48 protein-coding genes (2 of these 48 only partly in view) are annotated in these 56,447 nt (G+C 67.1%); 21 read left to right on the top strand and 27 right to left on the bottom strand.

Features of this window, described 5'->3' with window-relative positions:
- Together AC1DC5_RS04990 and AC1DC5_RS04985 are read left to right on the top strand one after the other, a co-directional pair.
- Window positions 1-975, top strand: partial view of a 5-oxoprolinase subunit B/C family protein gene (locus AC1DC5_RS04990; RefSeq protein ID WP_476864418.1) — the 3' portion only. Its footprint begins 696 nt before the window's first position; the window shows 975 of its 1,671 coding nt (coding positions 697-1,671); its start codon lies beyond the left edge, outside the window; its stop codon occupies window positions 973-975.
- A complete protein-coding gene (locus AC1DC5_RS04985; RefSeq protein WP_476864417.1) occupies window positions 975-2,735 on the top strand; it encodes an acetyl/propionyl/methylcrotonyl-CoA carboxylase subunit alpha in 1,761 nt (586 codons plus the stop codon). Before AC1DC5_RS04990 ends, AC1DC5_RS04985 begins: the two co-directional genes overlap by 1 nt.
- A 107-nt stretch (window positions 2,736-2,842) precedes the next feature.
- Here the strand turns inward: AC1DC5_RS04985 and AC1DC5_RS04980 are convergent, their stop codons facing one another.
- A complete protein-coding gene (locus tag AC1DC5_RS04980) occupies window positions 2,843-3,562 on the bottom strand; it encodes an SDR family NAD(P)-dependent oxidoreductase (RefSeq protein ID WP_476864416.1) in 720 nt (239 codons plus the stop codon).
- A gap of 381 nt (window positions 3,563-3,943) precedes the next feature.
- Here AC1DC5_RS04980 and AC1DC5_RS04975 point away from each other — a divergent pair, with 381 nt between their 5' ends.
- Window positions 3,944-5,080 carry an acyl-CoA dehydrogenase family protein gene (locus AC1DC5_RS04975; RefSeq protein WP_476864415.1) on the top strand — a complete coding sequence of 379 codons (1,137 nt, stop codon included), beginning with the start codon at window positions 3,944-3,946 and terminating at the stop codon, window positions 5,078-5,080.
- Here AC1DC5_RS04975 and AC1DC5_RS04970 read toward each other — a convergent pair.
- Window positions 5,077-5,946 carry a helix-turn-helix transcriptional regulator gene (locus tag AC1DC5_RS04970; RefSeq protein WP_476864414.1) on the bottom strand — a complete coding sequence of 290 codons (870 nt, stop codon included), beginning with the start codon at window positions 5,944-5,946 and terminating at the stop codon, window positions 5,077-5,079. The two genes, AC1DC5_RS04975 and AC1DC5_RS04970, sit on opposite strands and share 4 nt — an antisense overlap.
- Window positions 5,947-6,136: 190 nt before the next feature.
- On the opposite strand from AC1DC5_RS04970, the gene AC1DC5_RS04965 reads away from it, so the two are divergent.
- The 3 genes from AC1DC5_RS04965 to AC1DC5_RS04955 all read left to right on the top strand — a co-directional run bounded on the left by AC1DC5_RS04965 (window position 6,137) and on the right by AC1DC5_RS04955 (window position 10,160).
- Window positions 6,137-7,177 (top strand): NAD(P)-dependent alcohol dehydrogenase, encoded by a 1,041-nt coding sequence (locus tag AC1DC5_RS04965; RefSeq protein WP_476864413.1) that lies wholly within the window; start codon window positions 6,137-6,139, stop codon window positions 7,175-7,177.
- Between the two features lie 126 nt (window positions 7,178-7,303).
- The gene (locus tag AC1DC5_RS04960; protein WP_441404816.1) at window positions 7,304-7,693 is read left to right on the top strand and encodes a DUF7793 family protein; all 390 of its coding nucleotides are present in this window, start codon (window positions 7,304-7,306) and stop codon (window positions 7,691-7,693) included.
- Between the two features lie 61 nt (window positions 7,694-7,754).
- The gene (locus tag AC1DC5_RS04955) at window positions 7,755-10,160 is read left to right on the top strand and encodes an ATP-binding cassette domain-containing protein (protein WP_476864412.1); all 2,406 of its coding nucleotides are present in this window, start codon (window positions 7,755-7,757) and stop codon (window positions 10,158-10,160) included.
- On the opposite strand, the gene AC1DC5_RS04950 is transcribed toward AC1DC5_RS04955, so the two are convergent.
- Window positions 10,145-11,191: a hypothetical protein gene (locus AC1DC5_RS04950; RefSeq protein ID WP_476864411.1), complete on the bottom strand. Its 1,047-nt coding sequence runs from the start codon at window positions 11,189-11,191 to the stop codon at window positions 10,145-10,147. The genes AC1DC5_RS04955 and AC1DC5_RS04950 overlap by 16 nt on opposite strands.
- Before the next feature lie 235 nt (window positions 11,192-11,426).
- Here AC1DC5_RS04950 and AC1DC5_RS04945 point away from each other — a divergent pair, with 235 nt between their 5' ends.
- The 3 genes from AC1DC5_RS04945 to AC1DC5_RS04935 all read left to right on the top strand — a co-directional run bounded on the left by AC1DC5_RS04945 (window position 11,427) and on the right by AC1DC5_RS04935 (window position 14,391).
- Window positions 11,427-12,386: a helix-turn-helix domain-containing protein gene (locus AC1DC5_RS04945; protein WP_476864477.1), complete on the top strand. Its 960-nt coding sequence runs from the start codon at window positions 11,427-11,429 to the stop codon at window positions 12,384-12,386.
- Window positions 12,379-13,242 (top strand): SDR family oxidoreductase, encoded by an 864-nt coding sequence (locus tag AC1DC5_RS04940; RefSeq protein ID WP_476864410.1) that lies wholly within the window; start codon window positions 12,379-12,381, stop codon window positions 13,240-13,242. Before AC1DC5_RS04945 ends, AC1DC5_RS04940 begins: the two co-directional genes overlap by 8 nt.
- Before the next feature lie 168 nt (window positions 13,243-13,410).
- On the top strand, window positions 13,411-14,391 hold the full coding sequence (locus AC1DC5_RS04935; RefSeq protein ID WP_476864409.1) for an aldo/keto reductase: 981 nt from the start codon (window positions 13,411-13,413) through the stop codon (window positions 14,389-14,391).
- Window positions 14,392-14,632: 241 nt separating this feature from the next.
- Here the strand turns inward: AC1DC5_RS04935 and AC1DC5_RS04930 are convergent, their stop codons facing one another.
- A complete protein-coding gene (locus AC1DC5_RS04930) occupies window positions 14,633-15,049 on the bottom strand; it encodes an SRPBCC family protein (protein WP_476864408.1) in 417 nt (138 codons plus the stop codon).
- 73 nt (window positions 15,050-15,122) lie between these two features.
- On the opposite strand from AC1DC5_RS04930, the gene AC1DC5_RS04925 reads away from it, so the two are divergent.
- Entirely contained in the window at window positions 15,123-16,280 is a 1,158-nt protein-coding gene (locus tag AC1DC5_RS04925; protein WP_476864407.1) for a DUF6226 family protein, read from the top strand.
- A 50-nt stretch (window positions 16,281-16,330) separates the two neighbouring features.
- Here the strand turns inward: AC1DC5_RS04925 and AC1DC5_RS04920 are convergent, their stop codons facing one another.
- Window positions 16,331-16,774: a hypothetical protein gene (locus tag AC1DC5_RS04920; RefSeq protein WP_441404824.1), complete on the bottom strand. Its 444-nt coding sequence runs from the start codon at window positions 16,772-16,774 to the stop codon at window positions 16,331-16,333.
- 41 nt (window positions 16,775-16,815) lie between these two features.
- Window positions 16,816-17,499: a TetR/AcrR family transcriptional regulator gene (locus tag AC1DC5_RS04915; protein WP_476864406.1), complete on the bottom strand. Its 684-nt coding sequence runs from the start codon at window positions 17,497-17,499 to the stop codon at window positions 16,816-16,818.
- Window positions 17,500-17,595: 96 nt separating this feature from the next.
- On the opposite strand from AC1DC5_RS04915, the gene AC1DC5_RS04910 reads away from it, so the two are divergent.
- Window positions 17,596-18,642 carry an NAD(P)-dependent alcohol dehydrogenase gene (locus tag AC1DC5_RS04910; protein WP_476864405.1) on the top strand — a complete coding sequence of 349 codons (1,047 nt, stop codon included), beginning with the start codon at window positions 17,596-17,598 and terminating at the stop codon, window positions 18,640-18,642.
- A gap of 20 nt (window positions 18,643-18,662) precedes the next feature.
- Here the strand turns inward: AC1DC5_RS04910 and AC1DC5_RS04905 are convergent, their stop codons facing one another.
- The 4 genes from AC1DC5_RS04905 to AC1DC5_RS04890 are packed head-to-tail and all read right to left on the bottom strand — an operon-like array spanning window position 18,663 to window position 22,178.
- Window positions 18,663-19,082, bottom strand: a complete 420-nt coding sequence (locus tag AC1DC5_RS04905; RefSeq protein ID WP_476864404.1) for a DUF1129 domain-containing protein — start codon at window positions 19,080-19,082, stop codon at window positions 18,663-18,665.
- A 26-nt stretch (window positions 19,083-19,108) separates the two neighbouring features.
- Window positions 19,109-20,305, bottom strand: a complete 1,197-nt coding sequence (locus AC1DC5_RS04900) for an ABC transporter permease (protein WP_476864403.1) — start codon at window positions 20,303-20,305, stop codon at window positions 19,109-19,111.
- Entirely contained in the window at window positions 20,302-21,009 is a 708-nt protein-coding gene (locus AC1DC5_RS04895) for an ABC transporter ATP-binding protein (protein ID WP_476864402.1), read from the bottom strand. Before AC1DC5_RS04895 ends, AC1DC5_RS04900 begins: the two co-directional genes overlap by 4 nt.
- Before the next feature lie 2 nt (window positions 21,010-21,011).
- The gene (locus AC1DC5_RS04890) at window positions 21,012-22,178 is read right to left on the bottom strand and encodes an efflux RND transporter periplasmic adaptor subunit (RefSeq protein WP_476864401.1); all 1,167 of its coding nucleotides are present in this window, start codon (window positions 22,176-22,178) and stop codon (window positions 21,012-21,014) included.
- A 144-nt stretch (window positions 22,179-22,322) separates the two neighbouring features.
- Between AC1DC5_RS04890 and AC1DC5_RS04885 the strand changes: the two genes are divergently transcribed.
- Window positions 22,323-23,108: a GNAT family N-acetyltransferase gene (locus AC1DC5_RS04885; RefSeq protein WP_476864400.1), complete on the top strand. Its 786-nt coding sequence runs from the start codon at window positions 22,323-22,325 to the stop codon at window positions 23,106-23,108.
- A 40-nt stretch (window positions 23,109-23,148) separates the two neighbouring features.
- On the opposite strand, the gene AC1DC5_RS04880 is transcribed toward AC1DC5_RS04885, so the two are convergent.
- Entirely contained in the window at window positions 23,149-25,815 is a 2,667-nt protein-coding gene (locus AC1DC5_RS04880) for a PEP/pyruvate-binding domain-containing protein (RefSeq protein ID WP_476864399.1), read from the bottom strand.
- A gap of 184 nt (window positions 25,816-25,999) precedes the next feature.
- On the opposite strand from AC1DC5_RS04880, the gene AC1DC5_RS04875 reads away from it, so the two are divergent.
- Window positions 26,000-26,236, top strand: coding sequence for a hypothetical protein (locus AC1DC5_RS04875; protein WP_476864398.1), 237 nt, complete (start codon window positions 26,000-26,002; stop codon window positions 26,234-26,236).
- A 117-nt stretch (window positions 26,237-26,353) separates the two neighbouring features.
- Here AC1DC5_RS04875 and AC1DC5_RS04870 read toward each other — a convergent pair whose 3' ends face one another.
- Together AC1DC5_RS04870 and AC1DC5_RS04865 are read right to left on the bottom strand one after the other, a co-directional pair.
- On the bottom strand, window positions 26,354-27,640 hold the full coding sequence (locus AC1DC5_RS04870) for an MFS transporter (RefSeq protein WP_441404834.1): 1,287 nt from the start codon (window positions 27,638-27,640) through the stop codon (window positions 26,354-26,356).
- A 22-nt stretch (window positions 27,641-27,662) separates the two neighbouring features.
- Window positions 27,663-28,898, bottom strand: coding sequence for a M20 metallopeptidase family protein (locus AC1DC5_RS04865; RefSeq protein ID WP_476864397.1), 1,236 nt, complete (start codon window positions 28,896-28,898; stop codon window positions 27,663-27,665).
- Between the two features lie 138 nt (window positions 28,899-29,036).
- Here AC1DC5_RS04865 and AC1DC5_RS04860 point away from each other — a divergent pair, with 138 nt between their 5' ends.
- The gene (locus AC1DC5_RS04860) at window positions 29,037-30,071 is read left to right on the top strand and encodes an Lrp/AsnC family transcriptional regulator (RefSeq protein ID WP_476864396.1); all 1,035 of its coding nucleotides are present in this window, start codon (window positions 29,037-29,039) and stop codon (window positions 30,069-30,071) included.
- A gap of 150 nt (window positions 30,072-30,221) precedes the next feature.
- On the opposite strand, the gene purU is transcribed toward AC1DC5_RS04860, so the two are convergent.
- Genes purU through glyA form a run of 7 tightly spaced genes read right to left on the bottom strand, consistent with a single transcriptional unit; the run spans window position 30,222 to window position 39,005 of the window.
- Window positions 30,222-31,106, bottom strand: a complete 885-nt coding sequence (purU, locus tag AC1DC5_RS04855) for a formyltetrahydrofolate deformylase (protein ID WP_476864395.1) — start codon at window positions 31,104-31,106, stop codon at window positions 30,222-30,224.
- Window positions 31,107-31,109: 3 nt separating this feature from the next.
- Window positions 31,110-32,519, bottom strand: coding sequence for an L-serine ammonia-lyase (locus tag AC1DC5_RS04850; RefSeq protein WP_476864394.1), 1,410 nt, complete (start codon window positions 32,517-32,519; stop codon window positions 31,110-31,112).
- Window positions 32,519-33,154: a sarcosine oxidase subunit gamma gene (locus tag AC1DC5_RS04845; RefSeq protein ID WP_476864393.1), complete on the bottom strand. Its 636-nt coding sequence runs from the start codon at window positions 33,152-33,154 to the stop codon at window positions 32,519-32,521. Before AC1DC5_RS04845 ends, AC1DC5_RS04850 begins: the two co-directional genes overlap by 1 nt.
- Window positions 33,147-36,107: a 2Fe-2S iron-sulfur cluster-binding protein gene (locus AC1DC5_RS04840; protein ID WP_476864392.1), complete on the bottom strand. Its 2,961-nt coding sequence runs from the start codon at window positions 36,105-36,107 to the stop codon at window positions 33,147-33,149. The genes AC1DC5_RS04845 and AC1DC5_RS04840 overlap by 8 nt, the downstream gene beginning before the upstream one ends.
- Window positions 36,104-36,433: a sarcosine oxidase subunit delta gene (locus AC1DC5_RS04835; RefSeq protein WP_476864391.1), complete on the bottom strand. Its 330-nt coding sequence runs from the start codon at window positions 36,431-36,433 to the stop codon at window positions 36,104-36,106. Before AC1DC5_RS04835 ends, AC1DC5_RS04840 begins: the two co-directional genes overlap by 4 nt.
- Window positions 36,434-36,447: 14 nt before the next feature.
- Window positions 36,448-37,668 (bottom strand): sarcosine oxidase subunit beta family protein, encoded by a 1,221-nt coding sequence (locus AC1DC5_RS04830; protein WP_476864390.1) that lies wholly within the window; start codon window positions 37,666-37,668, stop codon window positions 36,448-36,450.
- Entirely contained in the window at window positions 37,665-39,005 is a 1,341-nt protein-coding gene (glyA, locus tag AC1DC5_RS04825; protein WP_476864389.1) for a serine hydroxymethyltransferase, read from the bottom strand. Before glyA ends, AC1DC5_RS04830 begins: the two co-directional genes overlap by 4 nt.
- Before the next feature lie 241 nt (window positions 39,006-39,246).
- Between glyA and AC1DC5_RS04820 the strand changes: the two genes are divergently transcribed.
- Entirely contained in the window at window positions 39,247-40,503 is a 1,257-nt protein-coding gene (locus tag AC1DC5_RS04820) for an aminopeptidase P family protein (protein WP_476864388.1), read from the top strand.
- 82 nt (window positions 40,504-40,585) lie between these two features.
- Window positions 40,586-41,413, top strand: coding sequence for an IclR family transcriptional regulator (locus AC1DC5_RS04815; protein WP_476864387.1), 828 nt, complete (start codon window positions 40,586-40,588; stop codon window positions 41,411-41,413).
- Between the two features lie 20 nt (window positions 41,414-41,433).
- On the opposite strand, the gene AC1DC5_RS04810 is transcribed toward AC1DC5_RS04815, so the two are convergent.
- On the bottom strand, window positions 41,434-42,984 hold the full coding sequence (locus AC1DC5_RS04810; protein ID WP_476864386.1) for a PucR family transcriptional regulator: 1,551 nt from the start codon (window positions 42,982-42,984) through the stop codon (window positions 41,434-41,436).
- Window positions 42,985-43,092: 108 nt separating this feature from the next.
- Here AC1DC5_RS04810 and AC1DC5_RS04805 point away from each other — a divergent pair, with 108 nt between their 5' ends.
- From AC1DC5_RS04805 to AC1DC5_RS04795, 3 genes are all read left to right on the top strand, one after another.
- Window positions 43,093-44,634, top strand: a complete 1,542-nt coding sequence (locus tag AC1DC5_RS04805) for a purine-cytosine permease family protein (protein ID WP_476864385.1) — start codon at window positions 43,093-43,095, stop codon at window positions 44,632-44,634.
- Window positions 44,635-44,770: 136 nt separating this feature from the next.
- Window positions 44,771-45,574 (top strand): creatininase, encoded by an 804-nt coding sequence (locus tag AC1DC5_RS04800; RefSeq protein ID WP_476864384.1) that lies wholly within the window; start codon window positions 44,771-44,773, stop codon window positions 45,572-45,574.
- A gap of 827 nt (window positions 45,575-46,401) precedes the next feature.
- The gene (locus AC1DC5_RS04795; RefSeq protein WP_476864383.1) at window positions 46,402-46,989 is read left to right on the top strand and encodes a TetR/AcrR family transcriptional regulator; all 588 of its coding nucleotides are present in this window, start codon (window positions 46,402-46,404) and stop codon (window positions 46,987-46,989) included.
- Between the two features lie 73 nt (window positions 46,990-47,062).
- Here the strand turns inward: AC1DC5_RS04795 and AC1DC5_RS04790 are convergent, their stop codons facing one another.
- From AC1DC5_RS04790 to AC1DC5_RS04765, 6 genes are all read right to left on the bottom strand, one after another.
- Window positions 47,063-48,802, bottom strand: coding sequence for a CocE/NonD family hydrolase (locus tag AC1DC5_RS04790; RefSeq protein WP_476864382.1), 1,740 nt, complete (start codon window positions 48,800-48,802; stop codon window positions 47,063-47,065).
- A 19-nt stretch (window positions 48,803-48,821) separates the two neighbouring features.
- On the bottom strand, window positions 48,822-49,763 hold the full coding sequence (locus AC1DC5_RS04785) for an MBL fold metallo-hydrolase (RefSeq protein ID WP_476864381.1): 942 nt from the start codon (window positions 49,761-49,763) through the stop codon (window positions 48,822-48,824).
- A complete protein-coding gene (locus tag AC1DC5_RS04780) occupies window positions 49,760-50,692 on the bottom strand; it encodes an alpha/beta hydrolase (RefSeq protein WP_476864380.1) in 933 nt (310 codons plus the stop codon). The genes AC1DC5_RS04785 and AC1DC5_RS04780 overlap by 4 nt, the downstream gene beginning before the upstream one ends.
- A 4-nt stretch (window positions 50,693-50,696) precedes the next feature.
- Window positions 50,697-51,821, bottom strand: coding sequence for an FAD-dependent monooxygenase (locus AC1DC5_RS04775; RefSeq protein WP_476864379.1), 1,125 nt, complete (start codon window positions 51,819-51,821; stop codon window positions 50,697-50,699).
- A gap of 78 nt (window positions 51,822-51,899) precedes the next feature.
- Window positions 51,900-52,862, bottom strand: coding sequence for a phosphotriesterase family protein (locus AC1DC5_RS04770; RefSeq protein WP_441404842.1), 963 nt, complete (start codon window positions 52,860-52,862; stop codon window positions 51,900-51,902).
- A 44-nt stretch (window positions 52,863-52,906) separates the two neighbouring features.
- Complete coding sequence (locus AC1DC5_RS04765; RefSeq protein WP_476864378.1) at window positions 52,907-53,917, bottom strand: phosphotriesterase family protein; 1,011 nt, start codon at window positions 53,915-53,917, stop codon at window positions 52,907-52,909.
- A gap of 308 nt (window positions 53,918-54,225) precedes the next feature.
- Between AC1DC5_RS04765 and AC1DC5_RS04760 the strand changes: the two genes are divergently transcribed.
- A complete protein-coding gene (locus AC1DC5_RS04760; protein WP_476864377.1) occupies window positions 54,226-55,947 on the top strand; it encodes an MFS transporter in 1,722 nt (573 codons plus the stop codon).
- Between the two features lie 41 nt (window positions 55,948-55,988).
- Window positions 55,989-56,447 carry the start of a cytochrome P450 gene (locus AC1DC5_RS04755; RefSeq protein ID WP_476864376.1) on the top strand. It continues 714 nt past the right edge of the window, so only the first 459 of its 1,173 coding nucleotides appear in the window; the start codon lies at window positions 55,989-55,991; its stop codon lies off the right edge, out of view.

The following is a 56,447-nucleotide window of genomic DNA, read 5'->3' as shown; positions in this document are numbered from 1 at the left end:
ACGTCCGGCCTGCGGGTTGTCTCGCCGGGGCTGCAGAGCCTGATCCAGGACCTCGGCCGCTACGGCCACTCCGGGCTGGGCGTCTCCGCCGCCGGTGCGCTGGACCGGGCCTCGCTGCGCCGCGCCAACCGCATCGTCGGGAACGCGCCGTCGGCCGCCGCGGTTGAGACCGTCGCCGGCGGACTCTCGGTGGAGGCCGTCGGGGACCAGGTCCTCGCCGTCGCCGGAGCACCCGCGGAGCTGACCATCGAGACGCCGTACGACGTCGACCCCGAAGGCGGCGACTCCGGAGAGGTCTGGCAGCGGACCGTCCCAATGGCAACCCCCTTCGCCCTGCTCGACGGCGAAACCCTCACCATCGGTGCCCCGGGGAGCGGGTTCCGCAGCTACCTCGCCGTCCGCGGCGGCGTGGACGCCGCCCAGGTGCTCGGCAGTCGCTCCACGGACACCATGTCCGGGATCGGCCCCGCGCCGCTTGCTGCCGGGCAACTCTTCGCCGCCGGTGGAGAGGCAGAGTCCGGCGTCGTCGGGCACCCCGAACTACAACCGGACTTCCCGGGTGCCGGCGTCACTGTGCTCGACGTCGTTCCCGGCCCCCGCGCTGACTGGTTCGACGCCGAGGCGCTGGCATCCTTCTGCGGCCAGGACTGGGACGTGTTGCCGCAGTCCAACCGTGTCGGCATGCGCCTGCAGGGAACCCCGCTGCAGCGAACCCGCCAGGGCGAACTCGCCAGCGAGGGCACCGTCGCCGGCGCCCTGCAGGTTCCGCCGGAAGGACTCCCCGTACTGTTCCTGGCCGATCACCCGATCACCGGCGGCTACCCGGTGATCGCCGTGGTGATCGACTCCCAGCTGGACCGCGCAGCCCAGGTGCCGATCGGCGGCAAGATCCGCTTCCGCTGGGCCCCGGCTGAAACAGACGCGGCCTCCGCAAACACTGAACACACCACTTTCGAACGAAAAGCGAGTAACTGATGCGCAAGGTCCTGATCGCCAACCGCGGAGAAATCGCCGTCCGGATCGCCCGTGCCTGCGACGACGCGCAACTGGCATCCGTCGCCGTGTACGCGGACATCGACGCGGACGCCCTGCACGTATCTGCCGCAGACGAGGCCTACGCGCTGGGCGGCAACTCGCCCGCGGACACCTACCTGAACATCCCCAAGCTGCTCGCCGCCGCGGCCGAATCGGGCGCCGACGCACTCCACCCCGGCTACGGCTTCCTGTCCGAGAACGCCGAATTCGCCCAGGCCGTCCTCGACGCCGGTCTCACCTGGATCGGCCCGACGCCGGACGCCATCCGCCTGCTGGGCAACAAAATCACCGCCCGGGAAACCGCCGTCCGCGCCGGCGCACCGCTGGTCGCAGGCAGCGACGGCCCGGTGGAGTCAGCCGCCGAGGCACGGGCCTTCGCGGAACAGCACGGCCTGCCGATCGCCGTCAAGGCGGCCTTCGGCGGCGGCGGCCGCGGCATGAAGGTGGTCCGCGCCCTGGACCAGGTCGAGGAAGCCTTCGACTCCGCCGTCCGGGAGGCCATCGCCGCCTTCGGCCGCGGGGAATGCTTCGTGGAGCGCTACCTCGACCGGCCGCGCCACGTCGAGGCGCAGGTCCTCGCGGATGCGCACGGCAACGTCGTCGTCGTCGGGACGCGTGACTGCTCGCTCCAGCGCCGGCACCAGAAGCTCGTGGAGGAGGCACCCGCGCCGTTCCTCACCGAAGAGCAGACCCGCCAGATCTACGTCGCGGCCAAGGCCGTCTGCCGCGAGGCCGGCTACTCCGGCGCTGGCACGGTGGAATTCCTGGTCGCAGCGGACGGCACTGTGGCGTTCCTCGAAGTAAACACCCGGCTTCAGGTGGAGCACCCCATCACCGAGGAAACCACCGGGATCGACCTGGTGCAGGAGCAGTTCCGCATCGCAGCAGGGGAGCGGCTGCGCATCACAGAAGACCCGGCACCGCGCGGGCACTCCTTCGAGTTCCGGCTCAACGCCGAGGACGTGGGGCGCGGCTTCCTGCCCTCTCCCGGTACCGTTGAGGAGTTCTCCGGCCCCACCGGACCCGGCATCCGGCTGGACACCGGGGTCCGCTCCGGCTCCTTCGTCCCGCCGCAGTTCGACTCGCTGCTGGCCAAGCTGATCGTCACCGGCGCCGACCGGCAGCAGGCGCTGCGCCGCGCCCGCCGCGCCCTCGCCGAAATCAGCATCACCGGGTTGGCAACCGTGCTGCCGTTCCACCGTGCCGTGCTCGAGTCCCCGGACTTCACGTCCGAAACCGGCCTGGGCATCCACACCCGCTGGATCGAAACGGACTTCGCGGAAACTGTCTCCATCTCCGCCGATCCCGGCTACAGCAACACCGCGCCCGACGGCGAACGTCGCACTATCACGGTCGAGGTGGACGGCCGCCGGATGGCGGTGGGCCTGCCGGCTGATCTGCTGGACGGTTGGGCCCGCTCGGGCGGCCCCCTCCCCGCGGGAGTGTCCGTTGATGCAGCGTCCGACGGCGGCGCTGCCGGTGCTGACGACGGCGAGTTGCGGGCTGACATGGCAGGCACGGTTGTGAAGTGGCTCGTCGAACCAGGCACCGAGGTCTCGGCGGGGGACCCCGTCGTCGTCCTTGAGGCGATGAAGATGGAAACCCAGATCTCAGCGCACCGCGCTGGGACTTTGACGGACGTCCGCACGGAAGCCGGCGGCGTCGTTACTGCTGGCGCGGTGCTGGCCCTGATTGGGTAGTAGCTGCCGGGTGCGTTGTCGCGGGCGATCGTGCTGATGATCTCCCCGGGAACGAGGTGCGCCCCCTCGGATGGAGGGGGCGCACCTCGGGTGCTGCAGGTTTCCGGCTAGACGGCCGTGTAGCCGCCGTCGATCGGAATGGTTGCGCCGGTGATGAACTTCGCCTTGTCGCTCGCCAGGAACGTGATGAGGTCGGCGACTTCCTGCGCCTCGCCGACGCGACCGGCCGGGTGCAGTTTTGCGTATTGTTCAAGGGTCGGCTCGTCGATGAGCGGGGTGCGGATGACGCCCGGGGCCACCGCGTTCACACGGATGCCCTCCTTCGCGTACATCGTCCCGGCGGCGCGGGTCATGTTCACGACGCCGCCCTTCGACGCCGAGTAGGCGATGTTGTTCGAGACGGCCACGAGGCCGAACATCGAAGCGAGGTTTACCACGACGCCGCCGTTGCCCTGTTTGAGGAGCTGCTCAATGACGTACTTGTTGGTGTAGAACACGCCCGAGTAGTCGATGCCGTTGGTGCGCTCCCAGTTTTCGACAGTCGAGGTGACGACGTCGCCCTCGCCGCCGACACCCGCTGATGCGACGGCAATGTCCACGCTGCCGAATTCCTCGACCGTCTTGGCGACGGCGGCTTCCACGCTCTCGGCCTTCGAGACGTCGCCCTGGACAAACTTCGCGCCGATCTCGTCAGCAACTTCCTGCGACTTGGGGTTGAAGTCGAAGATCATGACCTTCGCGCCTTCGGCGATGAAGTTCTTTGCGGTCGCGAGACCGAGCCCCGATCCGCCGCCGGTGATGAATGCGACCTTGTTCTCGAGCTGCATGAGTCAGTCCAATCTCTGAGCGATTTCTACGGTCACCGTTCCGCCGGTGTTCCGCACTGCGCAACTATATGCGTATGCATTTAGTTTTCCACTAATGCTTGAAAAGTCAACCAAACGTGTGCCGTCTCACGGCCCGCCGGCCATCGCGGGTAGTTGGCCGAGGCGATCCATTCCCCGGGCATTCTCGCCGCCTCAACGGCATTCATGGTCGCAATTGGTTCCTGTGGCTGTCGCTGTTTCACGGGAAGGTCGGCAAGTAGCAGGGGGTTGGGGACATGCCGGGTCCTTAGGGGGCCGCGAAGAATACATACTAGGAAGTCCTAGTAATTATTGGCCCGTCGTACTACATTGAGTCAAAATCTACGCTTTGGAGGACTGGGCATGTTTGAACTCAACGAGGACCAGCAGTCGCTGGTTGCGATGGTGCGGGACTTCGCCAACGAGGCTCTGGCCCCCAACGCCGCGAAATGGGACGAGACCAAGCACTTCCCGGTGGACGTGCTGCGTGAAGCCGGCGCCCTGGGCATGGGCGGCATATATGTTCAGGAGGAGTTCGGCGGCTCCGGGCTAACGCGCAGCGATGCGGTGCTGATCTTCGAGGAACTGGCCAAGGCCGATCCGACGATCGCCGCCTACATCTCCATCCACAACATGGTGGTCTGGATGATCGACTCGTTCGGCAACGATGAGCAGCGCGCCCAGTGGGTGCCGCAGCTTTCCTCCATGGAAGCGCTGGGCAGCTACTGCCTTACCGAGCCCGGCGCCGGCTCCGACGCTGCCGCGCTGAGCACCAGGGCAGCGCGCGACGGCGAAGAATACGTGCTGAACGGCGTCAAGCAGTTCATCTCCGGGGCAGGGTCATCGAGCCACTACATCGTGATGGCCCGCACCGCCGACACCGGAAACCGCGGCATCACGGCCATCGTTGTCCCGGCGGAAACCCCGGGCCTGTCGTTCGGTCCGAACGAGAAAAAGATGGGGTGGAACGCCCAGCCGACCCGCCAGGTCATTTTCGACAATGTCCGGGTTCCGGTTGCCAACCGCCTTGGCGAGGAAGGCAGTGGTTTTGGGATCGCGATGAAGGGGCTCAACGGTGGCCGCATCAATATGGGCGCCTGCTCCCTGGGCGGCGGCCAGACTGCCCTGGACAAGTCGGTAGCCTACCTCAAGGAACGCGAGGCCTTCGGTGGACCGCTAATCAACCAGCAATCCCTGCTGTTCCAGCTGGCAGACATGGAAACCGAGCTGGTGACCGCCCGGACCCTGCTCTGGCGGGCAGCGGACGCGCTGGACCGCGGCGCGCCCGACGCCGTGAGGCTCTGCGCCATGGCCAAGAGGGTCGCCACTGATGCCGGCTTCAACGTCGCCAACAGCGCCATCCAGCTCCACGGGGGCTACGGCTACCTTTCCGAGTATGGACTGGAGAAGATCGCCCGGGACCTGCGGGTGCACCAGATCCTCGAAGGCAGCAACGAGATCATGCGCCTGATCATCGGACGCAACGTGGCCGGCACCTAGGCCTGCTGCGTTTCCGTCTGCCGGGTCGCCGCCCAGCTGGCCAGCAGCCGCAGCGCGTCCCCGGTGGGAGAGCCGGGCTCGGCCGTGTAGACCAGCAGTGACAGCCCGGCGTCGGCCGGAAGATCCAGGGCCTCGTACATGAGGTGGAGGTCCCCCACCGCAGGGTGCCGGAGGTGCTTGCGGCCGGTGTAGTGCAGGCGCACGTTGTGGGCCGCCCACCGGGTCCGGAACTCCTCGCTGCGGGTGGACAGTTCCCCCACCAGGTCGGTGAGGCCGCGGTCGTAGGGGTCGCGGCCGGCCTCGGTGCGCAGGATCGCCACCGTGTCATTCGCGGCACGCTCCCAGTCCGGGTAGAACCCGCGGGAGCGGTCGTCCAGGAAGAGGAACCGCGCAAAGTTGGCCGGGCGGGCGGGGCTGCCATACATGTCGGAGTACATGGCGCGGCCGAGCTGGTTGGCTGCGAGGACGTCCAGGCGCCCGTTGCGCACGAAGGCCGGGGCGTTGGTGATCGCGTCGAGCATGAGCTGGACACTCGCGCGGACCGCGTGGGTGGTGGCGCGGCGGCGCTGGGGCTTGCGTCCGGCGCCGGCGGCCCGGGCCAAGTCGAACAGGTGGGCCCGCTCCGCCTCATCCAGCTGCAAGGCACCCGCGAGGGCCTCCAGCACTCCCTCGGACACTCCGGAGAGGTTTCCCCGTTCCAGCCGGGTGTAATACTCGACACTGACCCCGGCGAGCATGGCAACCTCGCCGCGGCGAAGTCCGGGGACCCGGCGGCTGCCGCCGTAGTCGGGGAGACCCGCCTGTTCCGGGGTAATTTTCGCCCGCCTGGTGGCCAGGAAGTCCCGGGTCTCGCTCTGGTTGTCCATACCTTCAACGGTAGAGGGTACGGCGGCGTAAGGGAGGCCCTGCCAGTACCCCTCACAGCAGGGCCTCCCTTCCGTACAGCTCAGTGGTGTTTGATGGGTAGTGCCCCCGAAGACGTCCGGGCCGGAAGGCCGCACGTGACCCGTGCCGGACGCCGGGGCCACCCCTAAACCATCCACAAGCAGGAGATCCATGCTTACCGTTAACGCTTACGCCGCCACCTCCGCGACGGAACCCCTTGTTTCCACCACAGTCGAGCGCCGGGACGTTGGCCCGCACGACGTTCTGATCGACATCAAGTTCGCCGGCATCTGCCACTCGGACATCCACACCGTCCGTGGCGACTGGGGCCCGCAGTCCTACCCGCTGGCGCCGGGCCACGAAATCGCCGGCATCGTCACCGAGGTCGGTTCGGCTGTCACCAGGCACGCCGTCGGCGACCGCGTCGGCGTCGGCTGCATGGTCAACTCCTGCCGCGAGTGCGTCAACTGCCTGAAGGGCGAAGAGCAGTACTGCCTCGCCGGGAACACGGGCACCTACGGCGCCGTGGACCGCGACGGGACCATTACCCAGGGCGGCTACACCACCCACGTGGTGGTGACCGAGGACTTCGTCGTGCGGATTCCGGAGGGCATCGAGCTCGACGTCGCCGCCCCGCTGCTCTGCGCCGGCATCACCACCTACTCGCCGCTGCGGCACTGGGGCGCCGGCCCCGGCAAGAAGGTGGCCGTCGTCGGACTCGGCGGGCTGGGACACATGGCCGTCAAGATCGCCCACGCCATGGGCGCCGAGGTCTCGGTCCTCTCGCAGTCGCTGAAGAAGCAGGAGGACGGCCTGCGTCTCGGCGCGGACCACTACTACGCCACCAGCGACGAGAACACCTTCACGGACCTGGCCGGGACTTTTGACCTGATCATCAACACCGTCAGCGCGTCGATCGACATCAGCTCCTACCTTCAGCTGCTGACCCTCGACGGCGCCCTGGTGAACGTGGGCGCCCCGGCGGAACCGCTCCCGGTGAATGCGTTCGCCCTGATCATGGGACGCCGGTCCTTCGCCGGATCCATGATCGGCGGCATCCGCGAAACGCAGGAAATGCTCGACTTCTGCGCCGAGCACAAGCTCGGCGCAGAGATCGAAGTCATCCCGGCCGGGAAGATCAACGACGCCTACGAGCGGGTGCTCGCCTCCGACGTGCGGTACCGCTTCGTTATTGACACTTCCACGCTGTAGTTCCACCGCACTGTAGTTCCGGCGAACAGGCGCCTCGCCGGTCTGGACCAAGAGTTCAGACCGGCAGGGCCTTTTTTGATGTCCGCTGCCGGGTGTCGTCCCAGTTCAGGCCCTACAATGAACTCGATGATGCCTGAACGAGCTGTCGCCGCCGAAGGGAAGAATTCCCTGAGCGTGCGCGCGGGAATCATTGAATCCGTCTGGCGTCCTGGTTCGTTGGTCGACGTCGAGGACGCCAGGGACGCCATGCTGGCCGTGGAGCGAATCAGCGGCGGAACCCCAATGCCGATGCTCTCGGAAATGACCGATGTGGAGATCACCGCGGCGGCCCGGTACGAGTTCGCCCGGACGACCGGCGTGATCGCGATCGCCGTCCTTGGATCCAACGCCGTGGACCGGGTCATCGCGGCCGCCATGAGCCGCCACACCCACTACCCGCACGCGTTCTTTACCTCCAGGAGCGCCGCCCTGATCTGGCTGACGGACATCTCCAATTTGGAGCCGCGGGGTCAATGAACCGCTGCTAGCATGACCGTCAGGGGCATCAGAGGCAGCGTGCCCGAGAGATGGAGACACGATGAGTATGTCTACGACGTCGGATGCACAGTCGGAAACGCAGTCGGCCGCACCGCACGTGGCGGACAGCCACGGTTTGCTCCGGGTGCAGGGCGCCCGCGAGAACAACCTCAAGGACATCAGCATCGAGATCCCGAAGCGTCGCCTTACGGTGTTCACGGGCGTGTCCGGCTCGGGCAAGAGCTCGCTGGTGTTCGCCACCATCGCCGCCGAGTCGCAGCGGATGATCAACGAGACCTACAGCGCCTTTGTGCAGGGGTTTATGCCCAGCCTGTCACGGCCCGACGTCGACTTTCTCGAGGGGCTGACGACGGCGATCATCGTCGACCAGGAGCGGATGGGCGCGAACCCCCGCTCCACGGTGGGCACGGCCACCGACGCCAACGCTATGCTCCGGATCCTCTTCAGCCGGCTGGGATCGCCGCACGTGGGCCCGCCCACAGCGTTCTCCTTCAACGTCCCGACGCGGAAGGCCAGCGGTGTGATGAGCACCGAAAAAGCCGGCGGCAGGGTCGAGAAGAGCGTTGTGCAGAACGCCGTCTACCTGGGCGGCATGTGTCCGCGCTGCGAGGGCATGGGATCGGTCTCCGACTTTGACCTCACCGCGCTCTACGACGAGACCAAGTCGCTGGCCGAGGGTGCCCTCACGGTCCCCGGCTACAGCATGGACGGCTGGTACGGCCGCATCTTCAGCGGTGCCGGATTCAACATGGACAAGCCGATCGCCAAGTACACCAAGAAGGAAATGCACGACCTTCTCTACAAGGAACCGACCAAGATCAAGGTCGAGGGCATCAATCTCACCTACGAGGGATTGATCCCGAAGATCCAGAAGTCGATGCTCTCCAAGGACGTCGACGCGATGCAGCCCCACATCCGGGCCTTCGTGGAACGGGCCATCACCTTCCAGGCCTGCCCCGAATGCGGCGGCACGCGGCTCAGCCCCGAGGCCAGGTCCTCGAAAATCCAGGGCAAGAACATCGCCGACCTGTGCGAGATGCAGATCAGCGACCTGGCCGCGTGGGTCCGAGAACTCAAGGAGCCCTCGGTCGCGCCGCTCCTGAAGGGCCTGCAGCACCTGCTCGACTCGTTCGCCGAAATCGGGCTGGGGTACCTCTCGCTGGACCGGCCGGCGGGCACGTTGTCCGGGGGAGAGGCCCAGCGCACCAAGATGATCCGGCACCTGGGCTCGTCCCTGACGGACATCACCTACGTCTTTGACGAGCCGACGATCGGCCTGCACCCGCACGACATCGAGCGGATGAACCAGTTGCTGCTGCAGCTGCGCGACAAGGGCAACACCGTGCTCGTCGTCGAGCACAAGCCGGAGACCATCGCCATCGCTGACCACGTCGTTGACCTCGGCCCCGGCGCGGGCACCGAGGGCGGCCGCGTCTGCTTCGAGGGAAGTGTGGAGGGGCTGCGGGCAAGTGACACCATCACCGGCCGCCACCTCGATGACCGGGCCAAGGTCAGGGGCTCCGTGCGGAAGCCTTCCGGGGCGATGGAGGTGCGGGGCGCCTCGACGCACAACCTGAAGGACGTCGACGTCGACGTTCCGCTTGGTGTGCTGTGCGTGGTCACGGGTGTCGCAGGTTCGGGAAAAAGCTCCCTGATCCAGGGCTCGGTGGCCGGCCGCGAGGGTGTTGTGGTGATCGACCAGGGCGCCATCAAGGGGTCCCGGCGCAGCAACCCGGCGACCTACACGGGCCTGCTTGAGCCGATCCGGAAGGCGTTTGCCAAGGCCAACGGCGTGAAGCCGGCGCTGTTCAGCTCCAACTCGGAAGGCGCCTGCCCCACCTGCAACGGTGCCGGCGTCATCTTCACCGAACTGGGCGTGATGGCCACCGTCGAGTCCACGTGCGAGGACTGCGAGGGCAAGAGGTTCCAGGCGTCAGTCCTGGAGTACAAGCTGGGCGGCCGCAACATCGCCGAAGTGCTGGCCATGTCTATGACCGAGGCCGAGGACTTCTTCGGTGCCGGCGAGGCGAAGACGCCGGCGGCGCACAAGATCCTCGACCGGCTGGTGGACGTCGGGCTTGGCTACCTCACCCTCGGCCAGCCGCTCACCACACTCTCCGGCGGCGAACGGCAGCGCGTCAAGCTGGCCACCCAGATGGCGGAGAAGGGTGACGTCTACGTCCTCGACGAGCCCACCACCGGCCTGCACCTCGCCGATGTCCAGAACCTGCTGGGCCTCCTCGACCGCCTGGTGGAGTCCGGCAAATCCGTCATTGTGATCGAGCACCACCAGGCGGTTATGGCGCACGCCGACTGGATCATCGACCTGGGTCCCGGCGCAGGGCACGACGGCGGCCGGGTCGTCTTCGAAGGCACCCCGGCCGATCTGGTCGCCGCCCGGTCCACCCTCACCGGCGAGCACCTCGCGGCCTACGTCGGCGGGTGACTCTTCCGGGTCTGATTCCTCCGGGTCTGTTCCCGGACGACCGTCCCGATCACGGCGATCGCCAGCGCCAGCAGTATGGTCGGCCCCGCCCCGCCGGCGGGGCCGAGGGCCGCCGTGAAAACCTGTTTGCCCAGCGCTGCCATCGCCGGCAGGTCTCCCGCCAGCACCCGCGTACCCAGCATGCTGCTGACCGCTGAGAAGATCGCGGGCACCACCCAGAGCAACGCCAGATCCGCCAGCCACACCAGGGCCCGGATCCGCGGGCGCAGTCCGCACCAGGCGAGTGCAGCGCCCACCAACACGGCCGGGAGCCAGCGCCACAGCATGATCAACACCACCGGTACGCTGCCGACGCCGGCCACCCCGCCGACGCCGGCAGCCAGCCAGGACACCACCGGCACCGCCACCAGGCCAACGCCAAGGGCAGCCAGCGCCGTAGATCTGGCGGCGAGCAGCAGCAGCGACACCAGCCCGGCAGCCATCGCGGCCGCCACCCCGGCCAGCATGCCGGCCAGGTAGAGGCTGGACAGCTGCCCGGGCGCCAGGCCGCCGCCGAGCACCATGAACGCCTGAGTCGCAGCGGCGACTTGGACTGCTGCCACAGCCCCGGCCGCACACCACGTGGCCAGGAGCCGCCGCGCGGGGGACCAGCACCGGACCGCGAAGCCGGCGGCCGCCCCGCCCGTGACCATGAGAGCCACCAGCGTTGTGCTTTCGTACTGGTTCAGCGGCAGGAGTGCCAGGGGCATCTGGGCGGGCAGCACCTGCGTGCCCCACAAGTTCTGGAGCGGGAGCCGCGCGCCGGTGATCAGCCAGGGCGCCAGTCCCAACAGCGCGGCCGCGAACCCGATCGCAAGGGCAACGGCGACATCCCTGCCCGCCCCGTGCGCAGGCGGGCCCGGCGGACGGGGCGCCCGTTGTCGCGGCGCCCGCACGGCGGGGCTGCTGCGCTGTTGTTCGTTGCTGCCGGCGAGGAGATCCGCGTCCGTGCGGGGACGGTGGCGGCCCATCTGGTCGTGGGGGTCACTCACGGGAACTCCTTCGGTGGCGGGGGGATTGCGCGGATGCCTGGGTGATGACCCAGGCCACGGCTGGCCCGTAATGGGCCGGGATAGCAGAAGCAGGCTGGAAGATCAGATTCTATACCGAGTGGATTTATTCACGTTGCAACGTGGGGAACGGCATTTGATCCTGACCATTGCCTGTCGGCTGGGGGTGTCTGATAGACACTGCCACCGTCGGACCGGCCTGCGTAACGTGGTGGATGTGGACAGAAAAGACGAAATCCGTGAATTCCTGATCTCGCGGCGCGCGAAGATCAGCCCGGAGCAGGCCGGCATCCCCCGCTACGGGGAGTTGCGCCGCGTTCCAGGGCTGCGCCGGGAGGAAGTGGCGGAGCTCGCCGGGGTGAGCGCGGATTACTACACACGGCTGGAACGCGGCAGCATACGCGGCGTCTCGGAGGCTGTGCTCGAAGCGGTGGCCGCCGCCCTTCAGCTGGATGAAGCAGAGCGCACGCACTTGATGGACCTCGCGAGGACGGTCAACACGCCGCCTCGGCGTACGGCGCGCCGGCCACCACAGCAGCGGGTCCGTCCCGGAGTATTGCGTTTGCTGGACGGGATGACCGGAGCGGTCGCCATGGTGCAGAACGGACGTTCGGACGTACTGGCCGCCAACCCCTTGGGCCGCGCGCTGTATGGGCCAGTATTCGAGTCCGCAGCAGCTGCTGGTCCGGAGGCTCCGGCCCAGCTACCGAACCAGGCACGCTATCTATTCCTGGATCCGGGCGCCGGGGACTTCTACCCCGATTGGCCAGCAGTCGCCGCCACCACGGTGGCCATGCTGCGCTCGGAAGCGGGCAGGAACCCCCACGATCGGGCCCTGAACGAGCTCGTCGGCGAGCTGACAACACGCAGCGGGCTGTTCGCCGCGCTGTGGGCAGGCCACGACGTGCGGATCCACACCACGGGAACCAAGCGCTTCCATCATCCGGTAGCGGGGGACTTGTCGCTGCAGTTCGAGACACTTCACCTTCCCGGCGATGAGGGTCAGACCCTGTTCACCTTCACCTCTGAGCCAGGCTCCGCATCCGAACACGCGCTGGCATTCCTCGCCAGCTGGGCGGCGTCGCCTCCACAAACAACCATCAGCGAAACTTCCCCGGATCTGCACTCCCACGCGCGGCCCGGAACATCAAACCCAGGAAAGACAGAACATGACTGAACAAGATAACGCCAGGACCGAACAGAAGGTCTGGTTCATTACCGGCGCTGGCCGCGGTATGGGCACCGACATCGCCAAGGCGGCCCTGGCCGCCGGCCATGCGGTGGTCGCCGCCGGCCGCAACCCGGAAAAGGTCGCCCAGGCCATCGGCCAGTCCGAGCACCTGCTGGCCGTGAAACTGGACGTCACCGACCCCGCCGCGGCTGAAGCTGCCGTCAGAGCCGCCGTCGACAGGTTCGGCCGGATCGACGTCCTCGTCAACAACGCCGGCAACTTCTACGCCGGGTTCTTCGAAGAAATCACCCCGGCGGACTTCCGGACACAGATCGAAACCACCCTGTTCGGGCCCATGAACGTCACCCGCGCAGCCCTGCCGTTCATGCGTGCGCAGCGCTCAGGCCTCCTGGTCACCATCTCCTCGACCGCCGGCCTCGCCGGCGGGGAGTTCCTGACCGCCTACGCCGCGTCAAAATTCGGCGTGGAGGGCTGGGCCGAGTCCCTGGCACCGGAAGTGGCGCCGTTCGGCATCCGCACCATGATCGTGGAACCGGGATTCTTCCGCACCGAGCTGCTCAGTCCGGAATCCACACGCTACGCCGCATCCACCATCGAGGACTACGCCGAGCGCACCCGCCAGACGGTCACTGCGTGGAAGGGCATGAACGGCCTGCAGGGCGGGAACCCGGCAAAACTTGCCGACGCCCTCATCCAACTGGCCAAGCTGGATGAACCGCCGTTGCGCTTCGCTGCCGGGGCCGGCGCCGTCGGAGTCTTCGAGACCAAGTCCAAGGAACTCCACGCGCAGGCCGGCGCCTACCGCGAGCTCTCCAGCAACCTCGCCCACGAGGACGCCTGACCCTCCCTGTCGGCGCCCGCCGCGTCCCTGAGCCCGGGGCGTCGGCCGGTCAGCCCGTTCAAGAAACTCCTACAACACTTCCATTGGACGCACATGGCTAGCGCCTGCCCAAAAACGGGCCCAGCCGCCGTCGCCAGCATGAGAACCACACCGAAAGGAAACAAAGACATGAAGAACGCACGCCTCGGAGGCCTGGAAGTCTCCCGCATCGGACTCGGCGCCATGACCATGGCCGGCACTTACACCAGCGAGGGCGCCCTGGATAACGCGGAGTCGATCCGCACCATCCACCGCGCGCTCGATCTCGGGGTCACGCACATCGACACCGCGGAGATCTACGGGCCGTTCCTGAGTGAGGAGATCGTCGGACAGGCGATCAAGGGGCGCCGCGACCAGGTCAAGATCGCCACGAAGTTCGGCTTGGTCTCCCATTCCGGCGGCGGCCCCGGCATGATCGACAGCAGCGCGGCGAACGTGAAGGCCGCCGTCGAGGGCTCCCTCAAGCGCCTCGGCACCGACCATATCGACCTGTACTACCAGCACCGGATCGACCGGGGCACCCCGATCGAGGAGACCGCCGGCGCGGTCGCGGACCTGATCACCGAGGGCAAAGTGCTGCACTTCGGCCTGTCCGAGGCTTCCCCGGAGACGATCCGCCGGGCACATGCCGTGCAGCCGGTCTCGGCGCTGCAGACGGAGTACTCGCTGTGGACCCGCGACGTGGAGGCGGAGATCCTGCCGCTGCTGCGCGAACTCGGCATCGGCTTCGTCCCGTACTCGCCGCTCGGTCACGGCCTGTTGACCGGCCAGATCCGCTCCGTCGAGGACTTCGCCAACGATGACTGGCGCAAGACCAACCCGCGGTTCACAGGCGAGAACTTCCGCCGCAACCTCGCGATCGTCGACGAGGTGACGGCCATCGGTGCCGAGATCGGCGCGACTCCCGCGCAGACCGCCCTCGCGTGGCTGCTAACCCAAGGGAACGACATTGGCCCGATCCCCGGCACCCGCCGCGTCAGCCGGGTCGAAGAAAACACCGCGGCCGACGGCATCGAACTCACCGGCGACCAGCTGGACCGGCTGGACGCGCTCCGACCCGCCGCCGGGGAACGCCACGACGAGGTCAACATGGCCTCGATCGACCGCTGACCCGAAAGGAACGGCGCCTGAAAGTGGACAGCTGAGCGCCTCACGACGACGACCCGAAATCGGCCTCCATTCACCTTCCGCACCGAATCCCCTGGCACGGAAGGCCGCGGAAACAAATAGGGAAAGTCTCCGTCGTGCAGGACGGGAGCCGGACTTCTCAGTCCTGCACGTCTCCGGTCGAGCCCTCCCGGATCACCGGGATGGCGGCCTCAGGTGGTCCCAATCCGCTGGGTCCTCGCGGTCAGCGCTGCGGAGCCGCGGCCAGGTGCCGGTTGCGTGCCTCAATGAGCGTCCGGAGATAGCGGGCCAGGACCAGCTTCTCCGCCACGCGCCCGAGCAGGCCGAACGGGGCCACGAACTCGATCCGGTCCACCATGGTGGTCCCGTCGGAATCCTCGCCGAACTCATGGACGTGCCGGAACCGCCGGAACGGGCCCCTGACCTGCTCGTCGACAAAAAAGTCCGGAGCCTCCATCTGTGTGATCCGGTTCGTCATCCGGATCGGGACCCCGAAGTGCCAGGCCCGCCAGGTCACCTCTTCTCCCAGGGAGATCAGGCCGGTCCTGACGCCGGCGACGGCGTCTTCCCGTGAGCGCGCCATCGAGTCCTTGTGGGCGTCGATGCTGCGGGCAAGGTCAAACAATTCCGGCTTGGGCATGCTTGTCCGCGTTGTGCATTCGAAGTAGACCGCCATCGTCCGAGTATGCCAGCCCCCGGGCTAGGATCGCCCTATGGGGACGACGGAGGATTTGTTTGAAGGGACGCCGGGCGGGCTGCCGGATGCGGTGGCACGCGGCAGGGCGCTGTACCGGTCAGCGAAGGGCCCGACGGCGGCCGTCAGGCATGTGGTCGGCTACGCCCGGTTCATCGAATTCTGTGACCGCAACGGCGTGCGGGCCAGCGAGCTGGCCGCGGACCCTGAACGGCTCATCTGGTTCCTGCGGACGCACGGCTCCCAGCTTGCGGACGACGGCGCGCTCGGCGCCGCGGCGGCCATATTCGCCGGGAACACCATCGCCGGGCTGAGGCCGGACGCGCGGTGGACCGCCTACGAAGGGGCTTCGCCCACGGTGGGGAACGTGGTGAGGCAGTTCGAGGTTGATCGCCTGCTCGACGTCCTGCGCAGCGCCGACGACGAATCGATTCGAGGCCTCGTTTCCATGCTGGCGGACTGGGCCCAGGAAGAGCTGGATGAGGCCCCTGCAGCGCAGCCGATCCCGGTGGCCCCGGCGGCCGGACAGCCCCGCTATGTCCGGCCGCACCTGCCGACGACGGTCTATTACTCGCCCGAGGGGGAACCCATTCCGTACGGCCGGCAATGGGGCGACGACGGGCCCGACCCCGATGCCTACAGCGTGGACAGCCACCCCGAGCGTTTCGCCGGGCTCCACACCGTCGCCCGTGCCCTGATCGACCATCTCAGGGACGTTTACGACGTCGACGTGGACGAGAGTCCGGTGCATGCCGCGGAAATGCTGCTGGACGTCAAGGACGTGCTGGAGTCAGTCAAGGTCACGCCGCGGCGTTCCGGAGCAGCGCCACTGACGTTTGTGCTGACCGGGTATCCGGGCGTGGCGGTGCACGCCGGGGTGCTGCACGACTTCCCGTTTCCGGTATGCGGCTGCGACGCCTGCGACGAAACGGCCGAGACAACAGCGGACCGGCTGGAGCTCCTGGTACTTTCGGTCGCCGCCGGCGGATACCGCGAACGCTACCCGGTGGGCCGCAAACGCTGGAGCGAATACGCCCTGAACGCGTTCGACGGTTCCGGCTCGGAAAGCGGCCAAGGTGAACCCGTCCCGGCCGCCGCCGCCCGTCTTCACGACGCCGAGATCCGGCTGCGGGAAGTAGCCGGGGGATGGAGTCCCTGGCCGCTGCGCGGGCACTGAAAACGACGGCTCGGCCGGGCCGGTCCCGACCCCCGGGCCACCGGTTTCAGTCAAATCCGGGCGCCGATGCCCGTGACCAGCCGTTGAGTGTCGGCACATGAGACGAGCACGGTGGTGTTGCTGCATTGAATGCGCACGGTCGGGCCGCCAACGAGGTATCCGGTGCCGCCGCCTGGGAGAATACGCAAACCCATCCCCTGGAGAAATCCGGTGATGGGCCCGGCGGAGACGGCAGTGATCTCCCCGTAGGGGACCGTGGTTGAGAACAGGCCGGCGACGCGGATGGACAGGCCGACGTCGTCGAGTTGAACCCGGACGGACATCGTCATGGCCGCCATGAAAACCGCCGCCACAAACACCGCCAGCAGCGGCATCTGTCCCGCGAGCAACAGAACGGCCACCGTAGCAACACCAATGCCGGCCAGCGCCGCACGGTACCGCAGGGGCATATAGGTCCGGAACTGCACGATTTTCGCGTCTCCCCCTGGCGTCATGCTTGCAGTCTTCTCGACGATTGCGGCGTCAGCAACTCGGGTCAGGTGTTGCGGGTGCCCGCAGTGTGCTGCATCGACCGTGCGAGGCCGTCCAGGACCAGGTCCAGCCCAAACTCGAACTCCGCGCCGTAGTCGTAGCCGGGTTTCATCACATGCTCGATCGAGAATTCGGCGAGGTGGGGGTAGTCCCCGGAGGAATAGTGGCTCATCATGCGCTCGGCAACCTCGGCCAGGGGTTCCGGGCCGTTGACGGGCAGTGTGGCCTCGGAGAGGGCGAACCCGTATACGTAGGCGTCGATCACCGCGTAGGCGTGGGCGGTCATCTCCACTGAGAAGCCCGCCGCACGCAGGGTGCCAATGACGGCGTCGTGGTGTTTCAGCGTTGCCGGGCCGGGGCTTGTCCGCGTCTCGACCAGGCCGATTGCCCAGGGGTGGCGCCGCATCGCCTCGCGGGCGGAGGCGGCCCGCCGTCGCATCTCAGTGTGCCAGTCGCCGCCGATCACCGGCAGGTCGATCTCGCTGAAGACGGTGTCAACGATGCCGTCGAGAACCTCATCCTTGTTGGCCACGTGGTGGTAGATGGACATGGGCTTGACCTCGAGGGCGTCCGCGAGCGACCGCATCGTCAACGCTCCAATGCCGCCGGCGTCGGCAACCGCGACGGCGCCGCGCAACACGAGTTCCCGGCTCAGCCGGGGGCGGCTTGGGCTGGTTCCTGCAAGCATTTCACACTCCACGTTTCTTAAGGCCATAGACCGTACGTACTTAGTACGATACATTAACCGTACTAAGTACGAAAACCTCTTTGGAAAGGTCCCGAGATGACAAACCACATCAGTGCGACGGCCGCTGACAACCAGGCTCCCGCTGACGACACCATGAAAGCCATCGTGCAGGACGCCTACGGTGCCGCCGACGTGCTGCGTTCCGGCCGGACTGAGCGGCCGCGCATCGCAGAGAATGAAGTGCTGATCCGCGTGCACGCGGCGGGCATGGACCGCGGAACGTGGCACGTGATGACCGGCCGCCCCTACCTCATGCGCGTCCTCGGATTCGGGTTCCGCAGGCCGAAGAACAGCGTGCCTGGACTCGACGTCGCCGGCACCGTCGTCGCGGTCGGTTCCGCCGTGTCCCGGTTCGCCGCGGGAGACCAGGTGTACGGGATGTCCCGGGGGTCGTTTGCCGAGTATGCCGCCGCACTGGAGGACAAACTGGCCCACAAGCCCTCCAACCTGTCATTCGAACAGGCGGCCGTGGTGCCGATCTCGGCGGGCACCGCCCTCCAGGCCCTCGACGCCGGGCGGGTGGAGCGCGGCCAGAAAGTGCTGGTCCTGGGCGCGTCAGGCGGCGTCGGAACCTACGCCGTGCAGCTGGCCAAGTCCCTCGGCGCGGAGGTCACCGGCGTGAGCAGTGCCGGAAAGGTCGACCTGGTGCGGTCCCTCGGAGCGGACCATGTCCTGGACTACGCTGCGGATGATTTCGCCGACGGTTCGCGTCGTTACGACGTGATCCTCGACATCGGCGGCAACCCGAAGCTTTCCCGGCTGCGCCGGGCCCTTACTCCCACCGGGACGGCCGTCGTTGTCGGAGGCGAGGAAGGCGGCAAGTGGACAGGGGGCTTTGGCCGGAGCCTGCGGGCTCCCCTCGTGTCCCTGGTCGTGCGTCAGCGCCTGGCCATGCTCGCTTCCAAGGAACGCGCCAGCGACCTCGAGCGGCTCACGCCCCTCCTCGAATCCGGTGCCGTGACGCCGAGCATCGACAGGACGTACACACTCGGGGAGGTGCAGGACGCCATGCGCCACCTCGAAGCCGGACACGTGCGCGGAAAGATCGCCATCACGGTTTTTAGCGGCGAAGCCGCCTCATGATCGCGATGGGCTCTGCCCGTTCAGACGTCCCGGCCCGAGGCGCGCCGCCGAAAGCGCACCCCCTCGGCCAGGACCAAGGCCATGAACGACGCGATTCCCAGAGCGCCAATCGCAATGCGTGCCCATGGCTGCAGGCCCCACAGTTCGTAGGCGGGGGACTGCAGCCCGAAGACTCCGGAGATCAGCACGAGTGTTCCGCCCGAGGCCAGAACCACCGCGGCAATGACCAGAGCCCAAAACCGGGCCATCCGCGACTTCGGCGCGAAGTTGTCGGCGTACTCGCTGGGTGTTCCGAACGCCGCCGTAGGGTCCTCACCGGATTCGGCGATGCGGCTTTGGACGTCCCGCACGATCCGCGTTACCGCCGCGGCCGGCACATCCCGCAGTTCCAGAATCTCCGTCAGTTCCTCCGCGTATTCTGCTGCCGGCGTCTCAGTCATGCTGGGGGTTCCTTCCCGTTACCTTGCTAGAAGCGGATTGCATCGATGACCTTGACGCGGACCGCCACGACGGCGGGGATGGCCCCGGCCAATGCGCCGACAAGAACTGCCGCGCCCAGACCGAGCAGGGCCGCGTCGACCGGGAATGGCGGATAGTCCGTCAGGCTCGGCGCGATTTTGGATTCGATCCAAGGGTTCTTGACCACCGCGACGGCGATCATGACGCCTACCACCCCGGCCACCGCCGTTGCCACGACGGACTCCATCATGACGCCCAGGAAGATGCGCCGGGACGTGGCCCCAAAGCTTCGCCGGATTCCGATTTCCCGGACCCGGTACCGCACGGTGACCATGGAAATGTTCAGCATTCCGACAGCCCCCAGGAGCAAAACGAGGCCGGCCACGCCGCCGACGACCAGCTGGGCCGGGGCAAAAGGATCCCCGTAGCTGGCGTAGTCCGAGCGGTCCACCATGGACTGCATGCCGGGGAACTGCTGCTCCAGGTCCGAGGCGATGGCTGCCTTTAGTGAGGCGGCCTGTTCGTCCTGGACCCAGATCTTGAACTGCTGCCCGGGTCCTGCCGCCCCGCCGGTGGTGACCCCCGACCGCTCGGCAGCGCCCGTCAGCATAAACGCCGACGGCGGGTTCTCAGGATAGGGATCCGGCACGACGCCGATGATCACAGCCGTTGTCTTCAGGTCTCCGGCCATTGTGACTTTGGGACTGGTGGCCAGGTTTGGCCGTCCGGCGGCGTTGTAGAAGCTCTCTGTCACGACCAGCGCGGGTGCGAGCCGTTCCTCGTCGTTCGCCGCGAACCAGCCCCCCTGGCTTACGTCGACCCGGTGAATGACGCCGTAGCCCGGATCGACCACCTGGAGCTGCACGGGCTGGACGCCCCGGGGAAACTGGAAGGACTGTGTCGCCGATGCCGAGTGCGAGTAATTCGTTATTCCGTACCGCTCGATGATGCCGCGGTATGCGCCCTCCAGTTTTTCCGGATCGGGTTGGCTGGGGCCGTAAACCCCGATGGCGAGGGTCGCCGAACGGCCGCCATTCCGCTCCGAATCTGCCTTGAACCCCTCCCGCGCGAGGTCGCCGACGCCGACGACCGACGTGAGGGCCGCGACCGACAGTGCCACTCCCACGAGGGCCAGGAGAATGCGTGTCTTGTTGATGCGGAGTTCCTGCCACGCCTCCACCAGGGCGGACACGACCCCGGTCACGCGGGCACCCCCGCCGGGATCTCGGCGGGGGTGAGCACGCCTGCTTCCAGCCGGTAGCACGCCCGGGCAAGGGCTGCGACGTTAGCGTCGTGCGTGATGGTGATGAGCGCGGCTCCCGATTCGGTTGCCACGGTATCGAGCAGCGCCATGACGGCCTGGCCGGTGTCGACGTCGAGCGCCCCGGTGGGTTCGTCCGCCAGGATCAGCCGGGGCCGGCGCACGAGCGCCCGCGCTATCGCGACCCTTTGCTGTTCGCCGCCGGAGAGCATGTTCGGCAGTGTGTCGGCGCGCTCTGCCAGGCCCACACGGTCCAGCATCTCCATGGCCAGTTCCCTGCGCCGCCAGAACTGGGATCCCCTGGCGTACAGCAGGGGAGTGATCACGTTTTCCAGCGCGCTCCGGCCCGGCAGGAGGTTGAACTGCTGGAACACGAACCCCACCGAGGACCCGCGAAGTACGGCCCGTTCGTTGCCGCGGAGCCGCTCCACAGGGGTCCCCTGGAAACGAAGTTCTCCGCTGGTGGGCAGGTCCAGCAGCCCGAGGAGGTTCAGGAGGGTGGACTTCCCGCACCCGGACCGACCGATCACCGCGGTGTGGTCACCGGCGTGGACGGCCAGGTCCACACCCCGGAGAATGTGCAGTTCTTGATCGTCGGGTAGGCGGACGGTCCGCGTTACACCCGCGAGGGACACCAGTTCCTCCATGGTTACCCGCCTGCGATGCCGGCGAACTGCTGCCCGGGCTGCGGCTGGGCGGGCGCGCCGGGAATGAACTCAAGCACGGCCTCACCTTCGGCGAGGCCCGAGACGATCTCCACCATCGAGCCGTCGTTGAGGCCCAGCTGCACCTTCCGCTCTTCTGGTTCTCCACCCTGCGGCCCGGCCGGGGATCCTGCCGGGGAGCCCGCGGCGGAGTCCGGGAAGGTGCCGGCGGGAGCGAGCCACACTGAACCTTCCTTCACACTGCCCCGCACCGAAGTGAGCGGCACCGTGACGACGTCGGTGGCCTGGCCGGCAGTGACCGTCATCGTCGCGCCCAGCCCGGCGAATACCTCGACGCCGGACGGAACGGCGCAGCTGATGGTGCCGGTCGGCGCGCCGCCCTGCTCGGGCATGCTGCCGCCGCCCGGGATGGCGGCAGCGTACGGCACCGAGCGGCTCACCCCGCCGGACGCACCGCCCGCGCCCCCTGGCACGCCGCTGGCTGCGCCCGTCAACGTGACCGTGGGGCAGGAGAAGGGGGCGGGACCGCCGACGACGGCGATCTCCGCCGAGCTTGGTTTGGCCAGCAGGCGGTACTGCTGGGCCGCGTCGACGGATCCGCTCACGGTGAAGGTCCCCGGGTTGACGGCTCCCGCGGTTTCGCCCACTCCGACCTGCTGTTTGAGCAGCACAGTGAGGCTCTCCAGCAGGCCCGACGCCGGAGCGAGGACGTCGGCGTAGGTGTAGGCAGGCCCGGTTCGGCTCAGCTGCTGCCGGGTACCGGCTGCATCGGGCTGGCCGGCCGCCGTCGCGAGGCTGCTGGTGTCCTGGGCTGTTGATTCGGCCGCGACCTCAGTGCGGACCTGGTAGAGACGATCACCGGAGGTCACTTTGTCTCCCGCTGCGACAAACAAGTGCGTCACCACGCCGGCGGTTGTATTGCGGACGCCCACGGCAGCATCGCTTTGCACGGTTGCCTTGATCTGGACTGAATTGGTTACGGTCGCTCGGGCGGCCTGAACCACCGGTATGGCGACCTCCGCCGACGGCCCGTTCAGCATTTGTCCCGGCTTCATCCCGTCGACAAACGCGATCTTGACCAGCGCCACGGCTATGACGGCGAACACGGCCAGCCATGCCAAGGGCATAACGACGCGCCTGAAAATTCTCATCTCTGCCCCGTTCGGTAACTCCCCACAGAACCTCTCTGCGAGAGATGCAATTCACACCCTAGTGGCTGAGCGGTTTCCGGCTGGGGAGGTTGCGCTGTCGGCGCGGGGGCGGGCGGGCTGAACCGAGGTTGTACCGTGGGGCCGGTGAATATTTCAGAACTTCTCACGGCATACGACCAGCAGTTGCGGACGGACGCGGAGACCCCCAGCGCGGTCGCCGTCGAACGCCTTGGCCCGTTGCGTCTGGTGACCTTCGCCGGCGGCCGGGGTTTTGTGACTTACCAAAGCCTGGACGGCGCCGGTGCGGCAACGATTGCGGGCTGGGTGGCCGAAACCGCGGCGTTCTTCCGTGAGGACCCTGCCATGGTGCGGGTTGAGTGGAAGACGCGCGGCCACGATGCTGCGCCCGGACTCCATGAGGCGCTGCTCGAGAACGGATCCTCCCCGGAAGAGGCCGAGTCCGTGATGGTCGGGCCGGCCAATGCGTTGTGTGCGGACGTGGACCTGCCCGACGGCGTGAGCCTGCGACGAGTGACCGAAGAGCCGGACATCCGGGCCATGAGCGCCATGCAGGACGAGGTCTTTGGCAGCCCCGTCTCTGACGGCAACGCCGAGGCAATCCTGCGCCGCGCGGGCCTCGACGACGGAATGGAACTGTGGGTCGCCGAACACGAGGGAAAAATCGTCAGCGCGGGACGGCTTGAACCGGTTCCAGGGACGGACTTCGCGGGCATCTGGGGCGGGGCCACCCTCGAGGCGTGGCGCGGCCTGGGGATCTACCGCGCCGTCACCGCGGCACGGGCCAAGGCCGCGCTGACTATGGGCAAGAAGCTCATCCACAGCGATTCAACGGAATATTCACGGCCGATCCTGGAACGCTACGGCCTGCTCCGGGTCTCAACGACGACGCCGTATTGCTGGCGCCGCTGAGGTCCGGAGGCTCGGCGCAGCCGTTGGCGGTTCCCGCGTTTCACTGATCCTGCGAGGCGCCCGGGTGCTCGATCGTGACGGTGCCGGCGTCGCCGTCAACGCGGATCTGCCAGCCGCTCGCTATCCGCTGGGTGGCAACGCCGGTACCGAGCACGGCCGGGATGCCGTACTCGCGGGCCACGATGGAGCTGTGGCTCAACGGGCCGCCGACGTCGGTAACGACGCCCGAGGCCATTGCGAAAAGCGGGGTCCAAGCAGGAGTGGTGATGCGGGCCACCAGCACATCGCCGGGCACCATGCTGGCGAAATCCTCGGGTCCTCTCAGGACGCGGGCCGGGGCGCTGACCTGGCCCGAGCTGGCACCGGCGCCTTTGATGACGTCGCCGGGCGCTCCCTGCGAGGCTGCCGGCATCATTGACCCGAAGACCCGTTCCATCCACGGGCTCTCCGGGAGAAGTTGCGGGGCGGCGGCCTTCGCCTGGCCCCGCCACAGCATCTTGCGTTCCTCGACGGCGTGGGCGCGGACGGGGCTGTCTGCTCCGGTGATGGCTACGGCCGCCGGTGCGCCCGGCCCGGCGAGGCCAAACTCGACGGCGCTGCGCAGCTCCTGGTGGCGCAGCCAGAACACGTCGGCGGGCTCTGCGATGACTCCGGAGTCAACCAGCCGTTGTCCTAGTTCGAGCAGCATCCGCCGGAGTAGCGGCCACGCCAGGCCGACGTCGGCGAGGGCATCCTCGCGGATCGGGGCGGCGCGCTGTGCCCACCGGAGCAGCCGCAGGAACGCGGCCCGGCGGCGTGGCCCCAGCCGGGTGATCATCTGACTGGTTTGATTCTCCCGGCGCGCGGCTGACAGCCGCTGCCGCTCGTGCGGGTCGACGCCCTGCCCCCGCAAGTAGAACTTCACTGTCTCCAGCAGCTGCAAGGGGTCATCGGCCGGCACCGGGCTGGCGAAGTCCAGGTTGTAGACCGCGTGGCCGAACCGGTTGAGGTGGCCCTGGAAGCGGGGATCCCACTCCTGCCAGAGGGCCGGATCCATCCCGGCGGGGGCGAGCCCGGTGCGCTGCGACTCCACAAGGGCGGCTGTGCTTTCCGCGAGAATTGCCTGCGCCAGCCCCGGAACGCCCCGGGCCCAGGCGGCGAGGTCGTACAGCGATTTCTCGGCCCGGATGGGTTCGCTGTCATAGCCCAGGAGAAACGTCTCGGCGGAGGGATCTCCCTCACGCCGCACGAACTTCCCGTAATACGTCCGGAAAGAGATTTCGCTGGTTGCGGCGATCGGAATGACCGACTGCACGGCCGTGTAGTAGACGGTGCCGGCGTCCAGCAGCGTGAGCACGCCCTCAAACAGTTCCGCTCCGGAGAGCTCCCGGACCGGCTTCGCCGACCATTCGTTGATCGCCCTTTCGTAGCGTGGATGCGAAAATTCCCGCCAGCCGCCCACGCCCATGTGCGACTGGCCGCGGACCAGCGCTCGTACCGCAGCCAGCGACTTGCCCATGACCCGCCACATCGCCGCGTTGCGGTAGTAGTAATAGGCGTAGCCGTTGATGGTGGGCAGCCCGACGTCGTCCCCGCGGATGACATCCGTGCCGACGGCCGCGGACATCAGGGCCCGCAGCGACCGGGACACCGAGCCGTCAATGAGGTCGGCGAACAAGGGCGAGAGCGGGTCAGGCATCTGTTCCACGATGCTCGCCCGGAAGTAGAGTCCTTTCGGGTAGGGCACAGGCCAGGCATCCGGGGTGTCAGCCGCCGGTTCTGGCAGGGCAGTGACGGGCCTTGACTGCAGGATAAAGAACTCCCCGCCGGCCCGGGCCCACTCGATGTCCTGCGGCACCCCGAAATGATCCCCGATCCGTGATCCATAGCCGGCCAGCCCGGCCGCTGCCTGGTCATCCAGGACGGGCTGACGACGGCGGCCCGCCGGCACCGGCTGCTCCCGCGTGCCGTGGTCCGCATAGACAGTCATGACGTCCTTGTCCGCGGTCCGGCGCGACAGCACACGGCCCGTCCCAGCGTCGACCACGACGTCGTCGGTGGTGACGCTTCCGCTGACCACCGCCTCGCCCAGGCCCCACGCGGCACTGATCACGAGCTGGTCGCGGCGCCCGTTGGCCGGATTGGCGGTGAACATCACCCCGGCGGACTCGGCCTCGATCATCCGCTGGACCACCACCGCGAGGCGCACCGTGTCCCGTCCGATGCCTTCACGGGCCCGGTAGGCCATGGCGCGCGCCGTCCACAGGGAGGCCCAGCAGTCCCTGACGGCCCCGGCGAGAGCCTCCATCCCGACGACGTTCAGGTAGGTTTCCTGCTGCCCGGCGAAACTGGCCGATGGAAGGTCCTCGGCCGTGGCGGAAGAGCGCACCGCCACGGCCGTATCACCCGTGCCGATAAGCCCGTAGGCGGCGCCGAGTTCCGCTGCGATCCCGGCCGGCATGGTGCCGGCAGTGAACAGGGCAAGGATCCGCCGGGAGGCATCCTCGTAGTCCTCTGGCCCCGCCTGCAGCGGCAGCGCGGCCAGCTCATTGATCCGTTCGCCGAGGTTGTTGGCGTCCACAAAATCCGCATAGGCCGAGGTGTTCAGCACGAATCCCGGCGGGACCGGCAGCCCGGCCTGAACGAGGCCGCCCAGTCCGACGCCCTTGCCGCCGACCAGTGCGGTGTCGCCTGGTCCCACATCACCGAAGTTGTTGGTGTAGGTCATGACTGTGCGCCCTCCCTGCCCGGAAGCCCAGCGATTTGATTGAGCCTGATGCGCAACATAGTGGCACCGCCGCAAGCGGGAGGCCAGAGCTGCGCCGGCCGGATCTCAGCCCCGACCCGCGCTGAGGCTGAGGTCCCGCCGTCGGGCTCTTTCAGCACCCGCCGCGCCATGGCAGACTGCGGCCATGAGCATTGAGCAATGGTGGCCGAAGCTGAAGCCCGCAACGCGGGAATGGCTGATCGACAACAACGGCGACGCAGTGCCGGCAGGGATCGTCGGTGAGATCGAGGAGGCTGGCGGATCGGTCAGTTCCGGCGCCTGGTGGGTGGGCGAAAACGGGCCCTCGGGCTTCTACTTCTCGGACGAGGCGATCGACTGGATTGAGGCCGTCGGAAACGGTGAAACCCCGGACACCCGCTGAAATCTGCGCAAGGACTCTCCAACGTCAACCCACACGAAAGTGCCCCCTGCCTGTAAAGGCAGGGGGCACTTTAGTTCGGGTCTAAGGGACTATTCCTGACGCGTCCTTTCGGCCCGCCTAGTGCGTCAGGTCCTTGCCCTTCGTCTCCGGGATGGTGAAGACGAACAGCACGCTGATGAGCAGCAACACCACGGCGTACACGTTGAACAGGTTGGAAAGGCCGATGGTCCCGAGCCAGGTCTGCAGGTACGGGGCGGTGCCGCCGAAGACTGCCACGCAGATGGAGTACGGGACGCCGACGCCGATCGTCCGGATGCTCGTGGGGAACAGTTCCGCGTAGACGGCAGGAACGATCGCGGCGCTGGCGGCGATGAAGATCAGCATGACGGACATCGCCACGGCCAGCTGCCAGGCCGAGTCCTTCAGCAGCCAGGTCATGGGGAAGTGCATGACGGCGCTTCCGGCCGCACCGGCCCAGAGCACCTTCTTGCGGCCGATCCGGTCGGACAGCTTGCCCCAGAACGGCAGGGCGGCAATGAACACGATGTTCGCGACCACGCTGGCCCAGAGCGCCTCGCCGCGGTCGATCTTCAGCGTGGTCGCGGCGTAGCTCGGGGCCACAACACCCCAGATGTAATAGATCACCGTGAGGCCCACCGTCAGCCCGATGACCTGGAGCGCCTGCTTGCGGTGCTTCACGATCTGCGGCCAGATCGCGGCCCGCTTCTGGGTGGCCGTCTCGCCTTCGAAGGCCTCTGTTTCGTGCAGCTTGGAGCGCATGATCAGCGCGTAGAGGCCCATGACGGCACCGACCAGGAACGGGACACGCCAGCCCCAGTCATTCATGGCCTCGGCGCTCAGGGTCATGTTGAGGACCGCGCCCAGCAGCGTGCCGGCCAGGATTCCCACCGTGCCCGAGGTGTAGATCAGGGTGGCCCACAGGCCGCGCTTCTCCTTCGGGGCCACCTCGGAAAGATAGGTCTGCGACGACGGCAGCTCACCGCCGTGGGCCAGGCCCTGGATCAGCCGGGCCACCAGGAGCATCAGCGACGCCCAGAACCCGACGCTGGCGAAGGACGGCGCGACGCCGATCATGAGGCTGCCCAGCGACGCGAGCCCGACGGCCAGGGTCATGGAGGTCTTGCGGCCGACCCGGTCGCCGATCCAGCCGAACAGGAAACCGCCGACCGGCCGTGCCACGAACCCGACGGCGAAGATCGCCAGCGTTGCCAGTACCGCCGAGGCAGGATCCGCCTTGCTGAACAGCTGGCTCGCGATGAACGGCGTGAACGTGGCGTAGATGGCCCAGTCGTACCATTCGACGGCATTTCCAATGCCCGTGCCGAGGAGGGTCTTCCGCGTGGCCGCCCGGCTGGCGAGCTGCGGGTCAACGATGGTGGTCATGATGTCTCCGAAAGAAGTAGGGCTAGGAAGCGGCGGATGTGGGGGTGCCGGCCAGGGCTGCGATCCGGGCAATGGCGAGCTCTGCGTAGAGCGCCGCGCCGTCGGTGAGGACGCCGTCGTCGAACGTTGCGTAGGGGGAGTGGTTGAACGCGGCGGCGGTGTGGTCCGCTCCCGGGGCGACGGCGCTGAGCCCGATGAAGGTGCCGGGGACCTCGTCCATCACCCGGGAGAAGTCCTCGGATCCGCTGAGGGGGGTGGCCCAACGGGTCAGCCGGGACTCGCCGAACAGGTTCTGGATGGTCCTTTCCGCGGTGAGGGTCTCGTTTTCGTCAGTGATGCTGAGCGGGTATTCCCCGCGGTATTCGACGTCCACCTCCAGGCCGTGGGCGTGGGCGATGCCCTTCAGGAGGGTGGGAACTGCGGCCATCATCCGTTCGCGGGAGGCGTGGGAGAAGGTGCGGACGGTCGCCTCGATGCGCGCTGTTTCGGGGATAACGTTGCGCGTGGTGCCCGCCTGCAGGACACCGACGGTCAGGACGACCGGGTCAAACATGTTGAACTGCCGCGTGATCATGACCTGCAGCGCGGTCACCATCTCGGCGGCCGCCGTGACGGGGTCCTTCGCCGCGTGCGGCGCGGAGCCGTGGCCGCCGGCGCCCAGGATGGTGACGAACAGCCCGTCCGAGGCGCTCAGCATCACGCCCGGCTTGGTGGCGAAGTGGCCGTGCGGCTCCAGCGAGGAGAACACGTGCATGCCGTAGGCGGCGTCCGCGCGCCGGCCCGCGGCGTCCAGCACGCCTTCGCGGATCATGTGGCCGGCGCCGTCGTAGCCTTCCTCGCCCGGCTGGAACATCAGGACGACGTCGCCGGCCAGCTGCCCGCGGCGTTCGGCCAGGAGGGTGGCGGCTCCGGCCAGCATCGACGTGTGGAGATCGTGGCCGCAGGCGTGCATGGCGCCGTCCAGCCGCGAGGTGAAGTCGACGCCGGTGCGCTCCTGGACGGGGAGGCCGTCCATGTCCGCGCGCAGCAGGACGACGGGTTTGTCGGCTGACGCGTGCGGTGCGCCTCCGCGCAGAACCGCGGTGACCGACGTCGTGGTCTCGCCGAGGGTGATTTCGTACGGCAGGCCGTCGAGGGCTTTGAGAACTTTCTCCTGGGTGCGCGGGAGGCTCAGGCCGATCTCGGGTTCCTGGTGCAACTCGTGGCGCAGCCGGGTGATGTGGCTTTGCAGTTCCTTGGCATCGGCGGTGACCGACATATGTTCCCTCTTCCCGAACGGTTGGCAGGTGCTTACGAACCATTGTGAAGTGACTGGAGTCACACGCGAGGGAATGGCTGGAAAAATGCAAAAGTAGGATCCTAAGTACAGGAATCATTCATCGAGGGGGGAGGTCCCGTGGAGATCAGTGAAGAAGACCTGCAGCTGATCAACGCACTGCAGATTGCGCCGCGGATCAGCTGGTCGGATGCCGCCGGCATCCTGGGCGTCCACGCGACCACCCTGGCGGCCCGCTGGGAGCGGCTGAAGGCCTCCGGCGCGGCCTGGAGCACGGCCCACCTGATCGGCGATCCGAAGCAGATGTGCCTGGCGCTGGTCGATGTGGACTGCGAGATGAAGTCGCGGGCGGCCGTAACCGCAGCGCTGGCGGCGATCCCCGAAGTGGTCACGGTGGAGGAGGCCGCCAGCAACCGTGACCTCATGCTGACGGTCATCACGCCCACCCTGGCCCAGTTCAGCGACGTCGTCCTCGAGCAGCTCAAGGAGATCCCCGGCCTCACCAAGTACCAGACGGCGCTGTGCACCCGGCTGCACTCCGGCGGCTACGCGTGGCGGCTGAACGTCCTGGACAAGGCGCAGATGGCCGCGCTTCAGGCGCTGGCCGGGCCCGAGGCCTCCGGCACTGCACCGGCAGGAAACCAGGGTCCGCCGCTGCCGCGGAGCCACCTGGACCTGATCCCGTTCCTGGCCAGGGACGGCCGCGCGGCGGCGGCTGACATCGCCCGTGCCCTGGGGCGCAGCCCGGCCACGGTCCAGCGCCAGCTGAACCGGGTCCTGGCCAGCCAGGTCCTCTCGTTCCGGTGCGAAATGGCGCAGAAATACTCGGGGTACCCGGTGACCTGCCAGTGGTTCGCCAACGTTCCACCGGGCCGGCATGAGGCCGCCGCCGCCGAGCTGCGCAGCTTCCGCAACATCCGGCTCACTGCCTCCACCACCGGCCGCACCAACTTTGTGATCCTGATGTGGCTGCATTCCCTGGCGGACGTCATGAACGCCGAACAGGCACTCCAGCTGCGGATCCCCGGCATCGAGCTCGTGGAAAGTGTTGTGGTGCTCAACTCCGCCAAGCGGGTCGGATGGATGCTGAACCCGGATTCCACCGCCACCGGCGCCGTCGTGGTGCCCGCCGCCGAGCTGGCGCCGACGGCCTGAGGACTTCTGTTCCCGCTGCCGGCTGCGCTCCTGCCCGGTTACTTCGCTGCGGCACAGCCCGACACCGGCGTGTCCCGGGGAAAACGCCGGATTCCGGGGCTGCGGCGGCCGGTAACTGGGCAGGAGCGCTGTCCGGTCTGACGGCCGAAGCTAGCGCAGCACGACGGTCCGGTTGCCTTGCAGGAAGACGCGCCCTTCGCAGTGCCAGCGGACGGCGTTGGAGAGTGCCTTGCGCTCCGTGTCGCGTCCGGCGGCCACGAGATCGTCGGCACCGAAGGTATGGTCCACCTCCACCACCTGCTGGGAGATGATCGGCCCCTCATCGAGCTCGGCATTGACGTAGTGGGCAGTGGCGCCGACCGTCTTCACGCCGCGCGCATGCGCCTGGTGGTAGGGCTTGGCCCCCTTGAAGCTGGGCAGGAAAGAGTGATGGATGTTGATGGCGCGCCCGTCCAGGCGGCGGGTGAGATCGTCGCTGAGGACCTGCATGTAACGCGCTAGAACCACGAGTTCGACGTCCAGCCGGTCCACCAATTCCATGAGCCGTTGTTCGGCCGCAGGCTTGGTGTCCGGCGTGACGGGCACATGGAAGAACGGGATGCCGTGCCATTCGACGATTCCCCGGTGGTCCGGATGGTTCGATACAACCCCGACAATGTCGATGGGCAGCTCCCCGATGCGGGCGCGGAACAGCAGGTCGTTAAGGCAGTGCTCGAATTTCGAGACCATGATCAGGACCCGGCGTTTCGTCCCATGGGCGCGCAGCTGCCAATGCATGCCGAACTTTTCGGCCACGGGCACAAAGGCTTCCTGGAGCGAATCAAGGGTCGCCGGTCCGCCGGGGGAGTCTCCTGCCGAGGCGAAGTGGATCCGCATAAAGAAGTGGTCGTCGTCCTGGGAGTCGAATTGCTTGCTTTCCAGGATGTCGCAGCCTTGTTCCAGCAGGAATCCGGACACGGCGTGCACGAGGCCCCGAGTTTCCGGGCAATCGAGGGTCAGAACGTATTCAGCGGTGCTGCTATTGAGGGTGTCCATGGCTCAGCACTCGATCACATTCACGGCGAGTCCCCCGCGGGAGGTCTCCTTGTACTTGGTCTTCATGTCCGCTCCTGTCTCTCGCATGGTTTTGATGGCTTTGTCCAGCGATACCTTGTGCCGGCCGTCGCCGTGGAGGCACAGGCGGGCGGCGTTGATGGCTTTGACGCTGGCGATCGCGTTGCGTTCGATGCAGGGGATCTGCACCAGCCCGCCGACGGGGTCGCAGGTCAGGCCGAGGTTGTGTTCGATCCCGACTTCGGCGGCATTTTCCACTTGTTCCGGGGTTCCGCCCAGTACTTCGCACAGCCCCGCCGCGGCCATGGAGCAGGCCGATCCGACTTCACCCTGGCAGCCGACCTCCGCCCCGGATATCGAGGCGTTGATCTTGAACAGGATCCCGACGGCGGCCGCCGTCAGGAGGAAGCGGACGACGCCGTCGTCGTCGGCTCCCGGAACAAACTTGACGTAATAGTGCAGCACGGCGGGGACAATGCCGGCCGCGCCGTTGGTAGGGGCGGTGACGATGCGCCCGCCCGCGGCGTTTTCCTCGTTGACGGCCAGGGCGAACAGGTTCACCCATTCCATCGCGAGCAGCGGGTCGGCGGGCACCTGGTCCAGGGAGGGGGCACGGTCCCCGGCGCTGGCAGCGGTGGCCGACAGCGTGCGGAACAGGGCCGGGGCGCGGCGTGTGACGTTTAGCCCGCCGGGCAGGATGCCCTCGGCCGCGCAGCCGTTGTCCACGCACTGGCGCATGACCGCCCACAGTGCCAGGAGCCGTTCCCGGAGTTCGGCCTCGCTGCGCCAGACCAGTTCATTGGCGAGCATCACGTCGGAGATGGACATGTGCTCGCGGCGGCAGATCTCCAGAAGTTCATTCGCCGTGGTGAACGGGTAGGGCAGCGCTGTGTCGTCCGCGACCACCTGGTCCACGCCCTGGGCGTTGCCGTCAACAACGAAGCCGCCCCCAACTGAATAGAAGCTCCGTTCGCTGAGGACAGTCCCGGAGTGGTCCAGTGCCCGGAAGGTCATGCCGTTCGGATGAGCGGGGAGGGACTTGCGGCGGTGCAGCACCACGTCCTCGTCCCAGTTGAAGTCCACGCGGTGATCCCCGCCGATCCGGAGTTCGGCATCCAGTGCCGCAGCCGCCACCTGGTCATCGGCGGTGCCGGTATCCACGGTCTCGGGGCTGTGGCCCTGAAGGCCCAGGACCACGGCCTTGTCCGATCCGTGGCCCCGGCCGGTGGCCCCCAGGGAACCAAACAGTTCGGCCTGTACCCGTGTGGTTGCGCTCAGCCGCCCGTCACTTCTGAGTCCGTCGGCGAAGCGTTTTGCCGCGCGCATCGGGCCGACCGTGTGGGAGGAGGACGGCCCGATGCCAACAGAAAACAGGTCCAGGACGCTGAGCGCCATCAGGGGACCTCGGGGGTCTCAAATTCGCGCATGGCGTCGAGAAGCCAGCGGCCCAGGAACTCCGCAAAGGAGGCCCGCGGGAAGATGCGGTACGTCTCTTCCGCGGTCTTCCACAGAATGGCCGGGATGCCGCCGATTTCCGTGGACAGCGCCGTTCCGGCCTTGAAGACGCGGGGGTGCAGGTCCAGCGAGCACCCCTTCTCCAGGACGGCCCGTGCCCGCGGACCGGTGAGTTCGAGCGTGGTGCGGTTGGCGGAGAGATCGACCACCTGGCCGGCACCGTCCCCCAGGGCTGCGATGAGCGTCCGGGGGAGTTCGCCGCCCACGCTTTCGTGGGATTCCGCGGGTGCCACGAGCAGGAATTCTGCCGGGCCCAGCCACAGCACCGCGGTGTCGCCGCTGCTGCGGACTTCCCCGGACGCGGAGGGCAGGCCTCCCGTAAGGGCACCCAGCCGCTCCCCGGCGTCACCGGCAGGATCGACCCGCAACCCCGCCATGGTCAGGAACGGCACCTCGCGCAGCTCCACGGTGCCCGCCACGGATCCAGCTTCAAAAGCTGCGGCCAGAAGCGACGCCGGGCTCTGCCGGAGGGCCAGGATCTTCTTGGAATTTTCGAGTGCTGCTGTGTCAGCCATCTTTGCGGGTCCCTTCAGAGTCAAAAAGTACGGTTTCTGCAACAACCACGTCAACCAGTAGGTCACCGGCGGCGGCCACGAGGGTTTCGCCGATGCGGTTGCGGCCGTTCTTGATCAGGGCCAGGGCAAACGACCTGCCCAGTGCGGCGCTGTGGTAGCTCGAGGTCACGAATCCCTGCATGGGGACAGGGCCGTAGGCGGGGTTGACGATGATGCCCTGTTCCACCAGCTGGGTGCCTTCGGGAAGCCGGATGGTGCCGTCCACGGGGAGGACGCTGACCAGGTGCTTCCGGTCCGTGCGGGCGGCGTCCTTGCGGGTGTAGGAACGCTTGCCGATGAAGTCCTTGGCCTTGGAGACAACCCACTCCATCCCGGCGTCCTGCGGGGTAACGGTCCCGTCGGTGTCCTGGCCGACGATCGGGTAGCCCTTCTCCGCACGCAGGACGTGCATGGTCTCGGTGCCGTACGGGGTGATGTTGAATTCCGCCCCGGCCGCTGCCACGGCTTCCCAGGTGTTCATCCCGTACCAGGCCGGCACATTGATCTCGTAGGCCAGTTCGCCGGAGAAGGAGATCCGGCAGACCCTGGCCTGGACGCCGGAGGCCAGGGTGGTCTCGCGGAACGTCATGAACGGGAAGGCCTCGGCGTCGAGCCCGCCGTCGGCCGCCAGTTCCGGGGCCAGCTTGGCCACGACGTCGCGGGACTTCGGTCCGACGACGGCGATGGTGGACCACTGTTCTGTGACGGAGGTGCAGTGCACGTCCAGGTCGGGCCATTCGGTCTGCAGCCATTCCTCCAGCCAGTCGAGGACCTTGGCGGCACCGCCGGTGGTGGTCGTCATGAAGTACCGGTCCTCGTCGAGGCGGAGGGTGACGCCGTCGTCGAAGATCATGCCGTCCGGCGTGCACATCACGCCATAGCGGGCGGAACCCGGGGCGAGCTTCTTGAACGCGTTCGTGTAGATGCGGTTCAGGAACTCGCCGGCGTCCTTGCCCCGGATTTCGATCTTGCCCAGGGTGGTGGCGTCCATGAAGCCCACGGATTCCCGGACGGCGGCGCATTCGCGGAGGACCGCGGCGTCCATGTCCTCGCCCGCCTGCGGGTAGTACCAGGGGCGCTTCCACTGGCCGACGTCCTCGAACAGGGCACCCTGGGCGACATGCCACGGGTGGATCGAGGTGAGCCGGGCCGGGTCAAACAGTTCGTTGCGCTGGCGTCCGGCCAGGGCCGCGAAGGCCACCGGGGTGAAGGGGGCGCGGTACGCGGTGGTGCCGATCTCCCCGATGCCCCGGGACGCTTCGCCCGCCTGGCGGAGTGCAGCGGCGATGACGCCGATCGCGTTCACCCCGGAGGTCTTGCCCTGGTCGTTGGCGGTGCTGATCGAGGTGTAGCGCTTGACGTGTTCCACCGAGCGCATGCCGGCGCCGGTGGAACGGAGCACGTCGGCCACGGACTGGTCGCGCTGGAAGTCGACGAAATGGTAGTGCCAGTCGTCCGGTCCGCCTTCCTGCCCGGGGACCAGCCAGAGCTGGCGCGTCGGGGCGGACGCTTTAGGCTCAGCCAGGACGGACGATCCGCCCGAGTTTTCAGGCTCGAAGCCGGCGGCGCTGGCCGCCGCTGCCCCGGCGGAGATGCCCTCGGTGACGCAGTCTGCGAGCTCGAAGCTGCCCCGGCCCGCACCGGCCACCTGCTGGTTGGGAACCACGCTGCTGGGAACGAACGCCGCCAGCTCATCGTCCCAGCGGATCTTGCCCTGGCGCTGGGAGTGCAGGTGCACCACGGGAGACCAGCCGCCCGAGACGGCAAGCAGGTCGCAGGCGAGCTGTTCGACGCCGGAGGTGAGTTCGCCGGCGTCGTCGATGCTCCGGACGGTGACGGCGGTCAGCCGGCCGCCGTCGGACAGATCAGCGGTGGTGTCGGCGACGGCGCTGCCGATCAGCACCCGGGTGCCGGTTGCGGCCGCTGCGGCTGCCTTTCCGCTCAGCTGCGGGCGGGCGTCGACGACGGCCTCGACCCGGATGCCCGCGGCCCGGAGGTCGGCTGCCAGTGCGTAGGCGCTGTCGTTGGTGGTGCTGATGACCACGCGCGAACCGGGGGCCACGGCGTAGCGGTTGACGTAGCTGCGGACTGCGGAGGCGAGCATGATGCCGGGGCGGTCGTTGTTTTCGAACACCAGCGGGCGTTCGTGGGCGCCGGGCGCCAGGATGACCTGGGCGGCGCGGATGTGCCAGATCCGCTGGCGGGACACGCCGGGGGCGGCCGGGGTCAGGAGGTGGTCCGTCCGGTTCTGGGCCGCGATGACGTAGTTGGAGTCGTAGGAGCCGAAGGCCGACGTGCGGTTCAGGACCGTGCACTCGGCAGCGGAGATCAGTTCGGCTTCGACGTTGGAAACCCAGTCCAGGGCGGGGGCCCCTTCAATGGTCTCCGCGAGGGCCGGATCGGTGGATCCGGCCAGCAGCGAGCCGCCGAGCTCGGGCTGGTCGTCAATGAGAATGACGCGGGCGCCGCTGCGGACGGCTTCGCGGGCTGCGGCCAGGCCGGCCGGCCCGCCGCCGACCACGAGGACGTCGGTGTGGACGTACTTCTTGTCGTACTCGGCGCGGTCCTCGGCCGGGTCCAGCTTTCCCAGCCCGTTGAGGTACTCGGCGCTGAGGCCGTCCACCAGGGTGACGGTGGTGGCGGGGAGCATGGACTCGGCCACGTGGCCCGGGAACCGGGGGGCGATCTTGACCAGGGCGTTGGATTCCTCGACGCCGGCGGACATGATGCCGCGGGGCCGGTCCTCGTACAGCGAGTTGCCGGCGGCGAGCTGGCCGTTCGCGAGCAGGGCGGAGGCGAGGGTGTCGCCGGGGTGGCCGGTGAATTCACGGCCGTCCATGGTAAAGCGCCAGGTGACGCTGCGGTCGATGCGTCCGCCGGTGCTGAGGCGCGCGGGCTGCGGCTGAGCGGTCATTTGCTTGCTCCTTCCGGGGAGACGGGGCTGGGAAGTGTGGGGGCGGTGGTTCCCGTGGTGGGCCGAAGCTGGCCCATCGGGTACACGGCCTGGATGTCGTAGGTGACGGTGTCGCGGAGCATGTTGAACCACTGGCGGCAGCTGGTGCTGTGGAGCCAGCGTTCGGCGAAGGCGCCCTTGGTGTTGTCGCGGTAGAACAGGTACTCGGCCCATTCGCGGTCGGTGAGGTCCGCCGGGTTTTCGGGGTAGGCGATGTGGGCCTGGCCGCCGTAGTGGAATTCGGTCTCGTCCCGGGGGCCGCAGTTGGGGCAGGGGATCAGGAGCATGTCCGTACCTCTTTCTAGTGGGCCACGGCAGCGGCGCCGTGTTCATCGATCAGGGCGCCGGTTTCGAAGCGCTCGAGGGCAAAGGGCTTGTTGAGGGCGTGCGGGGTGCCGGTGGCGATGGTGTGCGCGAACGTCAGCCCGGCCGCCGGGGTGCCCTTGAAGCCGCCGGTGCCCCAGCCGCAGTTCACGAACATGTTGTCCACCGGAGTGGTGCCCACGATGGGGGAGGCGTCGAGGGTGGTGTCCACGATCCCGCCCCAGGTCCGGAGCACATGGGCGCGGGCGAAGATCGGGAAGAGTTCGACGGCGGCCGCCATCTGGTGCTCGATCACGTGGAAGGAGCCGCGCTGGCCGTAGCCGTTGTAGGAGTCGACGCCGGCGCCCATGACCAGCTCGCCCTTGTGCGCCTGGGAGACGTAGACGTGGACGTGGTTGGACATGACCACGGTCGGGTGGACGGGCTCGTGCAGTTCGGACACGAGTGCCTGCAGCGGGTGGGACTGGATGGGAAGCCGGAACCCGGCCATTTCGGCGAGGACCGAGCTGTGCCCGGCAGCGCAAAGCCCGACCTTTTCGGTGTGGATGGTGCCCTGGTTGGTCTTGACGCCGGTGACGCGGTTGCCGTCTTTGACGAAGCCGGTGACTTCGCAGTTCTGGATGATGTCCACGCCGAGCTCATCGCATTTGCGGGCGAAGGCCCACGCGACATGGTCGTGCTTGGCGATGCCGGCGCGCGGTTGGTACGTGGCCCCCATGACCGGGTAACGGATGTTGTCGTTGATGTTCAGGATGGGGCAGAGTTCCTTGACCTGCTGCGGGTCCAGCCACTCGGCGTCGACGCCGTTGAGCTTGTTGGCTCCGACCCGGCGGACGCTTTCGCGGACGTCGCCCAGGGTGTGGGCGAGGTTCATCACGCCGCGCTGGCTGAAGAGGAAGTCGTACTCGAGCTCCTCCGGGAGGATCTCCCAGAGTTTCAGGGCGTGCTCGTAGATCGCCGCGCTCTCGTCCCAGAGGTAGTTGGAGCGGATGATCGTGGTGTTCCGGGCCATGTTGCCGCCGGCGAGCCAGCCCTTTTCCAAGACGGCGATGTTGGTCATCCCGTGGTTCTTGGCCAGGTAGTAGGCGGTGGCGAGGCCATGCCCGCCGCCGCCCACAATCACGGCGTCGTAGGAGGACTTGGGCTCCGGGTTCCGCCAGAGGAATTCCGGGTGCTCCGGAAGCTGTTCCGTGCTCATCGTGCTGCTCCAATCAGTTCTGCCTCAAGAGCGGGTGCCGCCGTCTTGTCGCCAAGGTGCGGGTAGAGGGGGAATTTGTCCGCCAGGGTGCTGACGCGCCCGCGGAGGCCGGCTGCGGTTTCGTCGCTGAGTTCGTTGTCGACGGCCGGCGAAGTGAGGGCGCAGGCGATGATGTCCGCCACCTCCGCGAATTCGGTGGCGCCGAAGCCGCGCGTGGCCAGGGCCGGGGTGCCGATCCGGAGCCCGGACGAGACCATGGGCGGGCGGGGGTCGAACGGAACGGCGTTGCGGTTGACCGTGATGCCGATCTGGTGCAGCCGGTCTTCGGCCTGCTGCCCGTCCAGTTCCGAGTGCCGCAGGTCCACCAGGACCAGGTGGACATCGGTGCCGCCGTTGACCACCGTGATCCCGGCGGCGTCGACGTCGTCCTTCAGGAGCCGGGATGCGAGAAGTCGGGCACCTTCGAGGGTGCGTTCCTGGCGTTCCTTGAACCCAGCCGAGGCCGCGATCTTGAAGGCCACGGCCTTGGCCGCGATGACGTGCTCCAGCGGGCCGCCCTGTTGGCCGGGGAAGACGGCGCTGTTGATTTTGCGCGCATATTCCTCCTTGCTCAGGATCACCCCGCCGCGCGGGCCGCCGAGCGTCTTGTGCGTGGTGGTCGTGACGACGTCGGCAAAGGGCACCGGGTTAGGGTGCAGCCCGGCGGCCACCAGGCCGGCGAAGTGCGCCATGTCCACCATCAGGTAGGCGCCCACGAGATCGGCGATCCGGCGGAACTCGGCAAAGTCCAGCTGCCGGGAGTAGGCCGACCAGCCTGCCACGATCATTTTGGGCCGGTGCTCGAGGGCCAGGGCCTCGACTTCGGCCATATCAACCAGGTGGTTGTGCTCGCTGACGTGGTACGGGACCACGTTGTAGAGCTTGCCGGAGAAGTTGATGCGCATGCCGTGGGTGAGGTGTCCGCCGTGTGCCAGCGAGAGTCCCATGATGGTGTCGCCCGGTTCCAGCAGGGCAAACATGGCGGCGGCGTTCGCCTGGGCGCCGGAGTGCGGCTGCACGTTCGCGGCTTCCGCGCCGAACAGGGCCTTCACCCGGTCGATGGCGAGCTGTTCGATCACGTCGACGTGCTCGCAGCCGCCGTAGTAGCGCTTGCCCGGGTAGCCTTCGGCGTATTTGTTCGTCAGGACCGAGCCCTGCGCCTCCATGACCGCGGCGGGGGCGAAATTCTCGGAGGCGATCATCTCGAGGGTGGACTGCTGACGTTCCAGTTCAAGGTCAATGGCGCGTGCGACGTCGGCGTCGACGCTGGCCAAGGGTTGGTTCAGGGTGCCCGTCATGGCGGCCTCTTTCGGTTCAAGGAAACTTCTAGACGAATGCAACAGTGTTGCGTTGGATGCAACTCTAGGTGGACAACAATGTTGCGTCAATCACTTTCTTCATTGCGACGGGGATTGGGCTTGCTCCAGAGAACTCGGATGAATAAGCCTTGACTGTGTCGCTGGTCACGCATAGCCTGTTGCAACAGCGTTGCTCTGAATGCAACTGCTTGGAGTTCTCATTGAAGAAAGGCAACACACCATGACCAGCACGCAAATCGAAGCCGCCAACGACGTCACCAAGCTGGAGCGCCTCAAGGTCCTGAACAACGGCAAGAAGGTCAGCCTCACGTTCTCCGATACCGAGTTTGAGCGCCGGCTTTCAGGGCTGCGCCGCATCATGGCGGAGAAGAGCCTGGACGCCGTCGTCCTGACCAGCTACCACTCCATCAAGTACTACTCCGACTTCCTCTTCACCTCGTTTGGCCGCTCCTACGCCATGGTGGTCACCAAGGACGACACCGTGACCGTCACGGCCAATATCGACGCCGGCATGCCGTGGCGCCGGAGCTACGGCGACAACGTGATCTACACGGACTGGCGCCGGGACAACTACATCTTTGCCATCCAGGAGGCGCTCCGCACCCGCGGCATCAACCCCCGCCGGCTCGGCGTCGAGGACGATTCCCTGCCGCTGGACAACCGCAACAAGATCCAGGCAGCCTTTGAATCCGCCACCTTGGTCGACGTCGCGCAGGCGGCCATGCGCCAGCGGATGATCAAGTCGGCTGAAGAGATCGAGGTCATTAAGCACGGTGCCCGCATCGGCGACCTCGGCGGCGAGGCCATCCGCAACGCGATCACAGCCGGGATCACCGAATACGAGGTCGCCCTGATCGGCACCGAAGCCATGGTCCACGAGATCGCCCGGACCTTCCCGGATTCGGAAATCCGTGACACCTGGGTGTGGTTCCAGTCCGGCATCAACACCGACGGCGCCCACAACTGGGCCACCACGCGGAAGATCCAGGAACACGACATCCTGTCGCTGAACTGCTTCCCCATGACCTCCGGCTACTACACGGCACTTGAGCGCACCCTGTTCTACGGCGAACCCGACGCCCGCTCCCTGGAGCTGTGGAACATCAACGTGGAGGTCCACAAGCGCGGTCTCGAGCTCATCAAGCCGGGAGCCGTCTGCAAGGACATCGCCGCCGAACTCAACGAGATCTACGTGGGCCACGGACTGCTCGCCAACCGGACGTTCGGCTACGGACACTCCTTCGGCGTGCTGAGCCACTACTATGGCCGTGAAGCCGGACTGGAACTTCGCGAGGACATCGACACCGTGCTGGAACCGGGCATGGTCGTCTCGATGGAACCGATGATCACGGTCCTCGACGGCCAGCCCGGCGCCGGCGGCTACCGCGAGCACGACATCCTTGTGGTCGGTGAGGACGGGGCCGAGAACATCACCAAGTTCCCCTTCGGCCCGGAATACAACATCGTGGGCGCTTGACCAGCCCCTGATCCGCAAAGAAGCGGCGCCACGTCCACCGTGGCGCCGCTTTTCGGCCTCTGTACGGAATGATGGAACAACCATGAGCCAAGAAGAACCCCCGGAGATCAACGGAAGCGGCGACACCAAGGGCACATCCGTCATCGTCAACGCCATCGCCGTGCTGAGGTCATTCACCGCCGATGAGCCGCTGCTCGGTGTCACGGAGATCGCCAATCGGGTCGGGCTGCACAAAAGCACCGTTTCCAGGATCCTCGCCACCTTCGAGCAGGAACGCCTGGTGGAACGCGACCCGGAAACGCGCCGTTACCGCCTCGGCCTGGGGCTGATCGCGATTGCCGGTCCGCTGCTGGCCGAACTCGAGGAACGGCGGGTGGCCTACCCGGTGCTGCGTGAACTCACCGAGCAAACCGGCGAGACCAGTGCGCTCATGGTGTGGAACGGTGCAGAATCCATGTGCGTGGAACAGATCGCCAGCCACCACCAGATCAAGCACACCACCCCGCTGGGAGCCCGGTACCAGGACGCCATGAGCGCGTCCGTCCAGGTCTTCCTGTCCGCCGAACCCGCCGAACGGGTCCGTGCCCTGCTCCGCAGCGGAACCATCACCCATCCGGGGCTGGATGATGCCAGCCTCGACGGGTACCAGATTAAGCTCGACGACGCAGCGAGCCGGGGCTGGGCCATCAACTACGGTGAATCATCCATCGACGAAGTCGGCGTGGCCGCCCCCGTCTTCGACCACCGCGGCGACATCGTGGCCGCCGTCCTCATCCCGGCCCCCCGGTTCCGCGTTTCCCGCGAACGGCTGCAAAGCCTGGGCGAGGCGTGCGCCGCTGCTGCGCGCCTTGTCACCACACGTCTGGGCGGCCGACCGCCCGGGGGCCCGGAGCAAGCAGGCCAAAGCTAGGACCCGGGCAGCCGGGCAACTCAGACGAGCCGGGCGAGGCCGGCGGCCAAATGCAGGGCCGCCAGCCGCCCCGTTTCCCGGGGGTCGCCGCCGCAGAGCTCGAAGATCCGCCGCAGCCGCTGGTGCATCGACTGGCGTTCCAGATGCAGCTCCCTCGCGGCCTGGGCGGTGTTGCAACCGCAATCCAGCCATGCGGCCAGAGTGTCGAGCAGCCGCGAATTGCGTTGGGCATCATGATCCAGCAGCGGCCCCAGCTGCTGGCGCACGAAATTCCGGCGCTGATACGGGTCCAGGGACTGAATGGCGAGACGTTCCACGGCAAACGCCTCCGCGTCGATGACGGGAGGGTGCGCGCCACCGACTTCGGAACGGAACTGCTCCCGGGCGGCCGCCAATTCCAGCGTGAGCTTGGCTTCGGACAGCGACCAGGGAGCGTCCGAAACGCCCGCCACCAGGGGACCCACCGCCGCGAGCGTCCTGGCCAGGGCCGGTACCTCCAGCAGGCCGGCCAGAAGCTTTTGCCGGTTCTCTGCCGGAGTATCTCCGCCAAGACCTGCCACCGCGAGAAGCTCGGCGTTGTCGACGTAAGTGGCGTGGGAAGGCGCCGCCCGGGCCAGCAACTGCTCAACCGACGTCCGCAACTGTTGGGACGTATCCGACCGGACCACCAGGGCCACCAGCGGTTCGGCGGCCGGAATGCCGGCGGCTGATGCCAACTGCTGAAGCCGCCACGGCTGGCTACCGGAATCAATGGCGCGGATCAGGGCAGCTCCCGCAACCTCCCGGAGCCCGGGCGACATCCGCTGCAACATCGCCAGGGCCAGGATGTCCACCGAGCGCTTCCCTGCAGTGCGGGCCAAATTCTCATCCTCGTGCGCCGGGACCCGCAGCATGAGCTGGGCCGCAAGGATCCCGCGGACCGGCACGTCAATCTGGATCAGACGGGCATGCTCCTGGCCGACGGGAACTGAGCCGGCAATTTCGTCGTCGTCGGTCCCGGCCGTCCCCGCCGTCGCGCTGGCCAGGGTTGCGCCCGTAAGGGACGCCAGGGTCACCTCGGCGTTGATGATGCCGGCGAGCACAGCGAGAATCCGGTCCAGACTGCCACCGTGGGCCAGCTCAACGGCCATTGCATGGCTCGCCTCGTCCGCCCGCCGCAACTGGGAAACCGACTCGCTGACCAGTGTCGAATTGATGGCCTGCATCACGCCAACGAAGGGCACGACCTTGCGGAGCTCGATCAGCGGGAGGCCGGCTGCCTCAGCGGCCGACACCATGGCGGACGGGAGCGAGGGGAGGGCGATTCCGGTCTCGATGGCCAGGGCGGCCACGCCCCGCTCGGCCAGCTGGCGGATGTAGATGACTTGCCGTTCCTCACCAGCGCGGGCAAGGGCCTCCCCTCCCGTCAACAGAAGCTCCCCGCCGTCGAGCAAGGGGGCGATGTCCAGGATCTCGCTGGAGTGGATCCAGCGGAGCTGGGTTCTGGCCGCCGTTCCGGCCGCCGCCCTGACGATGGGATCAGCGACCGAGAGGGTCGGATGATCGAGCACATCCTGAAGACGTATGGACATGACACTCCGTCGCGTTTGCTGAACATTAACTAGACACATTCTATATAGGTGGATGTGGTGCACGCCACTTAACCTTGAAGTACCCCCAAAACTCTCACGGAGGCCCCAATGCGTGAAAATTCCCCAGCGGTTCCCGCCGGTCCAGTGGTCAATGAGGACCACATAGACCACGAAGCTTGGCTCCAGCCCATTCCGGAATCCCAGCGAACCCGGAAAGTCTCCGGTCAGTTCTGGATCTGGGCCGGCGCCAACCTTGCCCCGATCAACTGGGTGCTCGGCGCCCTCGGCATCCACCTCGGCCTAGGATTCTCAGACACAGTCATTGTGCTGGTTTTGGGGAACCTGATCGGCATGCTGCTCTTTGGCTGCTTTGTCCTCCTCGGCCAGAAAACCGGGGCCACCGGCATGGTGCTGGCCCGGGCTGCCTTCGGCCGGCAGGGGAACTACCTCCCGGCCGCCATTCAGGCACTGCTGGTCATCGGCTGGTGCGCGGTCAACACGTGGATCATCCTGGACCTGGTCATGGCACTGTTCGGCACCCTCGGCTGGGTGGACCCCACCGCCCACAACTATGCCTGGAAGATCGGCGTCGCCACGGCCATCATGGCAGCGCAGGTCGCCATCGCGTGGTTCGGCTACAAGGCCATCGCGGCATTCGAGAAGTGGACGGTCCCGCCGACCATCATCATCCTCGCTGTGATGTCCGTCGTCGCCTGGTTCGGCATGAAGATCAACTGGTCTTACGCCGGCCCGGCTGGCAACATCCTCGAAGGCTCGGAGCGGATCGCCGCCATGAGCGCCGTCATGACCGCCATCGGTATCGGCTGGGGCATCACCTGGTTCACCTACGCCGCCGACTACTCCCGCTTCGTCAGCACCGAAGTCCCCAAGCGCAAGCTCTACCTGGCCTCCGTGTTGGGGCAGTTCATCCCCGTCGTCTGGCTCGGAATCCTGGGCGCCAGCCTGGCCACCAACAGCGGCGAGATCGACCCCGGCAAGCTAATTGTGCAGAACTTCGGCGTCATGGCACTCCCGGTGCTGCTCATGGTCCTGCACGGCCCCATCGCCACCAACATCCTTAATATCTACACTTTCTCCGTAGCCACTCAGGCGCTGGACATCACCATCAGCCGCCGCAAGCTCAACCTGTTCGTCGGAGTCTTCTCCCTCGCCGCCGTCGTCTTCTTCATCTTCCAAGAGGACTTCGCCGCCGTACTGGATGCCTGGCTGATCGGACTCGTGGCGTGGGTGGCGGCCTGGGGCGGCGTCATGCTGGTGCACTACTTCTGGATTGAGAAGCGCTGGCCCAGCGACCCGGTCCGGCTGTTCGACGCCGTCGGCACCAAGCGCCTTCCGGGCGTGAACCCCGCCGGCATCGCATCCCTGCTCATCGGAATCTTCGCCACCTGGCTGTTTATGTACGGCCTGGTACCGGCAATGCAGGGACCCATCGCCGTCGCCCTGGGCGGCTGGGACCTGTCCTGGCTCGCCGGCGGCCTGACCAGCGCCGCAGCCTATGCGCTGATGGGGCCGCGTTTCCACCGGAAGTTCCTGCAGGTGCCAGGCGCCGGCGAGGCCACCCCGGTTTCCGCTCAGCCCTCCGATTTCGATCTCTCCACCACCACCACCACCGCCCCTGCCGGCCTTTGACCGGGAGTTCACCCCACTGGTGCCGATAACGTCACCAGATTCCCCGTCGGCACGGCCCACAACATCACCAGCGCCCGACACCCGGTGGCGGCGGCCGCCGCCACCGGGACGGAACATAACGAGGAGCACCACGAGCATGGACAAGTCAGTATTTCTGGAGGACCTGGATGCCTTTGCCTACCGCGAAGCCTTGGTATCCGGGGAGGCGATCGTTCTCATTCCCGTCGGGTCCCTGGAGCAGCACGGCCCTCACCTTCCGCTGGGAACGGACACCATCTTGTCCTCCCACTTCGCGGAAGGAGTCGCCCGGCGGCTGGGTGCAATGGTTGCCCAGCCGATCGCCTACGGGTACAAGTCGCAGCAGAAGTCCGGCGGCGGCAACCACCTCCCGGGTACTGTCAGCCTGGATGGTGCCACCCTCATCGGCGTGGCGCGCAACCTGGTCAAGTCCTTCCTCAACCAGGGCGTCCGGCACGTGGTCTTCATCAACGGCCACTTCGAGAACTACCAGTTCCTGTACGAGGGAATCGACCTGGCCCTGGATGAGCTTGGGATTCGGCCCGGGGCTAAGCAGAGTGTGCTGCTGTTGTCGTATTGGGACTTTGTCAGCCAGGACACGCTGACCCAGGTCTACCCCGACGGCTTCCCGGGCTGGGACATCGAGCACGGCGGGGTCCTGGAAACCTCGCTCATGCTCCACCTCGAACCGGCCCGGGTTGCCATAGACCGCCTGATCGACGGTCCTGCCGCGGTCCTGCCGCGCTTCGACAGGCTGCCGGTAGTGCCGGAGCGGACACCCGCCACCGGGTGCCTGTCGTCGGCCGCGGGCTCCAGCGCTGCCAAGGGCGGGTTGCTGTTCGGGCAGGTGGTCGAAGATCTGGCCGTCGACCTCGTACGCGAACTGGTCCGCGAACCAGCACCCGCAGGTGTTCCGGTGTAGGGCCTGACGATCCACAGGGCAGCGCGATTCACACAGTAGATACGGTGCCGCGGGGAGACTTCCCCGCGGCACCTTTGCTGTCGCGGTGCTGTGCAATCGAATACCGGGGGCGTCGGCCAAAACCAGCCAAACTGCGCTCCTGCCCGGTTACTTCGCTGCGGCACAGCCCGACACCGGCGTGTCCCGGGGAAAACGCGGGATTCCGGGGCTGTGGCGGCCGGCAACTGGGCAGGAGCGCGGTCCGGTGGGACGGCCACATGGAAGTCGGGGATCCAGCGCCGACGGTTCCCTCCGGCGCGACAGCCTGAGCGACGCGCGTCGTGCGCCGCGGTGCGGAAGATGCCCACCGACACCCGAAGCCGGCCGGGTCAGGAATTTTGCGCGTCGCAGAACAGGATGAACGCCGCGCGTCAGTCGTTTTTCGTCCAGCGCTTCGGCCACTTAACGTTCATCAGGAGCAACCCGAGCAACAGCGCGTCGACTGTGATGATTGCCGCCAACAGGTAGGCCCAGCCGACCATCATGGGGTGCCAGCCGCCCGGCGGCCGGAACTGCGCGTTCGTACCAGAATGCCCAAGGCGATCTCCTGACGTGGATCCCCCCAGTCACTCGATAGTCCACCAAGTGTGCCACCGCGCCGCCCCTGGGGGAACGGCGGCACTTTACAATTCAAGCTTTTCTCAGGTCGGCGCGCAGGTGACCCAAAGAGATGTGGACGCTGGAAGCCAAGACACACCGCGCCGCGCTGGTCTGCTAGAGACCGGCGGTCATCGTCGACGTCGGCCCCTCTGAGATTTTGACAACAAATCTTGCTCTAATCTGGGGGAGTGGCCAGCATTCGAGAAGCTCAAAAGCAGATGACCCGCCGATTGTTGCTCGAGAAGGGGCTGGAGCTTTTTGAGGAGAAGGGGTTCGCCGCCACGACGGTGGACGACATCGCTGCTGCCGTAGGCACCACCAGGGCCACGTTCTATGCCCATTTTCCGTCCAAAGCCGAGCTCATGCGGTCGCTGGTGGTGCGGTCCAACGAAATGCTGACCGAGGCCGACGTCCCGCCGCTGCACTCGGTGGTGGAATCCGGGGACCGCGAGCTGATTCGGGTCTGGCTCGCCCGGAAATTCGACCAGTGGGCCGAAATCCGCCCCTACGTTGTGGCGGCGCACCAGGCCGCGGCCAGTGAACCGGATATCCAGGCGGCGTTGGATCAGTGGTTCGACACGGCGATCGACGACATGCAGGCCGGCCTTGACCGGGCCGGGCGGTTCGACCCGGCCAGCCGCCGGGTGCGGTGTGCGCTGGCCTTCGGGGAATTGGAGTTCTTCTCCCGGCGCTGGATGCGGCTCGGCTGGACCGTTGACCGCGACGTTTCCCTGGATCTGATGGTCGACAACTGGTGCTTCCTGCTGGCTGAGTGATCCGGAGGCAGCTACCGGGATGCACCTCCGGCCGCGGCGTTCAGGCTGACCTGTACGCCGCGGCCCGAATGCGTCAGCCCGCCTGGCCGGCCGCCGCCTTGCGTGTGGTGAACGGCAGCACGAGCCGGGACTGGTGGGCGGCGTCGCGGTAGATCTTGTGGGTGACGGGCCGGCCCACCGGCAGGTGGAAGGCATCCGGTGGGAGCAGCGCGTTGTGCTCGTCGGCCAGCGGCTCGGCGTTCGACAGTTCCACCGTCAGGGTGTGGCCGGGCTTGAAGGTGTTGGCGAACGGGTAGAGGCGGAGCACGTACTCCTCGATCTGCCCGGGTTCGACCGGTACGGCACGGGTGTGCGGATGGAACGGATTGCCGTCGGTGGTCCGCCCGTCGAGCTCGCGGTGGGAGGCCTTGAGGTAGCCGCTGGTGATGAGCTGGCGCTTGCCGTTGGGCGCGTAGTCCCACAGGCGCAGGATGAAGTTGGTGTCCGGCTGGTCGATCTCGGCGAAGATGTGTGCGGCACCGGTGCCGATCATCTCCGTGTCCTCCTCGAAGGGAGGGGTGGACCAGCTGATGATTTCCACCTTGTCGGTCACCGTCAGCGGCGCCTGGTAGAAGCCGTCCGGGGCCGCGTATTCGGCGCCCATCAGCTCCGGCTCGGCGGACAGCTTGTGGCGCGGGCGCAGGTAGAGATTCGTGTACTCGACGTCCTTCGGCGGCCAGGCCGTCCCGGTCACCAGCTCGCGCGAGCCTTCCACAAAGACGCTGACGGCCGGTTCATCCATGACACCGTTGTCGATGCCCTTGATCCAGTAGTCGTACCACCGGAACATTTTGTCGTGCTCCTCGATGAAGGGGCGGGACTGCATCGGCGGGTAGGGGCCGATGTCCAGTTTCTTGGGGCCCTTCAGCGCGCCGAACAGCTCGATGGTGCCGTCCAGGGTCCAGCCACGGCCCTGGTCCAGCTGCAGCCACACCGGGATGTCGATGTTCGGGGCCAGCGTGATGGGGTTGCGCTCCTCGTACCAGTCGCCGTCGAGTTCGTTCATCACAATGTCGAACCAGGCTTCGTGGTTCTTGGGGTAGTTCAGGACGTGCACCAGGTTCGGCCAGGCGGCAACGTCCGGATCCTCCAGACGCTTCTGGACGAGCTCCGTCAGCTCCTCCGGGGGGTACTTCTCGATCATGCGGGACTTGACGCCGTCGGTGAAGGCCCAGCCGGAGTCGCCGCCGCGGCCCTCGCGGGCGGCCCGGGGCATAAACCACATGATGCCGCCGTGGTAGGTGGTCTCGTAGAAGTCGTAGTGGCCGCCGGAGACGAAGATCGCCTTCAGGTGCGGCGGGCGCTCGGCCGCGGCCAGCACCTGCATGGAGCCGAAGTAGGAGATGCCGACCATGCCGACGTTGCCGTCGCACCACGGCTGCTCGGCGACCCACTCGATGAAGTCGTACGCGTCCTGGCCCAGTGAGACGCCGCCGGCGTTGTAGTTGCCAATGTGTTCGCCGCCCGAGTGGCCGGAGCCGCGCAAGTCGCCGATGACGTGGACGTAGTCCTCCTTAACGATGCGGGCAATGTCACCGGCCTCGATGCAGCCGTCCCACATCGGGCTGGGGCGCCGCTGCGGCGGGGTGGTCAGGGCCAGCGCCTGCAGCTCCTTGCCGTACGGGCTCAGCGCCACCAGCGCCGGCCGCGGCTTGTCCTCAGTGCCCTGGTAGGCGTCCGCGGCGAGTTCGACGCCGTCGCGCATCGGGACGCGGAGGTCCTTGCGGACGGCAATTTTCTCTCCGCCGGCGTCGATTGTCTGGTACTCATTCATGATTGCGAAGGCTCCTCTGTTAGGACATCAGGTTGATCTGCGTGCGGTAGCCGTGCAGCGTCGTGAAGAACGGGGAGGGCTCCAGCGTGGGGTCGCCCGTGTAGCCGAGCTCCTCAGCCACGGAGGCGAACGGGGAGTAAACCGAGTCCGTCTCCTGCAGGCCCTCGTGCAGGTAGCGGCCGGCGGCGTCGCCGATCCGGGCCTCAAGGTCCAGGCTTTCCTGCAGGGCGTTCCGGGCCGTCTTCCGGTCCAGTTCGACGCCGGACGGCACGCCGTCCGCGCCTCTGTACGGGTGGCCGAGATACAGGTGCTGCGGGCGGACCTCGTCGCGCAGGTACTGCAGGCTCGCCCGGTAGGCGGCAGGATTCTCGTAGCCGGGGAAGCCGTTGGCGGCCCCGTGGATCTGGACGGCGTCGCCGACGAAGACCGACTGCTGCCCGTCCACGACGTAGGCCACGGAGCCGGCCGTATGGCCCGGGATGTGGTGCACGGAGACGGTGACGTCCCCGCCCAGGGACAGCGTCTCGCCGCCCTTGACCAGCATCGTCGGCTCCATCTCGCCCGAGATGACGTGGTCCGCCGCCTTCGTCTGCTCCTCGACGGCGTCCGGGTTGTTGAGGTACTGCTGGCGCACGTCCACGTACTGGTCGACGTGCGCGCGCCGGGAACGCAGCAGGTGCGCGTCGGCCTCATGGATCACGACCTTGGCGCGCCGGCCCGTGAGCTCCCAAAGCGCGTGCGCGCCGCCGAGGTGGTCGATGTGGCCGTGGGTCAGCAGGATCCAGCGCACATCCTCGATGCGCCGGCCCAGCTTCTCCAGCGCGGGGACCATGCCTTCAGCGGGAGACGAGGCGATCCCGGTGTCGACGATGGCCGGTTCGGGGGAGTCGATGAAGAAGCTGTACAGGCCGAACCGGCCCCACGGCGAAACCAGCGGATGTATACCGACGGACTCCGTCATTGCGCGGCCCCCGCGTTCAGGAATTCACCCGTCTCCTGGAAGGCCCGGTAGAACTCGGGGATCCAGGAGAAGTTCTGGACGAAGCCGTGGTTGGCTCCCTCGTAGCGGCTGACCGTTGTGTCCACGCCGGCGTCCGTGAGGCGCCGGCCGTAGAGTTCGCCCTCGTCGCGCAGCGGGTCGTGCTCGGCCGTGATCACCAGTGCGGGCGGCAGTCCTGCGAGGTCACCGCGCTTGAGGGGGGAGACGAGCGGATCTGCCGGATCCGCTCCGCTCTTGAAGTAGAACGAGTTGAACGGCAGCAGGCCCGCCGTCTCCAGACCATAGCCTTCAGCGTTCTCCCGCAGTGAGGCATAGCGGTCGACGTCGAAGTCCAGGTCCAGCGACGGGTAGAACAGGACCTGGTGCGTGATCGCAAAGAACCCGTCATCGTGGGCCTTCGCGGCGACTGCAGCGACGAAGTTGCCGCCCGAGCTGTCACCGGCAATGGCGAGGTTCTCCCCGTCCCACTTCAGGGCGGCACCCTGTTCGGCGGCCCAGCGGACCACGCCGTAGCAGTCGTCGAGCCCGGCCGGGAAAACCGACTCGGGGGCAAGACTGTAGCCGACGGAGATGACCTTGTGGCCGGTTTCCCTGGCCAGCGCCCGCGCCACGTGGTCATGGGTGTCCAGGCTGCCCAGGAAGAACGCGCCGCCGTGGAAGTAGACCAGCACCCCGTAGGTGTCGGCCTCGACCGGGGTGTAGATCCGCACGGGAACGTCGCCGGATGGCGTCGCCGCCGTCAGGTCCTCGACCGCGTGCAGCGGCAGCCGGTCCGCGAGCGGGGCGGCCTGGGCGGCCTCGCCGACGCGCATGGCCGCCGGATCCAGGGGCGACCCGTCAGGTGTCGGCAGAGTTGCCAGGATCTTGGCGATTTCGGGATGGATTGTCATGGCGTTACGCCTTCGCCGCGGCGGGCTGCTGGGACGAGGGCTTCTGACCCGGGAAGACGTCGTTGACCTCTTCTTCGGACCAGCCCTGGCGCGAGATGCGCTGCAGCTCGTCCGTGACCGGCTTGCGCGTCGCCTGGAACCGGGCCAGCGCCTCCTTCACCGAGCCGGCCATGGCCAGCGCATCGGCCAGCGCTCCCGCGTCCTCGATGGCGGAATTCGCGCCTTGCCCCTGGTGGTGCAGCATGGAGTGGGCCGCATCGCCCATGAGGACCACCGAGTCCGTGTGCCAGGTGTCAACAGGATCGATGTCGTAGACCGCGCGGATGTTGACAGTGTCCATGTCCAGGCCGCGGGCGATCCCAACGATCCGCTCGTCGAAACCTTCCACAGTCTTCAGGAGCTCTTCCTTGGTGATCGCGGGCGCCCAGGTGCCGTCAGGGTTCAGGGCGGTGATGTCGAAGGACATCTGGTTGCGGTGGCGCAGCGGCAGGAGATAGACCTTCGTGCCCCTGCCCATGTACATCCTCAGGTTGTCGTCAACCACCATGCCGTGGGCGTCGTCGGCGGAGATCACCACGCGGTAGGCGTGCTCGCCGGAGAACACCGGGCCCTTGTCGCTGAACAGCTGCTCGCGCACCACGGACTTGATGCCGTCGGCACCGACCACCAGGTCGGCCTCGACGGTCTCGCCGTTGGCAAAGGTCAGAACGGAGTGGCCGCCCTTGTCCTCGATGGTCTCCAGCCTGTGGCCAAGCTGCACCATGCCCTCGGGCAGGACGCTAAGAAGGGCCTCGATGAAGTCGCGGCGGTGGATGAGGTAGGTCTGCTTCTCGTCGCCGGACTCCGGCCAGGTGTCCTTCATGATCGGGTCCCCGGTGGCCGTGAGGATCTCGAAGTAGTCACTCGCCGAGCTCACCTTGGCGATCGCGTCGTAGATCCCCCACTGCCGGAACCGGGCCATGGTGGCGGGGCGCAGGCCGATGCCGGCGCCGACCTCTCCCATCTGGGGAGCCTGCTCATAGACCTTGACGTCTGCACCGAGCAGGCTCAGGGCCTTGGCTGCCGCAGCGCCGCCGTAACCTGCGCCGATGACGGCGATCTTGAGGTTCTTGATTTCTGAAGCCTTCATGGATTCATCTCTTTCTTGGCTTTGACTTGGCCCGGGCCAAGTCTGGGGAACGGGTAAGTGGTGGTGGCCTGACCGGGGTCAGGCGCTGAGTGAGAGGAAGTCGGCGGGATTGTCCTCGAGCAGGAGTTTGATTGTGGCGTCGTCGATGCCGGCCGAGCGCATGTCGGGGATCATGTCCTCGAAGATGTAGTTGATGGTGTGGCCCTTTACTCCCGGCCAGCCCAGCGGGCTGCAGTTTGCGTCGGCCGAGACGAGGAGCTTGTCCGCGTAGCCCTTGTTGACGAGGTTGACGAAGTGCCCCATGCGTTCGGCGCGCTTGCGGCCCCAGAACGGCGGATCGGGCAGTTCGAGGTCGTAGCCGAAGGTGTCGAAGCCGATGCGGCCGCCCTGCTCGTAAATCCAGTCGTGCGGGGTGATCGGGGCGTTGAGGCCGTCGTCGGCGTGGCCGAAGAGCACGCGGTCCAGCGAGAGGCCCTCTTCATTGAAGATGTTCACTGCCGGTTCGGGGTCGATCGCCAGGTGGGTGAGGATCGGTGCGCCGGTGACGACGGCGGCGCGGGCCGCGGCCCGGTAGATGCGCTTGTCCAGGTCCGTCATGCGTCCGCCGCGGCTCACGCCGACCTTGATGACGCCGGCCTTGGCGCCGGTGTTGCCGATGCCGACGGTGATCTCGTGAATGAACACTTTTGCGAGGTAGTCCACGGTTGCGCGGGAAAAATGCGGCAGGGCGGTGTCGCCGCCGACGAATCCGGTGCAGGCCACAATGTGCACGCCTGTCTTGGCGGACAGGGACTTGTAGTAGTCCACGTCGCGGCCGTTGCAGATGCCCGTGGCGTCCACGAAGGTCCCGCCGCCGTATTCGCGGAATTTCCGCAGCTTCGGCACGGTCTCCTCATAGGCCTGCTCGGGGGTCTTCCACCACGTGGTGTCGAGTTCGGATCCGGGCATGCCGTAGCCGATGTGTTCGTGGACCGCCACGATTTCCAGTTCTTCGGCCGGGATGGTTCCCAGCACGGTGTTGACCTTGGTCATTTCGTTCATTCACCTCAGGGGTTCGAAGATTGCTTGTGTGGGCCGACGGGTGCTTAGCGCACGGTCAGCAGGTTGCGCGGGTTGTCCACGAGGATGCGCCGGGCGTCCTCGTCGCTCAGGCCCTGGGCCTTGAGGAAGGGTGCGAACGTGGACAGGACGTGGCTGAACGGCAAGTCGTAGTCGGGCTGGCCCTTGGCCACGCCGATCGAGTTGCCCGAAAGGATGATCTTGTCGGCGTGGCCGGCCGCAACGAGCTTGAGCACCAGTTCGGCCCGGTCCTGGTCGGTGAGGTAGTCCGCGTCCTCGTTCAGGCCCACGTGGTCGATGCCGACGAACGCTCCGCGGCGGGCCACCTCGAGGGCAGCGCCGTCAGCGTCCTTGCGGTCCAGGCCGCCGACAAGGACACGGTCGGCCGGGAGCTCTTCGGCCAGGACGATGTCGAGATCGTGCAGCGCGTCGGCACCAAACCGGATAGACACCGGGACGCCGGTCTTCACGGCTGTCCTGGCCGCACCGCGGAACAGGCTCTCCTCTGTCGGTGTCATGCCGGCCCGGTCGGCCGTGGTGGTCACCAGCCCGGCGGCGCCGCGCCGCTCAACGCGCGGAACCACCATCCCCTCGGTGACTTCCCTGCTGAAGAGTTCGGCGAACCTCTCGGCGGGCCACGGCGTCGGCGGGTTGGTCTGCGGCGTCAGGAAGTAGCCGCCGAGCATTTCCTCCGGGCCCATGCCCGTCGAGGCGACGATGTGCACGCCGGTAGAGCGCGACAGCGCCTCGTACAGTTTCACGTCGCGGCCGTGGAACATGCCCGTGCTGTCCACAATCGTTTGCCCGCCGTGCTCGCGGAAACCTGTCAGCTTGCCGGCCAGGATCTCGAAGATCTCCGCCCGGTCCATGGAGATGTCCGGGGCGTACTGGGCCCCGGGCACCACCGACAGCAGCGCCTCGTGGACGGCAACCACACCCAGTTCGGAAGCTGGGATGGGCCCAAGGACCGTATTGACGGTTTGTTGGGTCGGGGGGTGGAACGTATCACCGGTGGCGACGGGTGGGGTGGAACTCACGGGCTTCTCCCTTGAAGATCGGTGCTGAATGCGGAGCTTGACTGTGCCGGCGTCGCCCCGTTGCGGTGTAGTCAGCGTCACATATTTCTATACACAGTGTCAAGCAAATATACGTGACGTACATTTATGAACCTTCTTGTCGCCCACAAGTCCAACAGTTCGTTAATACTCTTGACACTCTGTAAATCTAATGGCCACAATGTGTTGAAAGCCACATCTACCACCGGCTCAGCCCGGGGCTGGCCCCGGTGGGGCACCAGCCCTGGCGAAACGCCGGAGGATCGACCGGAAACAAAGGAGTTTCATCGATGAGTCAAACCATTAAGGTGTCGAGCCGAGGCTCGGTACGCGCCACCTTCGTAGCCGCCTACAGCGCGGTCACGCTTGCCCAAATCACCAACGCCCTGCCAGGAGCCCTCAGCGGCACGTTTGCTGTGGAATTCCACACCTCGGGGGCTGGCCTGACCTGGATTGCCGGCATGTTCCTGATGGGCATCGTTGTGTTCGAGCTCAGCTGGGGCCTCCTGGGTGACGTGTTCGGGCGCAAGAAGTTGCTCTACGTCGGCGCTGCTGTCAGCGTTGTCGGCTCCGTGCTGGCCGCGCTGGCGCAGACCACCGAAATGATGATCTTCGCGCAGGCGGTCGGCGGCATCGGGGCGGGCATCCTGTTCCCCATTTCGCTTTCCATGATCGCGGCGATCACGCCGGACCACCGGGCACGGGCGAAGGTCATCGCAACTTGGGCAGGGTTCCTGTCCCTCGGCGCGGTGATCTCCCCGGTGCTCGCAGGTTTCACGGCGCAGTTCTTCACCGTGCCGGGTGTTGCTCCGGGCGCACCGAACGCGTTCAGCGGCTGGCGGGCGGCCTACTTGGTTGCGGCCGCCGTCGCCGTGCTCGTTCTCATCGTCGCGCTCCGGGCGAAGGACTCGGCGGCGGGGGAGGGGCGCAAACTGGACCTGCCCGGCCAGATTACGCTCGCGCTCGGCCTTATCGCCGTCCTCTACGCCACCGTGACAGCGGTGGATGCAGGCTTCGGCAGCGCCCAGGTGATTGCAAGCTACGTTGTCGGCGGAATCCTCCTGGTCGCCTTCGTCGTCATCGAATCACGCACCGCGCAGCCGCTGATCCACCTTTCGCTGTTCAAGAACAGCGCCTACTCGATCACGGGCATAGTGGCGGTCACGGGCATGTTCGCCTTCCTCGCGATCTGCTTCAGCACGAGCGTCGCCGTCAGCGGCCTCGCCCTTGCCGAGACCTGGAAGATCGGTGTGCTCTTCGTCTTCATCCAGGGTCCCGCATTCGCCTTCATCCCGGTTGTGGGATGGCTCATTCACCACGTGGCCCCGCGCTGGGTACTCACCGCGGGCTTCGCACTCATGGCCGTCTCCGGTTTCTGGCTCTCGACATTCGCCCTCGGCACTCCGGAGGCCTTCGGCGGCACCCCCTGGACAGCCTTCATCCCGCCGCTTCTGGTGCTCGGTATCGGATTCGCCCTCACCGTCGGCTCCGTCACCGCCGTTGCCATCAACACCGTCCCGCCCCAGCAGATCGGCATGGCTTCGGCGACGACGAACCTCCTTCGCGACCTCGGCTTCGCCCTCGGCCCCGTTGTCGGCTCAGCCATCGCCTTCGGCATCGGAGCGACGGCCTTCGCGGGTCCCCTTGCCGGGATCCTCGGCGGGGCGGGACTCCCCGCAGAGGCCGTCAGCGGGCTGGCGAACGTGCCGCCGCTGGGCTTCCTCGCCGGCTGGGACGGCGTCATCGCCCAGTTCACCGGCCAGGCAGTGGCCGGAGGCGCACCCGCCCCTGCCGTCGACGGCATGGTCCAGGCCCTCAACGCCGCACAACCGCAGATCCAGGGCGTGGCAGGGACCTCGCTGGGCCAGGGGTTCCAGGCTGTGTACCTCACCGCGGGCATCGCGGCGGTCCTCTCCGCCATTCTTACCCTCTTCATCTCCGCACGGTCGTCGGCACCCAAGTCCGATGCCGTCGCGGATACGACTGAAACGAACGTCGAGGCTGCCGTCTAAGACGGCACGTCCCGACCCCAACCATCCGCAAGGAGAACACCGTGACTGCACCCCTCGAATCAGACATCGACATCTGGAACGACGACATCCTCGTCGACCCGTATCCCACCTACGCCGCGCTGCGTGAGCAGGCCGCCGTCGTCCACCTGCCAAAAAACGACCTGTACGTCCTGACGCGCTACGACGCCATCCGCGACGCACTGGGGGACCCGGAAACCTTCTCGTCCACCAGCATCGGTTTCAACCCCATGGTGAACGAGGCGCTGCAGGGCACCTCGCTGGCCTCCGACCCGCCCACTCACACGCAGCTCCGCGCCACGCTGTCCCAGAACCTCACCCCCCGCGCCCTCCGCGGCCTCAAAGTCACCATCGACGAGAAGGCGGACAAGCTCGTCGCCGAGCTCGCCGCCAGTGGCAGCTTCGAGGCCGTCGACTCGCTGGCCCGCGCCTTCCCGATCGAGATCGTGGCCGACCTCATTGGGTTCAGCGGCCACGTCAGG

This window comes from Arthrobacter sp. 10L424 (assembly GCF_056395325.1).
This window is presented reverse-complemented; position numbering and strand designations above follow the sequence as displayed.

Excerpts from the sequence above, each read along its gene's own strand:
- AC1DC5_RS04985 (WP_476864417.1), top strand. The coding sequence starts at position 975 with ATGCGCAAGGTCCTGATCGCCAACCGCGGAGAAATCGCCGTCCGGATC.
- AC1DC5_RS04980 (WP_476864416.1), bottom strand. The coding sequence starts at position 3,562 with ATGCAGCTCGAGAACAAGGTCGCATTCATCACCGGCGGCGGATCGGGG.
- AC1DC5_RS04975 (WP_476864415.1), top strand. The coding sequence starts at position 3,944 with ATGTTTGAACTCAACGAGGACCAGCAGTCGCTGGTTGCGATGGTGCGG.
- AC1DC5_RS04970 (WP_476864414.1), bottom strand. The coding sequence starts at position 5,946 with ATGGACAACCAGAGCGAGACCCGGGACTTCCTGGCCACCAGGCGGGCG.
- AC1DC5_RS04965 (WP_476864413.1), top strand. The coding sequence starts at position 6,137 with ATGCTTACCGTTAACGCTTACGCCGCCACCTCCGCGACGGAACCCCTT.
- AC1DC5_RS04960 (WP_441404816.1), top strand. The coding sequence starts at position 7,304 with ATGATGCCTGAACGAGCTGTCGCCGCCGAAGGGAAGAATTCCCTGAGC.
- AC1DC5_RS04955 (WP_476864412.1), top strand. The coding sequence starts at position 7,755 with ATGAGTATGTCTACGACGTCGGATGCACAGTCGGAAACGCAGTCGGCC.
- AC1DC5_RS04940 (WP_476864410.1), top strand. The coding sequence starts at position 12,379 with ATGACTGAACAAGATAACGCCAGGACCGAACAGAAGGTCTGGTTCATT.
- AC1DC5_RS04935 (WP_476864409.1), top strand. The coding sequence starts at position 13,411 with ATGAAGAACGCACGCCTCGGAGGCCTGGAAGTCTCCCGCATCGGACTC.
- AC1DC5_RS04930 (WP_476864408.1), bottom strand. The coding sequence starts at position 15,049 with ATGCCCAAGCCGGAATTGTTTGACCTTGCCCGCAGCATCGACGCCCAC.
- AC1DC5_RS04925 (WP_476864407.1), top strand. The coding sequence starts at position 15,123 with ATGGGGACGACGGAGGATTTGTTTGAAGGGACGCCGGGCGGGCTGCCG.
- AC1DC5_RS04920 (WP_441404824.1), bottom strand. The coding sequence starts at position 16,774 with ATGACGCCAGGGGGAGACGCGAAAATCGTGCAGTTCCGGACCTATATG.
- AC1DC5_RS04915 (WP_476864406.1), bottom strand. The coding sequence starts at position 17,499 with ATGCTTGCAGGAACCAGCCCAAGCCGCCCCCGGCTGAGCCGGGAACTC.
- AC1DC5_RS04910 (WP_476864405.1), top strand. The coding sequence starts at position 17,596 with ATGACAAACCACATCAGTGCGACGGCCGCTGACAACCAGGCTCCCGCT.
- AC1DC5_RS04905 (WP_476864404.1), bottom strand. The coding sequence starts at position 19,082 with ATGACTGAGACGCCGGCAGCAGAATACGCGGAGGAACTGACGGAGATT.
- AC1DC5_RS04895 (WP_476864402.1), bottom strand. The coding sequence starts at position 21,009 with ATGGAGGAACTGGTGTCCCTCGCGGGTGTAACGCGGACCGTCCGCCTA.
- AC1DC5_RS04890 (WP_476864401.1), bottom strand. The coding sequence starts at position 22,178 with ATGAGAATTTTCAGGCGCGTCGTTATGCCCTTGGCATGGCTGGCCGTG.
- AC1DC5_RS04880 (WP_476864399.1), bottom strand. The coding sequence starts at position 25,815 with ATGACCTACACCAACAACTTCGGTGATGTGGGACCAGGCGACACCGCA.
- AC1DC5_RS04875 (WP_476864398.1), top strand. The coding sequence starts at position 26,000 with ATGAGCATTGAGCAATGGTGGCCGAAGCTGAAGCCCGCAACGCGGGAA.
- AC1DC5_RS04870 (WP_441404834.1), bottom strand. The coding sequence starts at position 27,640 with ATGACCACCATCGTTGACCCGCAGCTCGCCAGCCGGGCGGCCACGCGG.
- AC1DC5_RS04865 (WP_476864397.1), bottom strand. The coding sequence starts at position 28,898 with ATGTCGGTCACCGCCGATGCCAAGGAACTGCAAAGCCACATCACCCGG.
- purU (WP_476864395.1), bottom strand. The coding sequence starts at position 31,106 with ATGGACACCCTCAATAGCAGCACCGCTGAATACGTTCTGACCCTCGAT.
- AC1DC5_RS04850 (WP_476864394.1), bottom strand. The coding sequence starts at position 32,519 with ATGGCGCTCAGCGTCCTGGACCTGTTTTCTGTTGGCATCGGGCCGTCC.
- AC1DC5_RS04845 (WP_476864393.1), bottom strand. The coding sequence starts at position 33,154 with ATGGCTGACACAGCAGCACTCGAAAATTCCAAGAAGATCCTGGCCCTC.
- AC1DC5_RS04840 (WP_476864392.1), bottom strand. The coding sequence starts at position 36,107 with ATGACCGCTCAGCCGCAGCCCGCGCGCCTCAGCACCGGCGGACGCATC.
- AC1DC5_RS04835 (WP_476864391.1), bottom strand. The coding sequence starts at position 36,433 with ATGCTCCTGATCCCCTGCCCCAACTGCGGCCCCCGGGACGAGACCGAA.
- AC1DC5_RS04830 (WP_476864390.1), bottom strand. The coding sequence starts at position 37,668 with ATGAGCACGGAACAGCTTCCGGAGCACCCGGAATTCCTCTGGCGGAAC.
- glyA (WP_476864389.1), bottom strand. The coding sequence starts at position 39,005 with ATGACGGGCACCCTGAACCAACCCTTGGCCAGCGTCGACGCCGACGTC.
- AC1DC5_RS04820 (WP_476864388.1), top strand. The coding sequence starts at position 39,247 with ATGACCAGCACGCAAATCGAAGCCGCCAACGACGTCACCAAGCTGGAG.
- AC1DC5_RS04815 (WP_476864387.1), top strand. The coding sequence starts at position 40,586 with ATGAGCCAAGAAGAACCCCCGGAGATCAACGGAAGCGGCGACACCAAG.
- AC1DC5_RS04810 (WP_476864386.1), bottom strand. The coding sequence starts at position 42,984 with ATGTCCATACGTCTTCAGGATGTGCTCGATCATCCGACCCTCTCGGTC.
- AC1DC5_RS04805 (WP_476864385.1), top strand. The coding sequence starts at position 43,093 with ATGCGTGAAAATTCCCCAGCGGTTCCCGCCGGTCCAGTGGTCAATGAG.
- AC1DC5_RS04800 (WP_476864384.1), top strand. The coding sequence starts at position 44,771 with ATGGACAAGTCAGTATTTCTGGAGGACCTGGATGCCTTTGCCTACCGC.
- AC1DC5_RS04790 (WP_476864382.1), bottom strand. The coding sequence starts at position 48,802 with ATGAATGAGTACCAGACAATCGACGCCGGCGGAGAGAAAATTGCCGTC.
- AC1DC5_RS04785 (WP_476864381.1), bottom strand. The coding sequence starts at position 49,763 with ATGACGGAGTCCGTCGGTATACATCCGCTGGTTTCGCCGTGGGGCCGG.
- AC1DC5_RS04780 (WP_476864380.1), bottom strand. The coding sequence starts at position 50,692 with ATGACAATCCATCCCGAAATCGCCAAGATCCTGGCAACTCTGCCGACA.
- AC1DC5_RS04775 (WP_476864379.1), bottom strand. The coding sequence starts at position 51,821 with ATGAAGGCTTCAGAAATCAAGAACCTCAAGATCGCCGTCATCGGCGCA.
- AC1DC5_RS04770 (WP_441404842.1), bottom strand. The coding sequence starts at position 52,862 with ATGAACGAAATGACCAAGGTCAACACCGTGCTGGGAACCATCCCGGCC.
- AC1DC5_RS04760 (WP_476864377.1), top strand. The coding sequence starts at position 54,226 with ATGAGTCAAACCATTAAGGTGTCGAGCCGAGGCTCGGTACGCGCCACC.